Source organism: Nonomuraea mangrovi, assembly GCF_042681425.1.
GTDB lineage: Bacteria > Actinomycetota > Actinomycetes > Streptosporangiales > Streptosporangiaceae > Nonomuraea > Nonomuraea mangrovi.
This window is the reverse complement of sequence record NZ_JBHUFV010000005.1, coordinates 53,687-109,210: the sequence shown is the minus strand read 5'-3', so window position 1 is coordinate 109,210 and position 55,524 is coordinate 53,687. Positions and strand designations below refer to the sequence as shown.

Below are 55,524 nucleotides of genomic sequence, written 5' to 3'. Positions count from 1 at the left end.
ACAGGGGCGGCACGGAACTCGCCTCGTCGAGCTCGGCGCGCAGCTCGGCCGGCAGCTCGAAGTCGAGGGCCGTCATGTTGGCGTCGAGTTGCTCCGCGCTGCTCGCCCCGACGATCGCCGAGGCGACACCGGGCCGGGTGGCGACCCAGTTGAGCGCGACCTGGGCCATCGTCACGCCGAGCTTGTCGGCGACGCTCTCGACCGCCGCCAGCAGCCGCCAGTCCCGCTCCGTCCACGAGCGCCCGGAGGAGCCCGCGCCGCTGAGCCGGCCGACTCCGGTCAGGCCCTGGTCGGCACTCCGGTACTTGCCGGTGAGGAAGCCGCCGCCGAGCGGGCTCCATGCGGTGATGCCGAGTCCCAGGCTCTGCCCCATGGCGACGTGCTCCAGCTCGATCGTCCGGTCGATGAGGGAGTAGGGCAGTTGCAGGCTGACCATCGGTGCGAGGGAGTGGGCCTCGGCAAGGGTCTGGGCCCGCGCCGCGTACCAACCGGGCACGTCGGACAGGCCCGCGTAGCGGATCTTGCCGGCTCTGGTGAGGTCGTCGAAGGTCCGCACGACCTCCTCGACGGGAGTGATCCGGTCCCAGGTGTGCAGCAGGAACAGGTCGAGATGGTCGGTGCGCAGGCGGCGCAGTGACGCCTCGACCGCTCTGATCATGTGCTTGCGGCCGTTGCCCCCTGCGTTCGGATCTCCGGGGGCGACACTGTTGGTGAACTTGGTGGTGAGCACCACCCTGTCGCGCACCTTGGCCTCCGCGATGAGGTTGCCGAGGATGGTCTCGCTCTCGCCGGCGGTGTAGAAGTCCGCGGTGTCGATGAGGTTCCCGCCCGCTTCGAGATAGCGACGGAAGATCGGGCGAGCCTCCTCCTCGGTCTTGCCGTACGCGGCGTGGAAGCCGCCGGTGCCGAAATTCATCGTGCCCAGTGCCAGCCGGCTGACGCGCAGTCCGGAACGTCCGAGCAGGTAGTAGTGATCCAGGGACATGAGGGTGTCGCTCCGTTCGCAAGCGGATTCCAGGAGGTGGGGACGGGCACTCGTCAGCTTGCGGAACAAAAAATGGACTGTCAAGTCCAGAAATGAGTCAATAGTCACCGCCTTGACAGGTGACGGCAATGCTGCGAAAGTCGTCACCTGTTAGACGGGTGACGCTGACCGGCGTGCCCGTCTGGAATGAGAGACGCACGTCGGAAGGAACTGCCAGGGCTGCCAGCTACACCGCGGTCGTCACCGTGACAGGAGAGGGCCGCAACGGAGGCCGCGTCGCCGCCGACGACGGTCTCCTCGACACCACCCTCGCCATCCCCAAGGAGCTGGGCGGGACAGGGGGAGTTACGAACCCCGAGCAGCTGTTCGCCGCCGGCTGGGGTGCCTGCTTCCTCGGCGCGGTGAGAAGGGCGGCGGCGCAGCGCAAGGTGAGGCTCACGAGCACGAGCATCACGGTCGAGGCGACCCTGCGCCACGGCGACGACGGCGAGTTCGGCCTCGCCGCCGTGCTCAACCTCGAGTTGGGCGGCGTGGACCAGCGGACGGCCGAGGAGCTCGGCGCGGCCGCTCACCAGCTGTGCCCCTACTCGAAGGCCACTCGCGGCAACATCCCGGTCACCATCCGGGCGACCGCCGTCGCCTGACCCGCCGCCGCCCGGCGTTCCGTCAAGGCGACGCAGGCCCGCCGGCGCGCAGGTGGGCGATGCCCATGTCCAGGGCGGCTTCCAGATGGTCGGTCTCGCCGGTGGACATCTGGATCAGTACACCGCCCTGGATGCCGGCGAGCAGGGCCGCCGCCGCGCGGTCGACATCCAGGCCCGGGTCGATCTCACCGGCGTCCTGCATGTGCCGTACGCCGGCGGCGATCTCGGCCTGCCAGCGGTGCATCAGCTCGGTGACCACAGCCTGGGCGCCGGGAGTGCGGCTGCCCAGCTGTGACGTCACGGAGTTGAGCGGGCACAGGCGGCCCTGCCGCCGGTAGCGGTCGACGACCTTGTCGCGCCACGATTGCCAGGCGGGCCACGAGGTGAGGTCGTCGAGCTGGGGCCGCTGGTCCTCCAGCACCCGGTCGGCCTCGAAGCGGGCCACGGCCAGCAGCAGCTCCTCCCGGCCGTCAGGGAAGTAGTGGAAAAGCTGGCTCTTGCTCGTCGCCGTCCTGGCCAGCACGTCGTCGAGCGTCATGTTGGCCACGCCGTGCTCGCGGATGTGCGCTGCCGCGCCCTCGAGAATGCGCTGCCGCGTCGCGGCCCCCTTGCGGGTCAGAGCGCGCATGATCGCCCTCCAGATTGGACTTGCCGGTCCATGCTAGCTGGGGTGCGCACCAGGCGGGGCCCTGGCGGGCTTTTGACGACGACCTCGCGCAGCTCGGCCAGGGCCGGGACGGAGGGCCGGAGGGCGGCCTCGGACGACAACGCCGTGGCGCGCCGCGCTCGCCGAAGCGGAGACCGGAACCGGAGCACGCGCGGGCTTGACAGGCCACCCGCGGGTGAGCGGCGTGGACGGGCGACTTCGGTAGGGTCGCGGCAGGACGCGCGCACGGCTGGGGGAGACAGCCGAGGACACCGAGGTAGGAGTACCGCACCATGCCGCTTGTCGGACGGGAAGCCGAGCTGAAGGCCCTGGCCGAGCTCATCGACGACCCCGGAGACGGCAGCGGCGTTCTCCTCCGGGGAGAGGCCGGCATCGGGAAGTCCGCGCTTGTGGCGGAGGCCGCCTCCGCGGCGGCGGCCGCGGGCCTGCGCGTGCTGACGACGACCGGCGTGGAGGCCGAGCGGAACCTCGCCTACGCCGGGTTGCACCAACTGCTGTACCCGGTCAGGGCGGGCGTGGGCGCGCTGCCTGGCCCGCAGCGTGACGCCCTGCGCAGCGCGTTGGGCCTCGCCGAAGCGACCGAACCCAGCGCCTACCTCGTAGGCCTGGCCACGCTGACCCTGCTGGCGGAGGCGGCCGCCGTCCGGCCGTTGCTGGTCGTCGCCGAGGACGTGCACTGGCTCGATCGCGCCAGCGTCGACGTCCTCGCCTTCGTGGCGCGCCGGATCGAGTCCGAGCCCATCGTCATGGTCGCGACGCTCCGGGAAGGCGAGCGCTCGCACGTGCAGGACGCCGGGCTGTCCCCGATGCCCGTTGACAGGCTCTCCGACGAGGTCGCCACCGAGCTCCTGGACTCGATCGCCCCCGGCCTCACTCCAACGGTCAGGATGCGGCTGCTGGAGGAGGCGGCCGGGAACCCTCTGGCGCTGACCGAACTGCCGGCCGCCCTGGGACACCACGACGGCCCACTGCCGGTGCCGTCGCTGAGCGATCGCCTGGGCGGGCTGGGTCCGGTGCTGCCGCTGAGCGAGCGTCTTGAGCGGGCGTTCACCGCCCGGGTCGCCGGCCTGCCGACTCCGGCCCGCACCGCCCTGCTGGTTGCGGCGCTCCAACAGAGCGATTCGGTCTCCGAAACGCTCGCGGCCACGGGCCTGATCCTGGGGTCGACGGCCGAGCCGGAGATCCTCGTACCGGCCGCCGAGGCCCGGCTGATCGAGCTCCGCGAGCTCGCCATCGGCACGGTGACGTTCCGCCATCCCCTGATGCGGTCGGCCATCGCGGCGGCATCGACGCTCGCCGAACGCCGGCAGGCCCACCTGGCTCTCGCCGAGACGCTGCACGAACACCCGGACCGGCGGGCCTGGCACCGGGCCGCCGCGACGGCCGGAGCCGACGAGGGCGTGGCGGCCGAGCTGGACCGCGCGGCCGACCGGGCCCGGCACCGGGGCGGCGTCGCCGCCGCGATCGCGGCGCTGGAGCAGGCGGCCCGACTGAGCGAAGGGCAGGACCGGAAGGCGCACAGGTTGCTGAAGGCGGCCGAGCTCGCGGTCGAATCCGGCAGCCGCGCCACGGCCGAGCGTCTGGTGCGCGACGCACAGGCCCTCGAACTCTCGCCGCGCCGCCGGGCCGCTGCCGCCTGGTTGCTCAGCGGCTTCGAGGACGGGGTGCGTGAGGACGTCTCCCGCGTGTCAGAGCTGGCCGAGCTGGCCGCTTCGGTGGCCGCCGACGGGGAGCTGGAGCCGGCTGTCCGGATCCTGTGGGGCGCCGCCATGCGCTGCTTCTGGTCCGAACCTGGTCCGGCCGCGCGCCGCTCGCTGCTGCGCGTGGCCGATCGGCTGCCCGTTCCTGCCGACGACCCGCGCATGGTCGCGGTCGCCGCGTACGTCGCGCCGTTCGAGCGGGGCGGCATCGCGCTCGACCTGCTGCGCAAGCTGGCCGGCGTGGCCGGTGCCGCCCCGGAGATCGATCGCTACCTGGGCAGCGCGGCCCTGCAGGTCGGGGCGTTCGACCTGGCTGCCCGCTTCTCCGCGGCGGCCGCGCCCGGCCTGCGTGCTCAGGGTCGGCTCGGGCTGCTTCCCCGGGCGCTGGCCGTGCAGGCGTGGAGCCGGGCCAGGCTCGGTGACCTGACCGCGGCCGTCCCTGTCGCGGCAGAGGCCGCCAAGCTCGCCCAGGAGACCGGGCAGCCGTTCATGTACGGGCTGGCGACGGCCGTCCAGGCCGAGATCGCCGCGCTGAGGGGCGACCACGGGCAGGCCACAACGCTCGCCGACGAGGCCGAACGGGTCGCACTTCCCGCCGGCGCCCGGCCCGTCCTGGCCACCGTGCAGCTCGCGCGCGGGCTCGTGGCCTTGAGCGAGGCACGCTTCGACGACGCCTTCGCCGCCCTGAGCAGGATCCTCGACCCCTCGGACCCCGCCTACCAGCTGGCCCTCCGCGCCTACTGCCTCGCGGAGCTCACCGAGGCCGCCGTACGTGCCGGGCGGACCGACACCATGCGGGACATCCTGCACGGCCTGGAGCCGTTGGCCGCATCGACGCCGTCACCGGCGCTGCACATCGGGCTGCGCTACGCGCGCGCCGTGCTCGCCCCGAACGAGGAGGCGGAAAAGCTGTTCACCGCCGCGCTGCGGGCGGACCTGACCGGGTGGCCCGCCGAACGCGGACGCCTCCATCTGGCGTTCGGCGAATGGCTGCGGCGGCAGCGCAGGGCCGCGGAATCCCGGACGCACCTGCGCACGGCCAGAGAGACCTTCGACGCGCTCGGGATGGCCGCATGGGGCGAGCGCGCACGGCTGGAGCTGCGCAGTGCGGGGGAGGCGAGCCCGAACCGGGACCCGGACGCGCGGGACAAGCTCACCCCGCACGAGCTGAACATCGCGCAGCTGGCCGCCGAGGGGCTGACGAACAGGGAGATCGGGCAACGGCTGTACCTTTCTCACCGCACGGTCGGCACCCACCTGCACCGGATCTTCCCCAAGCTGGGGGTGAGCTCCCGGGCCGATCTCGCGCGGACGCTCAAGACTCTCCGATGAGGCGCCCCTGGCAGCCCGAGATCGCCGCCGGTGTGCCGGCCCGTGGAGCGGCTCAGACAAGTGAGACGTCAGCGGCCGTCCTGATCCTGGCGTACATCCTGCGCAGGCCGGGACCGGGCTCCAGGCCCAGGTCGTCGTCCAGCAACCGGGCGATCAGACGGTAGGCCGACAGTGCCTCCCCGCGGTGGCCGTCACGGTCGAGGGCCCACATCAGCAGCTCCCACAACCGCTCGCGATACGGCTCGGCCGCCGTCGCGAGCTTCAGCTCGGCGATCGCCTCGCCGCAGTCGCCCCGCTCGATGTCAGCCGCCCAGCGCTCCTCGACGGCCGAAGCACGCAGCTGTTCGAGCCAGGCGCGGCGGCCCGCGAAGAAGGCTCCGCTCAGCCCGTCCAGCGCCGGTCCGCGCCACAGCGCCAGCGCGCCGCGCAGCAGCCGGGAGGCCTCCGCGACCTCCCCACGCTCGCGGGCCTCCCTGGCAGCGGCGGTGGTCTGCCTGAACACCGTCACGTCCACCGCACCGGGATCCACGACCAGCTGGTAGCCCCGGCCCGCTGACCTGATCTCCGCCTCGGTGCCCAGCCCGGCCGAACCACCCTCGGCCAGCACCCGGCGCAGGCGGGAGACGTAAGTGCGCGTGCTCACGCCGGCACTGCGCGGCGCCTCGGGGCCCCACACCGCGCTCACGATCTCGTCGAGCGGAACCTGACGCCCCTCGCTCAGGAGCAGCAGGGCGAGCACCCCCCGCTGTTGCGGAGACCCGACCTCCAGATCTTCCCCGCCGCGCCAGACCCTGATCGGACCCAGTAACCCGAAACTCACCCCGGCCATCGAGGTTCCCCCAACCCTCCCGCGTAGCGAGACCGTCGCTGACGCCCTGGAGCCGTGCCCGGGCGTCTCTGACCGACCCTACTGACGCCGCGTCGGGCCCATCGCCGCGCTGTCGAGCTCGTCAGCGGTCCGTAATCTTTCCGTCCCCGGGGCACGGGCCGCGAACGACGTACACGTACGGCGTCACGTGACGGTCGCGAAGGCGATCCGGGCGAACCTACCTTCTGCGACGTACTACCGCGGGGCCGTGCGACAGGCCGGCCGCCGTGCATTCTCGCGAAGGAAGCGTCCCGATCGTGACTGGAGAGCCGAATGCGTGCAGGTTCACCGTTCTCGGACCGCCCGGCCTCGATTGCGGTGACACGCGGCTGGGTCTCGGCGCGCCGCAGCAACAGGCCGTCCTGATGCTGCTGCTGGCCAACAGCGGCTGCTTCGTACGGATCGGTGAGCTGGTCGACGGCCTATGGGGCGAGCAGGCGCCGGCCACTGGCGAAGCCGTCATCCGGACCTACATCTCCCGCATCCGGCGACTGCTGTCCGAGCACGGACTGGGCACGGCGATCAGCTCGCAGGCCGGAGGCTACATGCTGGACCCGTCGCTGTTCGCGTTGGACGCCACCGAGTTCGCCAACCTGGTCGAGACCGCCAGGGAAGAGCGCGCGAGCGGGCACATCGCGGCGGCCGCGAAGCGCCTGGAGCAGGCGCTCGACCTCTGGACGGGCACGGCGATGGCCGGGGTCCCGGGCGAGGCCGTCGAACGCGAGCGGTTCCGGTTGGAACGGCTGAAGCTGACAGTCACCCAGGAACTGCTGCGACTCCGCCTCGAGCTGGGGGAGCACGCCGAGGTGGTGGCCGAGGTCCCGCTGCTCATCGAGCAGAACCGGCTCGAAGAGCCGTTGTATGAGATCTACCTGCTCGGCCTGTACCGCAGCGGCAGGCGGGCACAGGCGCTCGAGGTCTACAGAACGGTCTATGACCTGCTGGGCAAGGAGCTGGGCGCAAGTCCTGGACCGCGGCTGCGGGAGATCCACGACAGGATCCTCCGGGCCGACGCGGACCACGACGACGAGTTCGCCTCCGCTCCATGGGCCGAGCTGCCCGCCGTCCACTCCCCAGAGGAGCCGCCTGCCTCGCCCGAGCCGGCGGGCACGAAGCCGGAGCGGTCTCCCGATCGGCAGTTCGTCGGCAGGGGTACGGAACGTGCCGCCTTCCAGGACCTGCTGAAGAGGAGTCGTGGGGAACGTCCAGGTCTTCTCTTCGTCCGCGGACCCGCCGGCATCGGCAAGTCGACGCTGTTGCGCAGGTTCGCGGACGACGCCGCTGCCGCAGGCCGGCGGGTATGCCACCTCCACGGCTCGGCGACCACGCAAGCACGCGAACACCTCGAACGATTCGCGCAGGAGCTCTCGGGTGTCTCCGGCGGGGTTCTCCTCATCGACTCCTTCGAGGAGCTGGAAGAAGCCGAACCGTGGCTGCGCGACGAATACCTCCGGCAGCTGCCCGATGACGCGATCATCGTGGTGGCGGGCCGGACCGGGCCGAGCGCCGCCTGGCTCACCGACCCGGCCTGGGCCGGGACGATCGTGATCCGGCACCTCGAAGCCCTCACCGTCGCAGAGTCTGCCGCGCTGGTAGAGGCCCGCGGCGTCGACCCCGGCCTCCAGAGGTCCATCGTGGACTTCGCCGCAGGCAACCCTTTCGCCCTGTCGCTCGCCGCAGAGGTCAGCAGGAGTATGTCGGCCACGGGAATGCCGTCGCGCCGTGACGCCGTGCGGTACGTGGTCGACAACGTGCTCGCACTCCTGGCCGGCAGCGTGCCGACAGAAGTGCACCGGTCGGCGCTGCACGTGTGCGCGCTTGCCCGCCACACCACCGAGGACCTCCTCAGGGCGGTGGTGCCGGAAGGCCAGGCGGCGGAACTGTTCGACTGGCTCCGAGCGCAGCCGTATGTCGAAGCCGCCGCCCACGGTTTGGAGATCAACGGTGTGCTGCGCGAGGCCCTCGACCACGACCTCCGGTGGCGGGACCCCGTCGGCTACGAGCGGATGCACCTGCGGATCCGCCATTACGCCATGGGCCGGTTCCTGCGCGACGCCCGGGACCCGCACGCATGCGTGGCGGTCATGCGGACGATCAGCCATCTGCGCCGGCGCGGCGGGCCCGTGCGCCGGTACGTCTCACGGGTGGACGAGGTCTCACGGGTGGACGAGGAGGATATGCGGTCGTCCGGGGCGACCCCTGCTGACCACGACGAACTCGTCACCATGGCACGCGAGACCCACGGCGAGGTCACGGCCGCGTCCGTCCGGTTCTGGCTGGGCCGTCAGCCAGAGGCCTTCACCCTGCTCCGGTGTCGCACGAGCAACCGCCTGCGCGCCTTCATGAGCTGGCTGACCCTGCCGGCGCCGGAGCGGGAAGAGCGGGAGGCCGACCCCGTGGTGGGGGAGATCTGGCGCGACGTGAGCCGGCGGATGGCGGTGCCTCCCGGGGCGCACATCGCTGTCGCTCGGCATCTGATCTTCCCGGACTTCGAGGCCATGCCGTCGCCCGTCACGGACGTCTTCCAGGCGCGGATGATGCGGGGCTGGCTGCACGAACCCGGCTTGGCGGCCTCGTACCTGGTCGTCGCGAACGGCCGGTGGTGGCGGCGGTTGATGGAGTATCTGGGCCACTACGAGGTGGAGCGCGTACGGGCGGATCACTCGTACGCGATCTTCGGTCACGACTGGCTGGCCGACCCGCCGGAGGAATGGCGAGACCGCCACCTGGACGACGAGCTGTGGGCGGAACGGCACCTGAACCTGTTCCTCCGCCAGGACGCATACGGTGACGGCTGACAGAACCGGCTTCCGATTGCGCGGCTCGAAGTCACCTGTCAAGCTGGTGACGTGAAGCACGTGTTTCTGTGCGGCGACCCCGCGCTCGACCTTGCCTGCACGCTCCGCGCGCGCCGTACGGAGCGTGTCGAGACGCTCGACGTCCCCGGCCGGCTCGACGCCTGGTACCTGGAGTCCGGCATCGTCGACGCCGTCTCCCCCTGCCAGGAAGTGGATCTGGCCCAGGCTGTGGCGATACGGGAGGCCGTCTACGCGCTGGTCACCGCCAGGCTCGCCGGTGAGAGATACGACGACGAGGCGCTCGCCCTGGTGAACGAGACCGCGCGCAAGCCCCCGGCGGCGCCCCAGCTCACGGCCGAAGGGCGGTGGGTCGAGGCGACCCCCGCGCAGGCGCTGTCCACCGTGGCTCGGCACGCCATCGAACTGCTCAGCGGGCCGGAGGTCCCGCTGATGAAGGAGTGTGCCAACCCCGAGTGCACCAAGATCTTCATCGATCGGTCGCGGGGCGGGCGCCGGGAGTGGTGCGGCATGGAGTCGTGCGGCAACAAGATCAAGGCGGCTGCATACCGGGCGCGCAAGAAGGAGGCCCAGGTGGCCGGCGCACGCTGATCCCGGCGGCTGCTATGGTGAAAGACGCTCGAGATCGGAAGCTAGGAGACCAGACGTGGCAGGTGACGACGACATCTCCGGGTGATACCGGAGGTTGACCGGCCCCGGCAGGCGCACATGGCGCCGCCGACGTGGCCATTGGTCGTCGTTCCCCGAACCCCTGTCCCCTTTTCCGGGCGGCTTCGGCACGCCCGCGTTCTCGTACGAGGTCTCTCGCATGTCCGATGCGTTCATCATCTGCTCCCACCTGTCCTTCTCCTGGCCTGACGACACGCCCGTCTTCAGCGACCTGTCCTTCACCGTGGGCGGCGGCCGTACCGGCCTCGTCGCCCCGAACGGTGTGGGCAAGAGCACGCTGCTCAAGCTGATCGCCGGCGAACACGCGCCCCGCGGCGGCAGCGTGTCCGTCGACGGCGTGCTCGGCTACCTGCCGCAGAGCCTGCCCCTTACCGGCGACCTGACCGTGGCCGAGGTCCTCGGCATCGCCCCGGTGATCGCCGCGCTGGACGCCATCGAATCGGGCGACGCCGGCGAGGAGCACTTCACCACGATCGGCAACGACTGGGACATCGAGGAGCGCACCCGTGCCCAGCTCGACCGGCTCGGGCTGGGCGACCTCACGTTCGACCGCACGCTGGGCACGCTGAGCGGCGGCCAGGTCGTGTCGCTCGGCCTGGCCGCCCAGCTCCTCAAGCGGCCCGACGTCCTGCTGCTCGACGAGCCGACGAACAACCTCGACCTCGGCGCGCGCCGCAAACTCTACGACGTGCTCGGCGACTGGAACGGCTGCCTGCTCGTGGTCAGTCACGACCGGGCCCTGCTCGACCGTATGGACCGCATCGCCGAGCTCGGCCGGGGCGAGGTCCGCTTCTACGGCGGCGACTTCACCGCGTACGAGGAAGCCGTGCGCACCGAGCAGGAGGCCGCCGAACGCAACGTGCGCAGCGCCGAGCAGGAGCTCAAGCGCGAGAAGCGGGAGATGCAGCAGGCCCGCGAGCGCGCCGAGCGCCGGGCCGGCAACGCCGCCCGCAACCTCAAGAACGCCGGCCTGCCGCGCATCTTCGCGGGGAACATGAAACGGGGCGCCCAGGAGTCCGCCGGGCGGGCGGGCCAGATGCACGCCGCCCGCGTCAGCGACGCCAAGACCAGGCTCGACGAGGCCGGGCGGGCGCTGCGCGACGACCTCAAGCTCGCGCTGGAGCTGCGAGGGACCAACGTGCCCGCGGGGCGTACCGTCTTCCACGGCGAACGCCTGCAGGCACGCGGCCTGTTCGCCGAGCCGGGCATCGACCTGACCGTCCGCGGGCCCGAGCGCATCGCGCTGACCGGTCCCAATGGCGCGGGCAAGTCCACTTTGCTGCGCCTGATCAGCGGCGAGCTGGAGCCCGACGGCGGGCGGGCAGGGCGGGCCGACGGCCGGGTGGCCTACCTGTCACAGCGGCTGGACCTGCTCGACGTCGAGCGCACCGTGGCGGAGAACCTGGCCGTGTTCGCCCCCAGCATGCCGGAAGCGGAGCGGATGAACATGCTCGCCCGCTTCCTGTTTCGCGGCGCGCGTGCGCACCTGCCGGTAGGCGTGTTGTCGGGCGGCGAACGGCTGCGCGCCACCCTGGCGTGCGTGCTGTGCGCCGAGCCGGCGCCCCAGCTCCTGCTGCTTGACGAGCCCACCAACAACCTCGACCTGGTCAGCGTGGGGCAACTGGAGAGCGCGCTCAGCGCGTATGAGGGGGCGTTCGTGGTGGTCAGCCACGACGAGCGGTTCCTCGCGGAGATCAAGGTGGAGCGCTGGCTGGAGCTGTCCGAGGGGCGGCTGCTGGAGATCGGAGGGCCCGCCGGCGAGTGACACGCTGCGGCTGGGCGGCTGGGCGGCTGGGCGGCTGGGCGGCCGTCTGGCCGCCTGGCCTCAACCGCGCCCACGAGCTCGCCGCTCAGAGGGAGCGGGAGCGTCTCCTCGGCAGGATCGCGACGGCGGGCGAGCCGGCAGGTTCGGCGACGGCGGGCGAGTCGGCAGGTTCGGCGACGGCGGGCGAGCCGGTCAAGGCGAGCGGGGGGCGAGGGTCGCTGCTGCGATGGCACGGGCGGCGATGCGCTGAAATGATCTCACTGCATGACTGCTGTCGGAACGAGATGGTGTGAGACCACTTTCGGAAGGCCGGTGCCGTGTCCACCACCCGTGGACAGCGCATGCGGGCAACGACCGGACACCCGCCACGTCCGGACAGAAGCTGACCAGCGAGGGAACGAGGACGTAGGCGAGTGTCAGATCTCGATGACCCGATCTTCGAGGATGGACGTGGACGACGGCCAGGACCTGGTGAGGACCCCGTGGCCGTCTTCATCGCACAGTTACGGGCGCTGCATCAGCGGCAGGGGGCGCCGTCGGTGCGGGAGTTGGCGGACAGGACCAGGCGCGCCCAGGCACCGTACTCGAAGTCGGTCATCGGCCAGGCGTTGCAGGGACATCGTCTGCCGTCGGAAGGAGTGCTGCGAGCGCTGGTTCACGCTCTCGGCGTCGACGACGCCCAACCCTGGCTGGAGCGCCGTGCCCAGGCCCTCGCAGCCACCAGAACCACACCGACGGTGCAGCCGGAGAACCCTGTCGAGCAGGCTGCCGACGAGCGCGACAGCACCGATGAACAGTCCGCCTCAGCCCGGGAGAGCCCTGCCCGGCATCATGCGGCCGGCCCTGGCCACAAGCTCCTGTCGCGCGCGCCCTCCACTCGATGGATGGCCACACTGGTGGTCGTGGCAGCGGTCGTGGTGCTCGTCACGGCCGGGATGTCGGCTCTTGGCGGTACAGACGCGGGCGCCGGCTCCGTGCCCACCGGGACAGGGTCGTCGCCCGTCACACCTGAGGCCGCGTCCCCCCGGACGACCGCCCCGGCCACGGCTTCCACGCCAAGCCGTGCCACGCCCGTCGGCGAGAACACCTGGAGCGCGGTGCACGGTCTCGGCTGCCAGGCGGAATGGTCCTACGCCGACCCCGGCTGGAGACGGGCCGGCGGAGGCTGGAGGCAGGACGGCTGCACAGGCACGTCGCTGTTCCTGCAGGTGGCCTCCGAACCGGGGCATGCCACCCAGGGCGTGTTCTGGTACTTCGACACCCGGCCTGAAGCCAGGTGCACCATCGAGGCGTTCATCGCCGACGACCGGCGTTCAGCCGGCACCGCCTTCTACTACCTCGACGACGACGACACCACCCTCCCGCACCTGGCAGGACCGGTCACCGTCGACCAGCGGGCCCATCGCGGCGCCTGGGTCACCCTGGGCAGCTGGCCGGTCCCCGGACCGGGACGCCTGACCCTCATCCTGGCCAACCAACCCCGTCAAGCCCACGACACCTACACCGTGACCGCGTCCGCGGCCCGAGCCACGTGCCGTTGGAGCGGTGAATAGGCTCCGTCCGTCAGCGGGTCGTCGCTTCCCGGACGGTGCGAGTACGGCGACCGCGCGTCCCTCCCCGCCAGTGCCGGTGCTGTCGCGCGGCCAGGCTTTCGGCTGTGGTCTCTGCTGCCCCGACGCGGGCGAGTGTCGTCTCGTGCGGCGAGAGCACCGGAACGAAAGTCACCAAGGCCCTCGGGGCCCGGCCATGGCGGGACTTTCGCTCCGGTGCGCCGCGCATGCGACAGATCAAGCCGGCCGGGCCGGCACCGGCGACTTCCGCGCGCCCGTCACCCTCTGGAGTTCGCGCACTTCTTGATCTGCTTGCGGATGTCGTCGCCGGTGTTGACCCACGCGTCGGTCAGCACCGTTTGCGTGCCGTCACCGCTGGAGGCGTATCCGCCGCCCACGGAGATCCAGGCGGTGGTCGAACCGTACGGGCCGGTGACCTTGGGACCCTCCAGCCAGCACACCGGATAGATCGGCGACCCGTACGCGTACCACCTCACGGGGCGCTTGTTGAAGTCGATTCTGTACTCCTCTCCATCCGCGGTCCCACCGATGACGGTTGCCTCGAACGAGGCGAGCCCCGCCGTGTTGATCACCTTTCCGGTGAGTGCCTGCTTGGTCGCGGCCGCACTCGGCAAGGCCGCCATCCCCATTGCCAGGAACCCGCTCACAATCAGCGCGCCAGCCGTCCTCATCGTCTGCTCCCTTCGTGACGAACAGTGCGAGATCACTTTCGGAGGGCCGGTACGGTGTCCACCACCCGTGGACAGCACGTGCGGACAACAACCGGACACCCGCCATACGTGGGCCCGGTGTTGCGTCGCTCGCCGGCAGGTGACGGCCGCCACGGCGAACCGGGGGCTCCGGCGAGCTTCTCGAGTCTTTCGGCAACCGCGGCGGCTATTCGCCTTCGTCGCCCTGGCTGCGGTGCTCGTTCTTGTCGCCGGCGGATCGGGCGCGCCGGTCGAAGTCGTCCCTGGTGCTCTTACCGTCGGGGTGCCTGGCGGCGGCCGTCCCGTCCACGGCCGCGAGGGCCGTCCGGCAGAGGCGGAGCAGTTCCTCGTCCTCGCCCAGCCCCGCGCTGCTGTACACGTCCTCGCTCACGTTGTGTCGGCGCGCCCGGCCCAGCTCGGCGGACAGCAGTCGGCGGGCGTCCGCCGCGGCCGGTCCGATCTCGGCCCAGAGCGACGCGACCTGGCGCCGGGTGTGCACGTTCACCGTCCATGCCTGCTCCAGCGCCGGCAGCACCGGTGCCGGGTCGCCGGTCGCCCGCCACAGCGCGCGGGCGGCCGACAGTGGCAGCCAGCGGTAAGGGTCCTTGCGCCGGGCCAGGCGGCGCAGCCGAGCGAGGTGCGGCTTGGCGGCCGGGCCCAGCGCGGCGAGCAGCTCCGTCCCGTCCTGCCAGGCGTATTCGCTGTCGTTGTCGAGGCACCGGCCGGCAACCGAGAGTGCGATGTCGGCGTCCCCGCTGACCTGCCACAGCGCCTTCGCCGCCGGCACCGCCAGTTGCCGGTCCTGGCCGGCGGCGGCCTCGCACAGAACCGGCAGGCATTCGGGCGCTTCGGGGGCGAGCGCCACGAGCGCACGGAGCACGCCAGGGGTGAGCGGCCCTGCGAGCAGGTCGGGCAGAGCCGGGGCGGCGGCTGGGCCGATCGCGGCGAGTGCGAAGGCCATGCCGTCACGGCGATGGTCGTGCGGGTTGTCGGAGCACAGATCGCGCAGGCGGCGGCGCAGCAGGGGCACCAGCGGTGCCGCGCGCGGTCCGAATCCGATCACGAGCGAGCCGATGTGGCGTGGCATCGGCTCACGGTCGAGTACCCAGGCCAGCATCGGCAGGGCCCGCGCGTCCCCCGTGCCGCTGAGCGCTTCCAACGCCGGGCCCACGGTCGGCAGGTCGCCGGGCCATTCGATGACCCATGGCAGCTCCCTCTCGTCGGCCCTCGTGTGCGGCAGGGAACGTACGGGAGCGTCCGTCAACGCCTTGGCCAGCGCGTCGGCGGCTGGAGCGGCCACCGCGCCCAGAGGCCTCAGCACGCTGACGGCGCGCGGGCGCGTACGTGCATGCCCGTCGTGCACCTGGCCGGCGATCAGCTTGACGAGCTCCCCGTAATCGCCCCGCCAGCCCTCGATGAGCCGGCCCGCGGGCCACAGGGCGTCCAGGCGGCACTCCCAGTCCGGTGAACGAAGCAGGGCCGCCAGCAGGCGTACGCGGTCGTCCACTCGGTCGCTGAAGGACAAGCTCAGGCTGCTCACCAGCTCGGCGGCCTGAGGTGCGCGTCGCCCCTCGTCCTGCTGCTCGCGCAGCCGGCGCACGGCCCCGGTGAGGGTATCGGTCTCGAACCCGGCGGGCGGGGCGACGGGGGTGCCCGAGCGGTAGACGGCGGCGACCATCTCCAGCGCGTCGCCGACCTCGGCCACCGGCGCAACGTCCGCCGCACCGGGCAACGAGGCGAGCTCGGCCAGGGCCACCAGCCGCAGCCGCGGGTCCGGATCCACGGCGACGATGCCGACCAGCCGGTCACGGAGCGCCGAGTCAGGATGTTCCGCGCGCCGCGCCAATGTGCCCACCGTGCGGACGATCGTGGTCCGCACGGCCGTGTCACCCTCCTGCGTCAGCCGGCCGGTCAGGCACGCGAGCGCCGCCTGACCCCGATCCACGCAGGCGGGCAGCACCTCGGCCGCCGCCTCCCGCACCCGCGGGTCCGCGTCCTCCAGCAACCGCTCCCACAGCGGGTACGCGGCCGCGACCGCCTGGTTGGCCTTCCGGTACGGCCCCGACAGCCCTTCGGGATCCTCGGCGGAGCCGATGTCGGCCAGCAGCCGCACGACCTCCGGACGGCCGGGCAGTTCCGAACGCTCGGCGATGCGCAGCAGAAACGGGATCACCGCCACCGTGCATGGATAGACGTCACCCTGGTGATGCACGGCCGCGTACATGCCGTCGAGTGCGGTCTCGCGCTCGGCGGGATCGGGATGCACCAGGCCACGCAGCAGGTCCGGCACGTCGACCGCGGACCCGTAGGCGTGACGCATACGGCTCCAGCGAACCTCGTCCAGTCCGGCGAACGGATCAGCACCGTTGTTCATGGACCGCCATCTTGCCCGACGGGCACAGGAGATGTTCGAGGCGGACGATGCCCGGATGGCCGGAGGGCTTCGGCGGCTCCCGCCTTCGGCAGGTACGGAACGACCTCATGAGGCAGAAGACAGGTGATCACTCCTGAAGGTCGTGGTCGGCGGTCCACCGGCACCGCCTGCCCACTGGGGTTCGACCCCTTCAATTCGGGGTCGGCTGCCGATCCGACATGTGTGCAAGGATGCCAGCCTTATGCAGAATGACGCTATCCACGAGGGTTTCGCCCAGTTCGCCGCCCGTCTCTTGGCCGCCGCTCCGCTCGACCCCGCGGCGGACGCCCCGCAGGTGCTGCACTGGCCCGGGCGCAGGCTGCTGGTGCAGCGCAGGGACACCGAGCTGGCCGTTCGCGACCTGGACGGGGGTGAGACGGAGGTTCGCTTCCCCGCGCCCTGGCCCCGCCGGTACGGCTCGGTGGCGGTCTCTCCCACGGGTGATCTCGCCGTGTTCGCCGGCGTGCACGCGCTGCGAGCCGTGGATTCGACCGGCGCCGTGCGGTGGGAGATCCGGCACGGCTGTTGGTCCGCCGCCGTATGTACCAAGGATCATGCCTCGTTCTCCGAGTACGCCGACGACTACTACCACGGCCACGCGGACAGCGGCTCGGCGGCCTTCTCCTCGGACGGCCGGCTCCTCTGGGCCCACATCCGCAACCGCGCGGGGCGCGACACCAAGGAGGAATGGCTGATCCTCGACCCCGCCGACGGCACGGTGCTGACCCGGGCCGAGACGATGACCGTGGGATCGGGCTCCACCCACTTCCCCCACCCGAACCCGGCGTACATGGGACTGACTGTCGGCGAGGGTGAGGAGGACTCACCTGTGCTGTGGGGACACTGGGATGGCGCGAAGCTCACTGTCCAGCGGTTCGTCGAGGAGGTATTCCTTGCCGTGAGCCCGTCCGGGGAGCACTTCCTGACAACGGATCCGGGACAGTGGTCCCTCTACCTGCACCGGGCGGCGGACGGCATGGAACTGCGGAGCCTGGACGCCGAGGAAGCCGTGCCCCCTCCCTCGAACGAGGACGACGACCGCGTTCGCTGGGACTACGAGGCGGCGTTCCCGTACGACGACACCGCCGTGGTCGGCACCGAGTACCACGCGGAGGTCCCCCGCCACTGGCTGGTCGACCCACGCACGATGGCCCTGCGCGGCCGGATCGCCTACCCCTTCCCAGTCTCGGGATCTCCCCGATCGGCGGGGCAGGGCGCCTGGTACACGGTCTCCAAGGACCAGACCACCCTCCACCTGTGGAACCTGCGACAGGAGGAATGACTCAAGGGTTCCTCACGGGCGGAACAACCGCCCGGCGACGACGAGTTCTTTCCGCTGTACGAGGTGCCGATCAGACGCTCACGGACGCCATCGACCGGCACATCAGCGGGATCCATGAGGGCGATGGCCGGCTCGGCCGGGATCTTGGTCCCCGTAGGACGTCAATCGCGTGAAAGATGCCCAGACTGGAATCTCTCCCGGATCCAGGCCCTCGTTGTCGGAGCGGGTGACGGGAATCGGATCCGAACTGTCGGCATCATGCGCCTGAGCGAGGAAAGCGATGACCTGGGCATATGCCGGTCGATTGACCGTAAGTGCCGGTGATTCCTTGCGCAGTCCTGGTGCGCTGGCCCAAGGCCGGAATTGTCGGTGACGGACTCTATGGTTCCCATCCATGAGCGGAGATGAGTCTTCTGTCATGCGCACCAAGCGGATGGATGTGGAGGTGGAGGACACCGGTCGGGTATATCTCCTGGATCGGGGGGACTATGACGCCGCCGACAGGTCGGATGACCCACCGACTCAATCGGCCGGGCTCATCAAAGTGGAAGGGAGAGGCGTCGCCATCCTGAATGTCGCGCTGCAGTGGGGGATGGTTCCCTTCACGGTGACTGCCGCCGACCGTGATCCGGGTGCTGACCTTGACGGCTATGAGGACATCGCGGAGATCAGTTTCGATTCCCCGTCGGGTGAGGTCGTCCTGATCGGATGGCTCATGGACTGGGACGAGGAAAAGGCGCACAGCCTTTCTCCGCTGCTTTCCGGTCCCGGAACATACCGCTTGCGGTATCACGTCCGAGGAATGGACGAAGAGCGTTACTCGGTACATGACCATTACCTTCAGATATGGCCTGCTCCGCAGTATGATTCGGCCGTGCTGAAGACCGCGAATGAAACCCCTTCAGCACTTTCTGAACCCTGAGGCCTGACGTGAATCGAACCTGCGTCGTCACCTTGGGAGGAACAGAAGCCTCATCCTGTTCGCCGTTGTGTGGCGCGCAGGCCGTTCACGGGCTCTGTGTTTGTGGAACGCGCGTCAATGCCAGACGATGTTGTCGAGGAAGGCTTCGACGGCCGTCGTCACCTGGCCGAGGACCTCGGCGGACTTGTGGAGCGGCCCCGGCAACTTCATCCCGTGATCGGCGCCATTGATCTCCAACACGTGCGACGTCAACTCCCGCGCTGTCGCGCCATCCCAGAACTCGTCCGCCGTGCCGCCGACGAGCAGGAATGGTTCCGTGGCCCGGCGCAACGCATCCACGCAAGCGGGAGTCGTGAGCAGCGGCGTCAACCAGATACCCGCCAAGCCCCGGTCCGCAGCCACAGCGGCGCCGAAGGAGCCGAGCGACTTGCCGATCAGCAGCGGTGTCCCCAGCCTCTCCACGACGGGCGACACTTGTTCGTAGACCCAGGACGGCCCCCTCTCCAGGAGGCGGTCTCTCGGCGGCGTCCATGAGATCAGTTCGATAATGGCGTCACGGCGGGCGGCCGCTTCGCTGACGTAGGCGAGTAATCCTGCCTGGGGTCCGTACATCCCTCCAGGGATGATGACGGCGTTCCGCTTCGATTCCCCTTTGCTCATCCACGTAAGTATCGCCCTTGGCAGGGTTCGCGCTCGAGTCCGATGCCGGCCGACTTCAGCGAGACTCCACCCGGTTTCGTGAGATCGGACATCGCCGTCCGCGCACTCCGTGATGCATCAGTGGGTCGAGCATGTGGAATCAGCCGGTCTGGTGCGCTCGCGCCCTTGCGCGCGGCCCGAGCAGCCGGCGCCCGAGAGCGACCGGGGTCAAGGGCGGTCCGATGCGGCGGAGCGGGTTCAGCAAGCTCGCTGGGTGGACGGAGGCCGTACGGCGATCGGTCTTCCAGGTCCGCATGTTCATGACCTTCGTCCCACCGAGAACACGAGCGTGGCCGTCTCGGACGCCTGACGCGCGCACTTGCATGATTGATACGTTGATCTACATGGGCGACGGGAAAAGATCACTGAACCTGACGGATATAACGACGACATTAGACATGGCGCTCGATGCGCTGGGAGCTGCGGGCGCCGACACGGCGTATCGCGTGTGCGGTACAAGCGCCGCACTTCTGCAAGGCGTACCACTCCCTGTTGGGGACATCGACGTCTTGCTCGCCAGTAGAGAAGACGTAGACACGTTCGCCGCGGCACTCTCATCGTTCCCCTGTCTATATACCGCCTCATGGCTCCCCGAATCTTCGCAATACTTCGCCAGGTTCGAGGTGAATGGGGTTGAACTGGAGCTCAGCACAGTCGAACGACAAGTCGATTCCGACGCCATGGAATGTGCGGGCAGCGGGCCATGGCAGCATTACGTCCTGATCACGTGCGGTTCTCACCACGTGCCGGTGGTTCGGCTGGAACTCCGATTGGGTTCGGAGCTCCTGCGAGACCGGGCTGATCGATATGACCCGCTCCTCGACTACATGGGTACGCGCGGGTTCGATTCTGATCTGTTGCAACGGGCAATGAATGCCTGCCGCATTCCTGCCCACCGCCAGCGGCTCATTCAAGACCGCCTCGCGCGGTCCGCCCTCGGTACCCCTTCCCTTCCTCCTGCCTGATCTTCCCGTCTGCCCGGACGTTGCGGACGGGATGATCAGGCTTCCACCTTGACCGCCTACGGCCCCTGACCTCGGGTCGGAGCTCATCCCGGAGCCGGAGTGCCCCCGCCCGAGGCGATCAGAGGTCTGGACCGCTTTGCACCTGTTCGCCAATCCGCCGTTTCGGCGTCTCGGCCCGGGCCCGGGCGAGAACGCCCTTGATCAGCGCGCCGTCTATCGGCCGGTGGTGCCGTCGATCTGCTCGCGGAGGATGTCGGCGTGGCCTGCGTGGCGGGCGGTTTCGCTTGTCATGTGGGCAAGGACCCAGCGCAGCGTCCGGAACTCCCCGTCGATGGGCTCCGCCACTGGGGCCGAGGGGTCACCCGCGGCGCGAATCGCGGCATCGCTTGCTTGGATCGCCGTGTGATAGTCGGCCAGGACTTGTGCGGTGTCGAGCCCGGCCGCATCCATGCCGAAGTCCCAGTCCTTCTCCGATTTGACTCCGGTCAGGTGGTACCCGAACCAGTAGCGTTCCGCCATGGTCAGGTGGTGGACCAGCCCAAGCAGGGTGGTGCCGGTGTCAACCAGGACGCGTCGTAGCTGCTCGTCGTCCAGCCCGTGGGTCTTCTTGAGAACCGATTCCCGAGCGAACGTCAGGAACGCCAGAGCGGTGTCAATCTCACCTGAGTCGTTGCGTGGTACGGGTCGACGTTGCGTCTCAGCCATTCCGTCACCCTACAGAGCCTCCCGACGAGGGGCTGTGCGGGAGCCATCTGTGGGGGAGGGGCCGCCGGCACGGTGACGCCTGGACCACTGCTGAGTTTCGGTGATGAGCTCGACGAGATCGGCGACGAGTTTCGGGCTGGCTGCGATGGTGGCGCGGGCGTTCATGGTGAGCCCCCGTGACTCCCCGCTGATCGCCGTCCGAACGGGCACGCGACGGGCACGGCTTGACGCTCGGCGCACACCGCGCCGCCCTGAACATTTCAGATCACGGGAACGGACACCGTGCCCGGCGGATCCATGCCTCAGCTCGAAAGAAGACCGAAACCACGCTGGCGGCGAGCCGTACTCGATCGCCCCTGAACAGATACGGCGGCCAACCATGCCGTGGCGATCGTGAGGGGCTTTACCTGTGCGGCGGGGCAGGCGTGCGGCGGGCGGCCTGGGGTCCCTCCGCCGTTCGGGACCGGCCTCCAGGCCGCACGCACGGGCGGCGGGCGGGCGGAGGGCTCGGGTGGTGTCAGGCGGCTGGCAGAGCGCGGAGCCTACGACCATCGCACTCGGACTGACGCCCGGCAGCTTGCAGTCCTGAGCTGAGAAGACGGGGGGTGCAGGTCAAGGCCGGTTGAGTGACCGTGAGTCCCCGTGATGCACCGCTGGTCACCGCTCGTGCTGGCACGGATCTGGCACGCGGTCGATGCCTCTGTGTGGCATTGTCGGTTGAAGCTGGCAGCATTCAGCCTTATGGACGTGGACGACTTCTTCCTCCAGCGGTCCGGCACGCGGAGTGCAGATCATGACCGATGATGAGGTTTTCGAAGCGATACGGTCAGACCCTGGGCCCGATGTACTACCGGTGGCCTCGTCCGAGGCGGTCGCTGAGGCTGAAGAGGCCATCGGTTACCCGCTTCCTTCGCTGCTGCGGCGGTTGTATCTGGAGGTGGGAAACGGAGGTTTCGGTCCGCGCGGTGGCATCATCGGTGTACGGGGCTATGACTTCTGGAAAAGCGACATCTTCGCGGACATCACTGAATCGGCTGTGGGCTTTCGTACCGAGTCTTACGGACGACAGGCCGGCATGATCCAGTTGTTGGACTGGGGGTGCGCAATCGCGTCGCTGCTGGATTGCCGCCATCCCGAGGGGGCGATGTGGGGATGGGACCCCAATCTGTGCTGCCTGGATCATGCGCTCTTTCCTCAGGACATCACCTTCGCGTCGTGGCTCGCGGAGTCGATCGGCCGCGACTTCGCCGATCCCTTCTACGACGGTTACTTCGAGGTCTCGCCGCAAGATGAGGCAGTGATCGCGGTAAGCACCATCGGAGAAGAGGAGGAACCGTGCATGTGGTTGCCACCCGTATGGGTGAAAGGCCGGAAGGCCGGCATCTGGGAGCGCCGTCACAGGTCCGCTGACGGGTTGGCTTCGTAAGCGAGCGCGTGGCTTAGCTCAGGAGGAGCGCTTCCATCAAGATCTGGGACCAAGGCGATCAAGAAAGCCCGGGTCTCGGATTTCGTTTCTGACCTGGGCTATCACACTGAGAGCGGGTGACGGGAATCGAACCCGCGCTGTCAGCTTGGGAATTGCAGCGATCACGGAAAGCGGACCTCGGGTTACCTGGTCAGCGAGGTTGCTGGGGAGTTCTTGAGTGACCGTGGTTGACCCCTCGTTGCCGGGGCTAATGGCACGCCGATCATGCGCTCACGAGCAGGGGTATAGGCCAGGGTGGGTGATAGTGAGTATCCGGGAGCGACCTCGACTGTCCGCCCGCTCTGGCACGCAACGGGCACGGCTTGGCCCGCCGCGCCCACGCCGCCCGCCTCATCATGAGTTGGAAGTAGCCAGTATGTATGGCTGCCACGTGATCTAGGATCATCGACCGTGACATCGTGGGCGAGCAGATATCGGTCGGGCGATCACGTCACGGTGTGGAACGAGTTACGAGCCTTCGGGTCTTCAGGCGTGCCTGAGAGTCTCCGGGAGGATGCCGAGGACGTCGCACGCGAGACCATGCGGCGGGTGGCGGCCAACGTGGATGTGCTGGTCGACCGGCTCTCTTCCGCTGGGTACGCGTTCGCTTGTCCTGACGCGGTCCGCCAAGCCCCCACAGAAGATGATTTCGAAGCGATTGCGAAGGCTGAAGATATCATCGGCCCCCTCCCTGTAGCGCTTCGCGCTTGCTTGGAGATCGTGGGTGGGGTCGATCTGTGTGGGGATGGGGGCTCAATGCTGCCTTACGTCCGCTACCGCGCACCCCTATGCGAGTCCTGGGAACTTGATCCGGACCCTCTGGTCCTCCACTCGGGCCGGATGCTCTGGGACATGCTCAGTTCGAGCGTGGGAGAAGTCAGCCTGGGGTGCGCCTGCACGGATCCCGACGAGGATGAACTGTGCGAGTTCCATGTGAACGGCTTCTTCTTCAGTATCGCGCCGGATGGGGCGGCTAAGGCGAATTTTAGTGGGGGAGATCACCACATCCATCTCCCGACCGCCAACCCCGACCCGCCGCTTGGGCCCATACCGGTATCGGGATCCATTTCTCTTGTCGAATACTTGCGCCGGTTCCATGCTTGGGGAGGATTCCCCGGCTACGCCACCCGACCTGCGCATGTTCCTCAGCCAGCTCTTCTCGAACGGCTCCGAAACCAATTACAGAAGTTCTGAACAGGGCCGCCGCTGAGCGGTGCCTGGCAGCTCGGTGGGCCGGGGCTGAGGAACGAAGCACCGGACCTTTGATCGCCCCCAGCCAGGAGCGGCGGCCTGCCACAGTCAGGGGATCGTGAGGGCGGTGCTGTCCTCACACCTCCTGGGCGGCGCTTCGGGGTTGATCTGGGTTCGGCACGGCTAGCTCGCGCGGGGAGGGTCGCGCGGGCTGCGGCGGCGCAGCCGCCGCCTTGATACCTACAAGAACAATTCGGCAAGATCTGGCCCAATGCCCGTGTGACCTGTGTTGGAGAGATCAGATGCATTTGGTGCTTTAGCCGCCGCATTCGGCTGGGCCGATCAGGATCGGTATGCCGATCGACGAAGCGGAGTCGATCCTCTACGGCATGCAGGGCTTTCTCTCCACCGGCAACTCGGTGGTTCCTACCAGGGGATTCGCTCACTTCGCTTCCGGGATGACGATCTCAGCAGCTCCAAGTACGCGCGGGCTTGTCGAGGCCGTAGAGATCTGGCGCCCCGAACCAGGTGCCGACGATGTTGTGACCTGCCTCGGCGTTGACATCTTCACCACCGCAGCCGACGACCTCATCGAGCTTTTCAGGCAGCGGACGCCCGTGGAGATCGAAGATGGTGGAGGGTCCATGATCGCCCCCGATCTCGTGGTCGGGCTCTGGCGGCCTTTCGTCCCAGACTCCCCAGGCGACGATGACGGCCGCTACTTCCATTCGATCCTCATAGCAGCCCCCGGCTACTACTCCACTCCCGGCGACTCGTAGGGAGACTTACCGGGCGTGTCCATACCTCCGTGCGTCCTTTGCGCCTCGGCGATGAGCTCGACGAGATCACCCACGAGCTTCGGTGCGGTTGCGATCGTCGCTCTGGCGCTCATCGAGTGCAGTGACCCGTCGATGTCAACGACTGCGGCCCCGGCTTCACGGGCGATGAGCACACCCGCGGCGGTGTCCCACGGGTTGTTGCTGAGCATGATGCATGCGTCTGCCTTGCCGTGCGCGACCCGCGCCAGATCGACCGCGGCTGAGCCGTACATTCGGACTCGTTGGACACGGGCGGCGAACTCGTGGGTGAGGGCGAGGCGAGGGCGGTTTCGCTCTTGGGCGTTGTTGCCCACGGCGTAGTCGCCGATGGACACGATGGCTGCGTCCAGGTCGCGGGTGTCGCTGGTGCGGATCTCGGTCCCGTTGGCTTGGGCGCCTGCTCCTTCGGCGGCGGTGTAGCGGGTGCCGAGGAACGGCAGGTCGATCACTCCGAGGACGGGCAGGTCCTTGTCGACCAGGCCCAGGGAGACGCCGCAGAGCGGGATGCCGTGGAGGAAATTCGCCGTTCCGTCCACAGGGTCGAGTGCCCACATCAGACCCTTGCCGGTACGGCTGACGCCTTCCTCCTCGCCGAGGAACCGATGTCGGGCGTGACTGCCCTGCTCTTCGCGGGGATCAAGGGCGGTCCTAGAGGCCGAGTGGCTTCAATCGGCTGGCTGGCTGGGCGGAAGCCGTACGGTCCATCGGGGTGCCGAACCTGCATGTCCATGACCTTCGACACACGGGCAACATGTTCGCGGCGGGCTCCGGTGCTGGCCTCAAGGACCTGATGGCCAGGATGGGGCACGGCAACGTCAGAGTGGCGATGATCTATCAGCACGCGGTCAGAGGTGCCGACCAGGTCATCACCGAGGCGATCGACAGCACGGGCACGCGATCAAGACGAAGATGATGAAGACGACCCGCCTGGCGTGCTCGTTCCCGCAGGGTGATCGCTGACCCTAATGGCACGCTGATGGCACGGAGAGATCAACAACCCCGAACAAGATCAAAGCCCAGGTTCCGAATCCATCGGATGACCTGGGCTTTCGTGTGTGGAGCGGGTGACGGGAATCGAACCCGCGCTGTCAGCTTGGGAAGCTGATGTTCTGCCATTGAACTACACCCGCATCGGCTGGAGCCGCGCCCACCACTGTAGCGGAAACCAGGCGCACATCAGCACCCGCGAGCCAACCGAGTTTCCCGTGGCACACGGTAAGTTGCTCAGCGTGCTGCTTTCTGACAGAGACATCCTTGCCGAGATCGAGTCCGGGCGTGTCAAGCTCGACCCGTTCGACAAGGAGATGATCCAACCGTCCAGCATCGATGTACGGCTCGACCGGTACTTCAGGGTGTTCGAGAACCACCGGTACCCGCACATCGATCCCGCTGTCGAGCAGCCTGATCTCACCCGGCAGGTGGAGCCTGAGGGCGATGAGCCGTTCATCCTGCACCCGGGGGAGTTCGTGCTGGCCAGCACGTATGAGGTGATCACGCTGCCCGACGATCTCGCGAGCCGGTTGGAGGGGAAGAGCTCGCTGGGCCGACTGGGGTTGCTGACGCATTCGACCGCGGGGTTCATCGATCCCGGCTTCTCGGGGCACGTGACGTTGGAGCTGTCCAATGTGGCCACGTTGCCGATCAAGCTGTGGCCGGGGATGAAGATCGGGCAGCTGTGCATGTTCCGGTTGAGTTCGCCGGCGGCGCATCCGTATGGGTCGGCGAAGTACGGCTCCCGCTACCAGGGGCAGCGTGGGCCGACTCCTTCCCGGTCGTTCAGGAACTTCCACCGGACCGTGATCTGACGATCCTGACGACGGCTCGTTCTTGGAGAATGTCGGCTGTGGCCGTCCCCTGGCGCGTGTGTTCGGTCCCGTAGGTTGCCGTGGGCTCGGTGCGGGAGCAGCCGTGTGCCCGGGTGCGGAGTAGGTGACATTCGTCCTCCACGAGGGACATTCGTCCTCCACGAGGGATGGGTCCCGGCATTTCCAGGGGCCAGACGCTTCCTGTGGGAGGGGTCGTCCGTTCAGGGTGAGTTCGGTCGTTCCCGAAACAGGGCCTGCCGGGCGTCCAGGAGGCAGAGGTTGTCCGTCCAGGGGAGGGCCCTCCGTACGGCGCGGGCAGGGCCGGCCGGATGCCGGGGGACAGCGGCCGGTCGTCCAGGCAGAAGGGACCGGTCGTCCGGGGGGACGGGGCCGATGGGACCGGTCGTCCGGGAACGGGGTTGATGGGATCAGTCGTCCGGAGGATGGGGCCGATGGGGCCGGCCGTCCGGAGGGACGCAGTCGATGAGGCGGTGGCCCGGGCCGATGGGTCGGTGGGGCCGGTTGTCCAGAGGGTGGGGCCGGTCGTTCTCGTGAGAGGGATCGTCCGGGAGCGGGGATGGTGCGGTCTGTAGGGCTGCGGCCTCGGGTCTGAGGCCGTGCGTTGGCCAAGGGGGCCAAGGATGGGTGCGGTCGTTGCCCCCGGGCCGGAGGGTTCCCGTTTAGGGGGCCGTCGTCCGGGCGATGGGTGCCTGATCGCTCACCCCGGTTGGAGGCGCGGAGATGGGCGGCAGCCGGGCGCGGAGATGGGCGGCGGCCGGGCGCGGAGATGGGCGGCGGCCGGGCGCGGAGATGGGCGGCGGCCGGGCGCGGTGGCGGTGAGCGGAGGTGTCGTCCGGGCCGGAGGTCCGGGTCTCGAGGCGTCACCGGGCTCGTGAGCCGAAATCCCAGGTCGGCCGTCCGAAAATCTACCCTCGCGCCCAGGGTCGCTGACCGGTGGCGGCACAGACCCGGTCTCAGCTCCCGAAACCCCGCTACCCACGGCAAAGCGGTCACCGGGAAAATGGGCCCCAAACTACCCCCGTAGCCGGTGTCGCAGATCATACGGCGGGTAGCGAGAAGGAGAAGAGTGGGTGTGCGCACCATGAAGTTCGCATTTCCGCTGGTAACCCGTACCCTTCTCTGCGGACCATCCCCGCACATCTGGAGAACGACGTGCGCCTGCGTCTCACGCCTCGTGAGGACAGCTACTACGACCTGTTCGCGGACTCCGCGAACAACCTGGTCACGGCATCGCGCTTGCTGGTGGAGATCATCAGTGACGGCTCGGACAGGGAAGCGCTGGCCGAGAAGATGCGCGCCTGCGAGCACGCCGGTGACGAACGCACTCATGCGATCATGAACCGGCTGAATGAGAGCTTCATCACGCCTTTCGACCGTGAGGACATCTATCGCCTCGCCTCGAACCTCGACGATGTGATGGACGCCATGGAAGAGGCATCCGACCTCATCGTCCTTTACAAGATCGACCACCTGCCGAAGGACGTCGTCCGTCAGGTGGAGGTGCTGGAGCGGGCGGCGGAGCTGACGGCTGAGGCCATGCCGCGGCTGCGCTCGATGAAGAATCTCAACGAGTACTGGATCGAGGTCAACCGCCTGGAGAACCAGGGTGACCAGGTCTACAGGAAGCTGCTTGCCAAGCTCTTCAGCGGTGAGTACGACGCGCTCACCGTCATGAAGATGAAAGAGGTCATCGACCGCCTCGAGGAGGCGGCGGACGCGTTCGAGCATGTGGCGAACACGGTCGAGTCGATCGCGGTCAAGGAAAGCTAAGTGGACCTCACGCTCGCCCTCGTCATCGGCGTGGTGGTCGTGTCACTGGTCTTCGACTACACCAATGGCTTCCACGACGCGGCGAACGCCATCGCGACCTCGGTCTCGACCCGCGCGCTCACCCCGCGCGCGGCGCTGTTCCTGGCCGCCGCGATGAACTTCATCGGCGCGCACCTGGGCACTCAGGTCGCGCAGACGGTCGGCAAGGGCATCATCGACGCGCCTGAGGGCACTCACGGTCTGGTGGTGGTGGGGGCAGGACTGATCGGCGCGATCACCTGGAACCTCGTCACCTGGTACTTCGGGCTGCCTTCCTCCTCCAGTCACGCGCTGATCGGCGGTCTGGTCGGGGCGGCGCTCGCCTCGGCCAGCGTGGTGCACTGGAGCGGTGTCGTGGACAAGGTCGTCATCCCGATGATCCTGTCGCCCCTGGTCGGCTTCTCCCTCGCCGCCGCGATCATGATCGCAATCTACTGGATCTTCCGCAACGCGCAACCGGGACGCACCAACAGGGGCTTCCGTTACGCGCAGACCGTCTCGGCGGCCGCGATGGCGCTCGGGCACGGCCTGCAGGACGCGCAGAAGACCATGGGTGTTATCTTCCTGGCGCTGGTGGTCGGAGGGTACGCGGGTCCGACGGACTCGATCCCGCAGTGGGTGATCCTGGCCGCGGCCGGCGCCATCTCTCTGGGGACGTACGCCGGCGGCTGGCGCATCATGCGCACGCTGGGCCGCAGGATCATCGCCCTCGACCCGCCGCAGGGTTTCGCGGCCGAGTCCGCCGCCGCCACGGTTCTGTACGTCGCGGCGATCGGTTTCGGCGCCCCCATCTCCACCACGCACACGATCACCAGCGCGATCATGGGTGTGGGCGCCACCAAGCGGCTGTCGGCCGTGCGGTGGGGGGTAGCCGGCAACATCGTGACCGCGTGGATCCTCACGATCCCCGCGGCCGCGCTGGTGGCGGCGCTGTCGTACTACGGTCTTCACGCCCTCATCGAGTAGCCGCGTACATCACGTCGACGTCCCACCGGTTGAACCCGAGGGACTCGTACAGCCTGATGGCCGCCGTGTTGGCCTCGTCCACGTAGAGCATCGCCTGGGCGAGGCCGCGCGAGCGCAGGTGGCGCAGGCCGGCGAGGGTGAGCGCCTTGCCCAGGCCGGTCCCCTGCTGGGAGGGGTCGACGCCCACGACGTAGACCTCGCCGAGCGGCTCGTGGCCGTGCTCCTCCGAGGAGGACCCGTGGATCTTGGTCCAGTGGAAGCCCACCAGCCGCGTATCGCGAAAAGCTAGGAAAAATCCTGACGGATCGAACCATGGTTCGGACTCGCGTCGCCGTACGTCCTCCAGCGTCCACGACCCCTGCTCGGGATGGTTCGAAAAGGCGGCGGCGTTCACCTTGAGCCACGCCTCCTCGTCCTCGCCCGGCACGAACGTGCGCAGCCGTACCCCGCCGGGCATGGGCGAGGCGGCAAGCGGCGCGAACAGGGAACGGCGCATCTGCCACAGCGACCGCACCCGCTCGAATCCCAGCGAGGCCGCCAGAGCGGCCGCACCCGTGTGGTCGCCGTGGGCCCACAGCCGCAGCCGTCCACCCGCGGCGTCCAGTACGGCACGCAGCAACGTCCTGCCGTACCCCTTGCGGCGGAACGCCGGGTGGACGACCAGCTCGCCGCTCGGCCCTTCGACCTCGTCCGTGGGGTCCACGTGCGCGTAGCCGACCAGCGTGCCGTCCGCGTAGAGCAGCAGCGAGCGCGCCCGCTCGTCACCGCCGTAGCGCAGGTGCAGCATCACGTGCTCGTTGAGCGGGCGAACCCCGTCGGCGTCCGTCGCCGCCTCAACGACCCCCAACACACCGGCTATTTCCTGGTCATCGAGCCGTCCTCGCTCGACCACGCGCACAGTCATAGATCGAACTCTAGGCGGCCGACTGGCAAATAACGCCATGTGGGGGTCCGATGAATCGTTACCTTTCAGACGTCTGCTGCATAGTTTGCCGCCGTAACGTCTGCAGGCATGACCTCTCGCTCTTTCCTCCCGCTTGTCGTCGCGGGGGCCATCGGCCTGGGCGGGTTAGCGCTCGTGGCGGGGCCCGCCGACGCGGCCAGGCCCGAGCGGACGGTTCCCGTCCGCCTGCTGACGATCAATGACCTCCACGGCAACCTCGAGCCGCCGAGCGGGTCCAGCAGCCGCATCCTCGACCCCAACGGGCCGCTGGTCGACGCCGACGGCAAGCTGACCGGCATCGTCGGCGGCAAGTACTCCATCGCAGGAGGCGCCGCCTACCTGGCCGCGCACGTCGAGCAGCGCACCGACCGCAACACCATGCTGGTGGCGGCCGGTGACCTGATCGGCGCCTCGCCGCTGATCTCGGCCGCCTACCACGACGAGCCGACCCTGCAGGTGCTCGGCCAGATGGGGCTGAAGGCGTCCTCCGCGGGCAACCACGAGTTCGACGAGGGCTACGCCGAGCTTCAGCGCCTGATGAAGGGCGGCTGCCACCCGGTGGACGGCTGCTCTCCCGACGGCAGGTGGCGCGGCACCGACTTCGACTTCCTCGGCGCGAACGTGCTGAAGGAGCGCAACGACAGGTACGCGCTCCCGCCGTACTTCATCAAGCGGATCAACGGCGTCAAGGTCGGCTTCATCGGGCTGGTGACGGCCACGACCCCGACGATCGTCTCGTCCAGCGGCATCCAGGGCCTGAAGTTCACCGAGGAGGTCGCCGCGGCCAACAAGGTGTCCAGGCTGCTGGCCCGCGTCGGCGTCAAGGCGCAGGTCGTGCTCGTGCACGAGGGCGACCAGATCACCCCGAACCAGGACCCGAGCGCCTGCTCGGTGACCCCCGGCAACGGCTCGCGCATCGCCAAAGGCCTCGACCCGCAGATCGACATGATCGTCAGCGGTCACTCCCACCAGGCCTACATCTGCAAGGCCAACGACCCGGCGGGCCAGCCGCGCGTCTACACGCAGGGCTCCTCCTTCGGCCGTGTCGTCACCCAGATCGACTTCCAGGTCGACAGGCGCTCGGGTGACGTCGTCCGATCCTCCGTCGTCGCGGGCAACCACGTCGTCACCCGCGACGTCACCGAGGACGCGGAGGTCGCGGCCACGGTGAAGAAGTGGAAGGACGCCAGCGCGGCGATCGCGAACAAGCAGGTCGGCACGATCAGCGCGGAGATCGGCACCACCGCCGCTCCTTCGGGCGAGCTGCCGCTCGGCAACCTGATCGCCGACAGCCAGCTGGAGGCCACGAAGACCGGGGGCAACGCGCAGATCGCGTTCATGAACCCCGGTGGCGTGCGCGCGCCCCTCAACTACCCGAGCTCGCCCGCGGGCGAGGGCGACGGGGTGGTGACGTACGGCGAGGCGTTCACCGTGCAGCCGTTCAACAACCTCACCCAGGTGATCACGCTGACCGGCGCGCAGCTCAAGACCGCTCTGGAGCAGCAGTTCGTCGGTGGGCCCAACAACCAGGCGTTCACCAAGATCCTCCAGCCGTCGGCGAACTTCACCTACACCTACAGCAGGAGCGCCCCGTGGGGCTCCAAGGTGTCGAACATGAAGATCGACGGCGTCGCGGTGACCGACGGCCAGTCGATCCGCGTCGCGGTGAACAACTTCCTCGTCGGCGGCGGTGACGCCTTCGCCGAGTTCAAGAACGGCACGGACCTGTGGAGCGGCCCGCTGGACATCGACGCCTTCGTCGACTACCTGGGCAGGCACAGCCCCGTCGCCCCGCCCGCGACCAACCGCATCACGGTCGTGGACTGACCTTCGCACCCCGCCAAGGGCCCGCCCGGTTTATTCGGTTGCGGGCCCTTGGTCCGATCTGATCGTCTACCGCCCATGCTCATCGGAACCCGCATCCGGCTGCGACCCATGGAGCCCGGCGACGCCGAGGCGCTCTGGCGCTGGAACAGCGACCCTGACGTGATGCGCTGGCTGCACGACGGCTACCCCGAGTCCCTCGCCCAGACCGTCGCCCGTCACGAGGCCCGTGACCGCAACTCCTACGAGAACGTGCTGCTCGGGGTGGAGATCCTCGACGAGGGCAGGCTGATCGGCCTGGTACGGCTCAGCGGCGCCGAGCCGGAGACCGGGGACGCCGAACTCGACATCTACCTCGGCGAGAAGGACACGTGGGGCCGCGGCTACGCCACCGAGGCCATGCGGCTGGTCTGCAGGTACGGGTTCGACAAGATGCGCCTGCACAGGATCACGCTGTGGGTGGTGGAGGCCAACGACGGCGCGCGACGGGTCTACGAGAAGGTCGGCTTCGTCGAGGAGGGCAGGGCCCGCGAGGCCTTCCGCCGCGACGGCAAGTGGTACGACACGATCATCATGGGCTTGCTCGAATCCGACCTGCGCGACTGATGCGGAGCTTCCCGGCGTTCGCCGCGCAGGGCCGGTCGGCGCTGCTCCACAGGGGGACCACGTTCGACCGTCCCCCTGTGGAGGGCTCCAGGCGATGGGGCGGCGGCGTACGTCAGCCTGGCGCACTTCGCGAGCCACGTGACGACGGCGGAGCGGATCGCCGCCTGGTGTGACGAGCGGGCCGGGCTGACGGTCGGGGTCGCGGAGCCGGCCTGCGTGGAGATCGCCCAGGCCGTTCAGACCGCTACGGGGATGCGACTGGTGACGCTGGAGAGCGTCACCCTCGGATAGGGAAGGGGCCAGGGTCAGACGTGGGCGGGGCTGTCGGCGTCGGCGACACCCCGGTCGGGCACGAAGCGGTACCCGACGTTGCGCACGGTGCCGATCAGCGACTCGTACTCGGGCCCCAGCTTCGCCCGCAGCCGCCGCACGTGCACGTCCACGGTCCGCGTGCCGCCGAAGTAGTCGTACCCCCACACCTCCTGCAGCAGCTGGGCCCTGGTGAAGACCCTGCCCGGGTGCTGCGCGAGGTACTTCAGCAGCTCGAACTCCTTGAACGTCAGGTCGAGGGCGCGCCCCCGCAGCCTGGCGGTGTAGGTGGCCTCGTCGATGGACAGGTCGCCGCTGCGGATCTCGTCGGGGACCTCCTCCGCCCCCGCCATGGACAGCCGTCCCGTGGCCATGCGCAGGCGGGCCTCCACCTCGGCGGGGCCCGCGCTGTCGAGCAGGACGTCGTCGACACCCCACTCGGCGGTCATGCCCGCCAGACCGCCCTCGGTGACGATCACCAGGAGCGGGCAGTCGATGCCCGTGGTGCGGATCAACCTGCACAGGCTCTTGGCGTGGACCAGTTCGCGTCTCGCGTCCACGAGCACGGCGTCGGCCGGTGGCGCGTCGATGAGCGCGGAGGCCTCGGCCGGCGCGACACGGACGGAGTGCAGCAGAAGACCCAGCGCAGGCAGCACCTCGGCGGACGGTTCGAGAGCGTTGGTCAGCAGGAGCAGGTTGCTCATTACGACTCCTCCGGTAGGGCATACGCGTCTGCCGACCGTGGTGTGCCGTACAAACACGTGTGGGATCCGGGGGCTACGTCGCCCGGATCCCGTCGTACGTGAGGATAACCCACGTGAATGAAGCGTCTCGGTCGCGTCCACCTGGTGAACAGGCGTTCACATGAAACATCTTCGTTAACGAACCCGCACAATGGAACGGAATTGATTGTGAGGTGGCCATGGCCACGGGAAAAGTTCGCTATTGGGCCGCGGCGAAGGAAGCGGCGGGTGTGGCGGAGGAGGTTTTCGAGGCCGACACGCTGGACCAGCTCATGATGAAAATCACAGGGAATCGGGAGGAGCTCGCGAGAGTCGTGCGCCGCTCGTCATTCCTGGTGAACGGTGACCCCGTCGGCAAACGGGAGCATTCCTCGGTGATCCTGCCCGAAGGGGCGGTTGTAGAGATCCTTCCCCCCTTTGCCGGAGGATAGGGTAGCGCCAGGCACCGCCCCCGAAGGAGCCCGATGCGCAAGCTGATCATCTTCCTGATCGTGCTGATCGTTCTTCTCGTAGCCGTGGACAGGGTGGCGGTGTCAGGGGTGCAACGCGACATCGCCACCAGGATCGCCGCCGCCTCCGACCTGTCAGGCACGCCGACCGTGACGATCGAGGGCATCCCGTTCCTCACGCAGGCGATCGCGGGCCGCTATCCGGAGGTCCGCTTCGACCTGGGCACGCTGACCTACAACACTGTGAAGGTGGAGAACCTTCGGGGCGCCGCCTACGACGTGACGGCACCGCTCGCCGACGTCATCCAGAACAGGGCCCAGATCGTCGCGGGCCGGGTGCACGTCCAGGGCACCCTGTCGAGGTCCACCGTGGACAGGTTCGCGCCACGCGGGGTGAAGATCGGCGGGACCGGCGACAGGCTGACCGCCTCGGGCGAGGTCAACCTCGGCCTCACCAAGGTGAAGTTCGACGCCGAGATGCGGGTCGAGGTCGTCGAAGGCGGCATCAGGGTGACCGCGGAGAAGGTCAACGGCATCCCGTCCAAGGCCGCGGGCATGCTGGGCTACACGATCCCGTTCAAGGGCAAACTCCCGTTCGACGTGAAGGTGACGGAAGTGAAGACCGTCCCGGCCGGGCTGGAGATCACCGCCGAGGCAAGTGACGTACCTCTCCGTGGCTGACTTTGAACCGGTACGGCGCACCGTACGTGATGAGGAGGTGAGCCCAGCAGGCACTGCCGACGAGGAACTCGTCAGAACCCTCTTCGACGAGCACGCGGGGCCGCTCTACGGTTACGTACTGCGACTGACCGGGGACCCGGGCCGAGCGGAGGATGTCGTGCAGGAGACGCTGCTGCGGGCGTGGCGGCATCCCGAGGCGGTCTCTGGACGCCCGATCAGGGCGTGGCTGTTCACAGTGGCTCGCAACCTCGTCGTCGACCAGCACCGCGCGAGGAAGGCCAGGCCCCAGGAGACGGGCGACGAGGCACTCGCCGTCATCCCCGCCGACGACGAGCTCGAGAAGGCGGTCGAGTCGTGGGCGGTGGCGGAGGCGCTGGCCGCGCTGCGGCCCGAGCATCGTGAGGTGCTGCTGGAGGTCTACTATCGGGGGCGATCGGTGAAGGAGGCGTCGGAGACGCTCGGCATCCCTGCTGGAACGGTCAAGTCACGGACCTACTACGCGCTGCGGGCGCTGAAGCTCGCCCTGGAAGAGCGGGGGCTGGCGCCGTGATGACGTGCGAGGAGGTACGGCTGTCGCTCGGCGCCTACACGCTCGGGGCACTCGATCCCGAGGAGGCGCTGGAGATCGAGGTGCACCTGGCCTCGTGCGAGGGGTGCACCGACGAGCTGATGGAGCTCGAAGGGGTGTCCTCGTTCCTGGCGAAGGTGTCGGAGAGGGACGTGGAGCTGGTCGCCCGCCCTCCTCGTGAGGTGCTCGACCGGCTGCTGAACGACCGCGTGAAGCGCCACAGGCGCGGGCGGATCCTGCTGGCGGTCGCGGCCTCGGTCGCGGTGCTGGCGGTGGGCGGCACGGTCTGGACCACTACCCATCAGGAGTTGACGGCCACGGTTTCGGCCCCGGCCGCGGACTCCGCGGGCGACGCCGGCCAGGGCGCAGCGCCCGAGGCCACCAAGGCGCCCGATGCCGCGCCGGAACGCAAGGCCTCGCAGGAGCCCGAGGCCTTGGCCAAGGAGGAGCCAAGCGTCGCCGCCGACATGCCGTCGGCGACCCCGGCCCCCAAGCCGTCCGAGTCCGACGCGATGACGCTCAAGGCGCAGGGCACGGCCTTCAGGGGCCACTCGGCTGACGGCAAGGTCGTCGCCATGGTGACCGTGACGCCGGGCATGCCGCTCCAGGTGCAGGTCGGCGGGGTGCCCGCGGGCACCGAGTGCACGCTGGTCGTGGTGAGCAAGGGCGGCGGGCGCGAGTTCACCAGGCCGTGGAAGGTCACCGTGAACCATTACGAGGAGGGCGCCGCCGTCTTCCCCGTGGAGAGCCGCACCCCCCAGGCGTCCATCCGTGCCTTCGAGATCAGGAACGACGCCGGCAGGCTTCTCGTCACGGTGAACGCCAAGTAGGGAAGAATCACCGCGCCGCCGCGGTTGCACCAGGCGATGACAGGCTGGTGGGTGGTGCTGGCGACGCTGGCGCTCGGCACGGTGATCGGGGTGGTGAAGCTGCGCCGCGACGGACGCATGCGCGAAGCAGGGCAGACGCTCACGGCCGACACGCTCGGCGCGGAGCTGGGCGAGCGGGCCACCCTGGTGCAGTTCTCGACGGCGTTCTGCCAGCCGTGCAGGGCGACACGCCGGGTTCTCGAGGACGTCAGCGGCCTCGTGCCGGGGGTCAGGCACGTGGAGATCGACGCGGAGTCGCGGCTCGACCTGGTGCGCGAGCTCGACATCATGCGGACGCCGACCGTCCTGGTCCTCGACAGGGCGGGAAACGTCGTGAAGAAGGCATCGGGGCAGCCCAGGAAGGCCGACGTGATCGCGGCGCTGGGCCCGATCGTGTCTCACGACCCGGACGAGATGTGACAGACGGCGAGACGACAGGTAATGTCGTCGCCATGAACCCCACGACAGAGCTGCTGACGAAGCGGCGCGCGGTTGATTTCTGCCGCGTGACCACCGCGCTCTGTCGCGCTGCCTGAGGACGGTCTCGCGCGGACATTCAGGTCCGCCCCCATCCGACCCTTCAGGAGCATCCCACGATGCGTGCCGACCCCAGAGTGCTGCGCCTCGGTGCGGCTGTCACGACAATCGTCCTCGCTCTCGTCCTGGTGACGGGTAGCGTCTGGCTGCTCGCCGTCCAAGCCGTGGTGTTCGCACTCGGTGTGGCTGGCCGCTCGCCGTACAGGATGCTCTTCAAGAGTCCGCCGAAGAAGACGGAGGACGCCCGCCCGCCGCGGTTCGCGCAGGCGGTCGGCCTGGTCTTCGCGGTCGCGGGGCTGATCGGATTCGTCACCGGGATCACGCCACTCGCCCTCGGGGCGACGGCGGCGGCCCTCCTCGCCGCCTTCCTCAACGCAGCCTTCGGTTTCTGCCTCGGCTGCGAGATGTACTTGATGATTCGCCGTCTACTGCCCGCTGCCACAATGGAGGTTCACCAATGAGCCGCTCCGCCGCCCTGGTGGATGCTGACTGGGTCGAGGCCAACCTCGACTCCCCGGGTGTCGTGCTCGTCGAGGTCGACGAGGACACCAGCGCCTACGCCAAGGGCCATATCCGTAACGCTGTCAGGATCGACTGGCAGGCCGATCTGCAGGACCCCGTCCGTCGTGACTTCGTCGACAAGGCGGGTTTCGAGGCGCTGCTGTCGGAGCGCGGTATCGCCAACGACGACCTCGTGGTGCTCTACGGGGGTAACAACAACTGGTTCGCGGCCTACGCGTACTGGTACTTCAAGCTCTACGGTCACTCCAACGTCAAGCTGCTGGACGGCGGTCGCAAGAAGTGGGAGCTGGACTCGCGTGAGCTGGTGACCGAGGTTCCCGAGCGTCCGGCGACCACGTACGCGGCGCAGGAGCAGGACACCGCCATCCGGGCCTTCCGCGATGACGTGGTCGCGGCGATCGGCAAGCTCAACCTGGTCGACGTCCGCTCGCCCGACGAGTTCACCGGCAAGCTGCTGGCTCCGGCGCATCTTCCGCAGGAGCAGGCGCAGCGTGCGGGGCACGTGCCGACGGCTCGCAACATCCCGTGGTCGAAGGCGGCCAACGACGACGGCACGTTCAGGTCCGACACGGAGCTGAAGGACCTGTACTCGGGTGCGGGCGTCGACTTCGGCAAGGACACGATCGCCTACTGCAGGATCGGGGAGCGCTCGGCGCACACGTGGTTCGTGCTGCACGAGATCCTCGACCAGGCCAACGTGAAGAACTACGACGGTTCGTGGACCGAGTACGGCTCGCTCGTGGGCGTGCCGATCGAGCTGGGGGAGGCACGCTAATGACCGTTTCGACTCAGGGATGCGCCGCACCGGAGCAGACCGTCGCGCTGCCCGCGGGGATCGACCTGTCGACGCAGGCCGTGATCCAGGGCGTCGTGACCGGCGCGGGTACCGCCTACGCGCGCCTGCTCGACCACTCGGGCGAGTTCACCGGTGAGGTCGTGGTGTCCGACGAGGGCATCTTCCGTTTCTTCGCCGCTCCAGGCGACTGGACCGTCCGCATCATCGCGGGCGGCGGGGTCACCAGGGACGTCGCCGTCCAGGCCAAGCTGGGTGAGGTCGCCCAGCTCGCCGTCGCGGTCTGACCGAGCGCCCAGACACCTCGAAGGGGGTCACGTCCTGCGGGACGTGACCCCCTTCTCGTCATTCCGCAACGATCCAGGGCATCTCGGTGTTATAGAGGACGTGAACCAACTCGACTGCCTGGACCCGGTGCGGAAGGCGCTGCTCGACGACGTCGACGGCGGCTTCGCCGAGCTCTACGGGGCCTATCGCGGCCTGGTGTTCTCCACGGCGCTGCGGCTGAGCGGGCGGTGGGCCGACGCGGAGGACCTGACCGCGGAGGCGTTCCTTCGCGCCTACCGGGCGGTGGCGGGTTATGATCGCGCGCGCATCGCCGCGTTGCAGCCGCGCCCGTGGCTGATGACGATCCTCATGAACGTGTGGCGCAACTGCGTCCGGTCCAGAGTCCGCCACCCACCGCCCGACCTGCTGGAGGAGCCGGTGGACACGGCGGACACCGGCGAGGGCGTGGAGGCGGCGGCCGAGCGCCGCGAGACCGGCGGCGAGCTGGCCGACCTGCTGCGCCTCCTGCCGGAGGACCAGCGGGCCGCCGTCGTGCTCAGGCATGTCGTGGACCTGCCGGTCAGCGAGGTGGCCACGGTGCTCGGCCTCCCGCAGGGCACCGTCAAGTCGCATGTGTCGCGGGGGCTCAAGCGTCTGAGGGAGATGGCCAGATGAACCAGGATCCGTTGCTCGCAGGTCTCGCCGCACTCTCCGCCGACGCGCCCTCGGGGCTGCTCGACAGGATCGCCGCCCGCTGGGTGCGGGTGCCGAGCCCGCTCGGCGAGGTGTCCGTCGCCAGCACCGACCATGGCATCGTCTTCCTGCGCCGGCACGAGGATCCCGCCGCGGGGGATCTGGCCGGCTTCGCCGAGGAGTTCAGGGCCCGCTTCGGCAGGCCGTTGCTGCCGGGCGATCGCCCGCCCGCGGGCCTGATGCCCGCGCTTCGCACGGGGAGGGCCGCGGGTCTGCCGCTCGACCTGCGGGAGCTGAGCGACTTCCAGCGTGACGTGCTGACGACGGCGCAGCGCATCCCGCGCGGCGAGGTGCGGCCCTACGGGTGGATCGCCCGCCAGATCGGCAGGCCGGGAGCCGTGCGCGCGGTCGGCACCGCGCTGGCGCGCAACCCGGTGCCGCTGCTCGTCCCCTGCCACAGGGTGATCAGGTCGGACGGCGTGGTCGGCGACTACGTGTTCGGCGGCGAGGCCAAGGAGCGGCTGCTGCGGGAGGAGGGCGTGGACCTCGACGGGCTGCGCACGATGGCAGGGGAGAAGGTCTTCTACCTGGCCAGCGACACCACGGGCATCGTGTGCTTCCCCACCTGCCACAACGCCAGGCGCATCACGCCTCGGCATCGGCACGGCTTCCGCAGCATCGCGCAGGCGGAGTCGGCGGGCTATCGCGCGTGCCGTACGTGCAGGCCGGGGGAGGTGGCGGCGTGAAGACGAGGGTGAACCTGAGCGCGGGGCTGGACGCGGAGTTGAACGGGGTGCTGCGGCTGGTGAGCCAGCAGCATCCCCTGCTGGTCAACGTCGGGCACGGCCGGTCGGCGGCCTCCGCCGACCGGGCGCGCGCCTTCGTGGAGGCGTGGGAGGCCGTGGGCGGGCACGTCGGCGCGGTCGTGTCGTGGCCCCAGGAGGCGGCGTCGTGGCTGCGTCCGGCCTGCAGGCTCGTCGCGGGCCATCCAGACCTCTGGGTGGTGGCCGACGAGCCTGAGGGATGGAAGGGCATGGGGCCGCGGCTGGTGGCGACGGGCGTGTGGCGGCCCGGCAGGACCGTGGCGTTCGCGAGCCTCGCCGTGCCCGATCTGCCCGCCCTGGCGGGGGAGGAGGCCACGGAGGGCATGCGCGGCGCGCGTGCCGACGGCGGGCTGTGGCTGGTCTACGACGGCCGGCTGGTGGCCGCGGGGTAGCGGATCAGCAGCGAGGCGAGGACCTCCTCCTCGCCCACGGCCGCGTAGCCGTGCGGCACGTCGGAGCGCCACGTGAGGTAGCCGCCGGGCCCGGCCAGCAGGGGCGCGTCGAGCGGGCCCGCGCTGAGCGTGCCGGTGAAGACGGTGATGTGCTCGGTCACGCCCTCGTGGTGGGCGGGCGAGGTCTGCGTGGCGCCAGGCGGCACCCGCATCCGGTAGAGCTCGTAGGTGACGCCTGCGTCCTCGAACAGCTCGAGCAGCGTCGCCTCGACCGCCGCTCCGCGCACCGTCACATGGTCGTCCGGGGGGCCGAGGACGGCCGCGATGGGCACCCCGAGCTGCGCGGTGATGGCCCAGAGCGTGTCGAGGGTGGGGTTGCGGGTGCCGGTCTCCAGGCCGGAGAGCGTCGCCTTGCCCACGCCTGCCCGCCTGGCGAGCTCGGACAGCGAGATCCCCCGCTCCTGCCGCAGCCGGCGCACCCTTCTGCCGACCTCGCGCGGGTCGCCGTTCACGGCTGTCATGAGGTCATCCTGCCCGATCTGGTAGCGTTCCGTATATGGAACGCACGCAACCGATCGTCGCGGGAGTCGTGACCGCATTAGTGGGGTTCGCCAGCTCGTTCACCGTCGTCCTTGCGGGACTGCGCGCTGTCGGCGCCGACGAACGGCAGGCCGCTTCCGGTCTGATGGCGCTGTGCGTCGCCGTCGGCGCCGTCTCCGTCGTGCTGGGCCTGCGGTACCGGATGCCCATCGCCATCGCGTGGTCCACTCCCGGCGCCGCGCTCCTGCTGACCGCGGGCGGCCGGTTCGCCGAGGCGGTGGGCGCGTTCGTCGTGTGCGGGGTGCTCATCATGGCGGCCGGACTGGTGCCGTGGCTCGGCCGCGCCATCGCCGCGATCCCCGGCCCGATCGCCGCCGCGATGCTCGCGGGGGTGCTGCTCAAACTCTGCCTCGCGCCGGTGCAGGCCATGGTCGCCGTGCCGTACCTGGCCGGGCCCGTGGTCGTCGTCTGGGCGCTGCTGTACCGCTTCGCCCGCACGTGGGCGGTGCCGGGGGCGCTCGCCACCGCGATGGCGGCCATCGCGCTCACCGCCTCGCCGTCGAACCTCAGCCTGGCCCCGGTGGTGGAGCTGACGGCTCCCGTCTTCACGCTGCCCGCGGTGGTCGGCATCGGCGTGCCGCTGTTCCTGGTCACGATGGCCGCCCAGAACGTGCCGGGAATGGCGGTCCTTTCCGGTTACGGCTACCGTCCGCCGCTGCGCGGGGTCCTGCTGGCGACAGGGGCGGCCTCGGCGCTCGGCGCGCCCTTCGGCGGGCACGCCGTCAACCTGGCCGCCATCACCGCCGCGCTGGCCGCCTCGCCCGAGGCCTCGCCCGACCCGTCCCGCCGCTGGATCGCCTCGGTCACCGCGGGAGTCTCGATGATCGGCCTCGGCCTGCTGTCGAGCGTGGCCGCCGCCTTCGTCCTGCTGTCACCGCCGGTCCTGGTGGAGGCGGTGGCCGGGCTCGCCCTGTTCGGCGCGCTCGGCTCATCGCTCTCCTCGGCCTTCCTCGAGTCCCGCGGCAGAGAGGGCGCCGTCGTCACCTTCGCCGTCACCGCCTCGGGGGTGAGCTGGCTCGGTGTCGGCTCCGCCTTCTGGGGCCTGGTCGCGGGAGGCCTCATGCATCTGCTGCTACGGCGGGCTCAGGCGGCCAGCTTGCGTTCCACCCTGCCGACCGAGTCCAGGTAGTCGGGGTCGGCGTGCATGGCGGCGGCCATGCGCAGGTGCGGGAGCGCCTCGTCCAGCCTGCTCGCGCGCTCCAGCGTCCTGCCGAGCAGGAAGCGGGCGTAGTGGTCGCTCGGGTCGCGCTCCAACAGCCCGTCGAGGGCCTGCTTCGCCCTGCCCAGCTGGGCGGAGTGGTAGTAGGCGCGCGCGGTGAGCAGCTGCACGCCGTGGTCGTCGCTGTGCTCCTCGAGCAGCGGCTCCAGCATCATCAGGGCGCCGAGCGGGTCTCGCATCCCCAGGAGACGCTCAGCGAAGCGGTAGCGCTCGATCTCGTTCATGGGTGATTGAACACTCAACTACATGCGCCGCATTCCCGGCGTTAACCCTGTGACGCTACGATTCACCAGATGTCAGGATCGTCAGGTGTGGCGGCACCACCCCGACCTGCGCCCACGCCGGCCCAGCGGATGCCGTCGCCGTTCTCGTTGCCCCTGCACGCGCTACGCCTTGCGGGCACATGCGCGCTGCCCTTGATCATGTGGTTCTCCGTGGGGGAGGCCGCCAGATTCGGCCTGCTCTACCTGGGCACCGAGATCTCCCACGGCGACTACCGCCAGGCCCGCCTGGTCGCGACCGTCGCGGTGATGACGCTCGTCGTCATGCTCGCCATGGTGACCACCGCGGGCATGCTGTACAGCCTGCGCGGCGCGCTCTGGGAGACCGCCGCCCGCGGAGGAGAGCCCGAACGGTTCTGGGCCGCCCTCGACCGGATCGCTCCCGCCTTCGCGGCCATCTATCTGACGTGGAACTTCGTCAGACGCGACGCCATGGATTTTGTGAATCTGGACTGGCTGCACAATCAGGACGAGAACTTCCTCCAGCCGATCTTCACCGCCGTGGCCGAGGGCAAGGAAGCTGTGGTCACAGCCGGCCGAGGGCTGTCTGACCTTGACTGGCGCGTGTCGCTGGGCGCGATGGTCGTGGCGATTGGTCTCAAGTGGTTCTTCAACCGCATGGTCGAGCGCGGCGAGGGCAAGGCCGCGGGCGTGGCATCGGCGCTGTCGGAGTTCGCGCTGTTCTTCTTCGGCCTGAACGCCACCCTGACCCTCGCCTCGTTGCGGGCCGACTGGGTGGGGCACCGGCGGGTCGTCGCCGGCTCTGGTGAGTTGTGGAAGCAGGCCAAGGACAACGTCCCGGGTTGGGAATCCTTCTGGCGAATCGTCAGCGAGATCTGGCCCCTCGTCGTGGACGCCCTGTTCGTGCCGCTCACCTGGCTCACCATTGCCATCCTCGTCTTCGGCGCCTTCAGCGAGGACACCCGTACGGCCGTGCGCGGCGTGCGGCGCCTGGAAGAGGGCGTCGACAGGCTGGAGCAGTCGCACGATGTCACCCAGCGCTCGTTCAACCGTGTGACGGGCAGCTTCATCGAGCGCTGGGTGCCCCTGGTCAACACCTTCAGGCTGACCATCAAGGGCGGCGCCCCGCTCTTCGGTCTCATGTGCGTGCTCTACGTGGGCCTGCGCCTAGGTGCCGACTATGCCGACAGGGGCGTCCATACCCTGATCGATCCGGAGACGCCCTACGTGTGGCTGGTCATCGGCCAGCCGATTGCCTTCGTCAAGAACCTGCTGGTGACCACGCTGACGATGTGCCTGCTGGCCGCAACGTTCGATATCGCGGCCACCAGGGCCAGACTCAGTGGTCAGGCGATCAACGCCTGAATCTCAGGACGTCGTTGTCGTCCTCGGTTGTGGGCTTCATGAGGTCCTTGGTCGGCGTGTCCGAGCGGTAGAAACTGGGGCGGAGCTCCAGTTCCACTTCCTTGGCCACAGCCGACGGGACCACGGCGACCTTCGTCATCACGTAACTCTCGCCCACGACGTGGCCGTCGACCGGCGCCTTATCCTCCAGCGTCTCCAGCTGCCATGCTCTGCCTGCGCGATCCTTGAGCAACGCCTTCGGCTGGCCGGTCAGCTGCGTGCCGTCCTTGTCGACGGCCTTCCTCGTGATATCGATCTTTAGCCACTGTTTGTCGGGTGTGTTGTGCTTGCTGCCGGCGGGCGCTTCCATCGTCCCGTAGGCAACCTTCCACGTGACATGCTCGAAGGTGATCTCCTGGCCGGCCTCGACCGTGTGGGTCCTGAGCTCGGGCTGAATGTCCTTGAACTTCAGGTAGCGATCGTAGGTGGGCACCCCGACGGCCACGGCGAGCGCCACGACCGCACCCACGCCCTGCAGCAGCAGGCGGGGACGCTTAGGCGGCTGCGTCCTGGCCACGTCTACGGTTTGATGCGACGGTGGCCCTGCCGGTGGCTCGAAAGGCTCTGCGGGCGGCCTGCCAGAGGGCTGGGCTGGCCGCGGAGGCAGCGGCCCGGCACTCGGCACGGCGGGCAGCGGCTGCGTCGAACTGCCTGCCGGCTCGCGGGTCGGCGGCACAGGTGGCCATACCTGGTGGTCGGGGTGGATGGGCCGCTGCGGGTGGGGATGTTGCTGCGGCTGAGGGCGCTGAGGCCGCGAAGGGTGCGGCTGCCGGGGGCGCTGCTGTCCAGAGGAGGGGGAGAACCAGTCGCTCATCGCTTTTCCCCCAGCGGGTAGACGTCCTTGGGCGTGGTGAAGAGTCGTTGGGCCGCGACGTCGTCCAGCCCGAGATCCACCTCGATCTCCGGCCGGTGAGGATCGCTGATGGGAATGGAGAACACCGCCCTGGCGCCGGGAAGGGCCGAGGCGGGCACCTCGAACACGAACAGGCCCGACGCCCACCAGCCCGGTTGAATCCACGGGTTGGCCAGCGTCTTCGATTTCTCGATCCGGTCCGTGGCGGAGAAGCGCTTGCCGTCGCTGGTGAGCAGCTCGGCGGGCTGCAGGTGCAGCGGCTCCTTCGGCACGGTGGCCGCCGCATGAACCACGAGGAAGATTTGGCCCTTGCCCGCCTCGATCGTCTTGTCTCCGGTGTCGACTGCACGGGCGGAGGAGATCGCGTCGACCCTGGCGGAGAAACGGCCGGTATCGACGTCATCCTTGACGGCGCCTGTGTAGGTCAGCGGGGCATCGAGCTCATGGGAGGTGAGCATCAAAGTCTGCAGGCTGATCGCGCCGCACGCCAGTGCCAGGCCCACGACGGCATTGAGGACCTTGGAGCCGCTCTTGCCAGAGGCTCGGCGGTTCTGGCGCGACGGCGCTGACCTGCGCTGGTCGGTCGCAGTCATGACCTGGCCTCCGGCTTCACGGGGAGCGTGATCCGGCCCAGCACGACGGGAACCTGCTTGTCGTCCTTCTCCTCGTTGAGCGTTACCCAGCCGTAGGCGGGGCTCCAGTCGCCCTGCAAGTACGCCCGCGTTCCCACGTCGAGTGTGACCTTGTCCGGTGGCTCGACGCCCGGCTCCAGCTCGTAGCGGACCAGGACCTTGGTCGGGACGCCGGGCTGCAGCTGCTCGCTCGGGCCGCTCTGCGTCGGCACGATCGTGATCACGCCGTACTTCGGCTTGATCTCCGGAGTGATCTTCAGCAGCGTGGACTGGAAGGCCGAGCCGGCGTGGGCGGTCTCCTCACCCTCGTTCGTCACCGTCGCCTCCACCTCGAGAAAGCGCTTCGGGTCGCCGAAGGAGGTGTCGGGCTGCACGGTGGTCACCCTGCTCTCCACGAACCGGGTCTTGAACTGGCCCTGGTCGATCTCTGTGGCGACCTTGAGCGCGGGCGGATTCGGGTCGGGAGCCTCGTTCAGGCCGCCGAGGAGGGCGGTGATGCCCAGTCCGGTGGCCAGGACCAAACCCACCGCGGGCACCAGGATCGGGCGTTGTGGCCTGTTGTCCTCGGAGGAGGGTTCCGTCATGGGCAACGATGGTAATAGGTCACGTCTGTACCATCCGCCGCAATCCTCCCATCTGCTGGTTGAATTGCCGGGAACCCTGCCGTAACCGGCCGTCGAACTCGTAGGCTTGGGCCCTACTAACGAGATAGGGCGGCCGGAGGGTCACGTGGCGGACGTGCATCCCGAGCAGGCGCAGCTGCAGGCGGATCGCATCTACCTGGGCTGGCAGTACGTCCTGCTGCACCCAGATCCGGGATCGCCGCCCAAACGTCCCTCACCCGTCGTGGAGCAGGCACGGGAGTCCAAGCCGGATCCCGAGCTGGTGCGCAGGGAGCGGATGCAGGAGGACCTGCTCAACCGCCCCGTCAAGATCTTTCGAACGTTCATGGCGGTGCTGGCCGTCGTCATCCTGGCCGCCGCGATCGCGGGGGCGCTCAACTGGTCGTTCGCGATCATCGGCCTGGCGGCGGCGGGTGGAGTCGCGGGCATCTGCAGCTACGCCGTGCTCCAGGGCGACAGGGCGGTCCGCTACAGGGTGCAGGAGCAGCAGGCCAGGGACGACCGGCTCCGGCAGGAACGTGACAAGGAGCTGTTCAGGGCGCAGGAGGAGCACGCCGAGCGCTACCGCGGCTGGCAGGAGCTCAAGGACCGCTACGACAGGCAGCTGACCTGGTACGCGGTCGCCGTACCCGACGAGATCGACCGCGTCGACGTGGCGGGCGGCACGCTGCCCGGCTGGTCGGCGCTGGTGACGCTGCTGGGTGCGACGCGCCTCTACAGCGGCGGGCACCTGACCGTGCTCGACCTGTCGGAGGGCGCGATCGCCAAGGACCTGATCGAGCTGGCCCGCAGGGGCGGCGACGACCCGCTGGTGTGGGTGCTGCCCGTCGACCTGCCCAAGCTCGACCTGGGGGCGACGCTGAAGCCCGAGGCGTTCGCCGACGTGCTGGCGCACGTGGTGAGCGTGAGCGAGGAGCACCGCACGACGCGCGATCTGAGCTTCGACAACGCGATCCTCGAGCGGGTCCTCGAAGTGCTCGGAGAGAACGCGACGATCGCCCAGGTGACGGCGGCGCTGCGGGCACTGGCCCAGGTGGGTGACCCGCGTGACGACCTCAAGTACGGGCTCATCACCGCCGAGCAGCTGGAACGCATCGGCACGATGTTCGGGCGGGGGGTCAGCGACAGGGTGGTCATCGAGCGGGCGTGGGCGCTGGAGTCACAGCTGCGCAAGCTCGAAACCCTGGGCACCGAGGCGGTACGGCTGCCGCCCGCCCGCCTGCGGGTGGTGAGCATGGACCGGCAGGCGGGCGTGTTCGGCAACCGCGTGCTCGGCACGTACGTGGCCACAGCGCTCACCCACATCCTGCGCCAGTCGCCCGCCTCCGACCGGCCCTGGTACCACACGATCATCGTCGCGGGCGCCGACAAGCTACGTGGCGACGTCCTCGACCGGCTCATGGACGCGTGCGAGACGTCGCGGACGGGGCTGGTGCTGACCTACAGATCGCTGACGCCGACCGTGCGCGAGCGGCTCGGGCGCGGGCACGCCGCGGTGGCGTTCATGCGTCTGGGCAACGCCGAGGACGCCCGCGTGGCCAGCGAGCACGTCGGCACCGAGCACCGGCTGGAGCTGGCCCAGCTCACCGAGACGATCAGCGCGTCCGTGGCCGGTCTCAACGGCGCTCCCTACACCTCCACCATCGACCAGGTGGAGGAGGGGGCGGAGGAGCGGGGCGACAGCCGTACGGACTTGAAGGAGGACATCACCGAGTCCACCGAGTGGGGAAGGACCGCCGACAAGATCGGCGAGAAGGAGCGCGTCCTGCAGCGCTCGCGCGAGTTCCTCGTCGAGCCGCACCAGCTGCAGCAGCTGCCGACGACGTCCGTGATCGTCACCGACGCCACCGCCGACGGCCGCCGGGTACGGCTGGCCGACGCGAACCCGGCGATCCTCACCTTCCCCAAGACGACGCTGGGCGAGCTCGAAGAGGTCCGCGAAGCGGTGCTCGGCATGAACCAGGCGGCCGAGTCCGACGAGCCGCCGCCGAACCTCGGTCCGCCCCCGCCACGCCTCGACTGGCGGAAGAAGGGATAGTGACTCCCCCGCTCCCTGAAGGGAGCGGCTTCTCGCCGAGCCGCTCCCGCAGCCTGGCGAAGGGCAAGCCCTGCCCTGAGAACGTTCTTGGCCGCGTTCACGTCGGCGTGCGCCTCGTGGCCGCATCCGGTAGGGCGCGCTCGGGCCTTGGCGGCCCTCCCGCTCCCGATTCCTCCGTCGCCTTGAAGGCAACGGTCCCCTCGGGAGAACCTGATGGGATGGTCAATTCAGGGGTGGCATCTTGATCATCGGCGGACTTTCCTATGAGGAACGTGTGCCGTAGACCCTCCTCCGCCTCTGTCGTCCAAGGAACCCTTCGGCGGTTCCACGCACACGTTTCCCATCCCTGGAGGTAACGACGTGCTGAGTGGTCCGTGGTATCGGATCCGGTCCATCGCCGCGCCGGCGCGCTGCGCCTCGGCGGAGTCCGACTTCGTCGCCGTGCTGCCCGCTGTCCTGTCCGCCGCGCAGCGTGACAGCTCCTTCGTGATCGGCTGGGTGTCGCGCGGGGGCGGGGCCCCGCTCGAACTGATCACCAACGCGGGCCCGCTGACGCCGCGCGATCCCGTCGAGCCGCTGCTGTTCCCAGGAGGGGCGCGCGGCGAGCGGCTGGCGGAGGACTACCTGGCCGACCTCGCAGACCTGGTGTGGGTGCCGTGCCCGGGCCGGCAGGCGCCGCCGCTGGGCAACAGGCGGGAGGCCGGCCCCTCCGAGCCCACGCTGTTCGAGTCGACGCTGGTCACACTGATGACGCGGCCGTTCGCCTGGCTGGTGGTCGCCGAGCCCACCGGCCTGCTCGACACCGAGGTCGCCCACCTGCGCACCCAGCTCAACGTGCTCAGGCAGTACGGCGAGGCCTCCGAGCGCTCCAGGTTCGACGTCGAGCGCGCCGAGCGGCGCATGCAGGAGCTCGACGCCTTCCGCGAGGCGGGGCTGTGGAACGTCAGGGTGCTGGCGGGCGCGGCGACCCCCGAGGACCTGCGGCAGATCGCCCCCGTGCTGGTCGGCTCGGTGGAGCTGGGGCACCATCCCTACCGGATGCGCAGCGCCCTGCCCGCCGCGTGCACGCTGCGGGAGGCGCTCGCGGCGAGCATGCAGGACACAGGCGACGGCGCGGCCGTGCCGTTCGCGGCGACGGCGGGGACGCTGGCCGCGCTCGCCGGGCTGCCCAGGCGGGAGGTGCCAGGGGTGCGCGTGCTCGACGCCGGATACTTCGACGTGACCTCTGAGACCGCGGGCGAGCTCGACCTCGGAGCCATCCTCGACGGGCAGGACAGGGCCGTGGGCTCGTTCGGGGTGCCGCTCGCCACGCTCAACAGGCACGCCTTCGTCACCGGCGCGACGGGCTCGGGAAAGTCGCAGACCGTACGACACCTGCTCGAACGGCTCAGCGCTGTCAAGATCCCCTGGCTGGCCATCGAACCCGCCAAGTCCGAGTACGCCGCCATGGCGGGGCGCGTCGCCGAGCCGGTGACGGTGATCAACCCGTCGGCCCCCGACACGGTGCCGTTCAGCGTGAACCCGCTCGAACCCGAGCCCGGCTACCCCGTGCAGGCGCACATCGACATGGTGCGGGCGCTGTTCATGGCCGCCTTCGACGCCGAGGAGCCGTTCCCGCAGATCATGTCCATGGCCCTGCAGCGCGTCTACGAGGCCAACGGCTGGGACGTCGTCACCGGCGGTGCCGTACCCGGGTCCAAGGTGCCGCCGTCGGTGCCGACGCTGGAGCAGCTCCAGCAGCACGCCATGCACGTCATCCAGGAGATCGGCTACGGGCGGGAGGTCCAGGCCGACGTCGAGGGATTCATCTCGCTGCGGCTGCGGTCGCTGCGCGTGGGCTCGGCCGGCCGGTTCTTCGAGGGCGGGCACCCCGCCGACATCGGCGGGCTCCTCCAGCGCAACGTCGTGCTGGCCATCGAGGACGTGGCCAACGACGAGGACAAGGCGTTCCTCATGGGGACGCTGATCATCAGGATCGTCGAACACCTCCGGATGCGAGCCCGCCACGAGAAAGCCGGAAATCTCCGGCATGTGATCGTGATCGAGGAGGCGCACCGGCTGCTGCGCGACAGGGGCGCGGGTAGGGCGTCCACCCACGCCGTCGAACTGCTGGCGGGCATGCTGGCCGAGATCAGGGCCTACGGCTCAGGCCTCGTCGTGGCCGAGCAGATCCCCACCAAGCTCATCCCCGACGTGGTGAAGAACACGGCGCTGAAGGTCGTCCACCGGCTTCCCGCCGCCGACGACAGGGCCCTGGTCGGCGCGGCGATGAACCTCAACGACGAGCAGTCACGCCAGGTCGTCTCCCTGCGGCCGGGCGTCGCCGCCGTCTTCGCCGACGGGATGGACAGGCCGCTGCGCATCCAGGTGCCGCTCGGCGAGAGCAGGGAGCACGCCGTCGCGGGGCCGCCGCCACCCATCAGGGGACGCAGGTCCGCGGCGTGCGGGACGCAGTGCCGTACCGGGCAGGCCTGCACGCTGGTCGAGCTGCGGGAGGCCGATCTGCTCGCCGACGCGCCCGAATGGGCGTGGTTGCGGATCTGGAGCGACACGGTCGTCCTCGCCCACGTCAGCAACAGGCCGCTGCCCGGAGTGCCGCGCCACCTGGCGGGGACCTGGAACGAGCTGCCGGCGCGGCGCAGGGAATGCCTGCTGGCGACGCTGATCGAACGGGCCGTCAACCGGCGCGCGTGGTCGCTGCGCAGCTGGTTCGACCCCGCCCTGCTGACCGAGAAGGCGGCCGAGAGCGCGGGACGGCTGCTCGGCGCGGTCGAACCAGGAGGCGAGCGGCCGGGACCCTCGTGGGTCATTCCCCAGGTGCGCTGGCTGCACGAGGTCGAGAGGCTCTTCCCGTACGGCAGGCCCGCGCCCGACCTGCGCAGCCCCGCGCCGCCGATGGAGTACGCGCTGTTCAGCGGGGCCTCGGCCGGCGAGCTGCTCGGACATCGGGCCAAGGCGCTGCGGCACCACCCGCTGTCGATGGAGATGGACCACAACAGGGCCCTGGCCTGGCGGGTCATCCTCGGCGACGACGAGAACGCGGGCGTGGAGCGGGACATCGGGACCGTCGCCGTCGGAGTCGACCCCTCGGCGAGGATCAGGCACGTGGGGCAGACGATGGGTGCCGGCTGGCTGGAGGGCGTGCTGTCGTGGCCGCGCCGCTTCGTCCTCCCCTTCGACGGCGACGGCCCGGCCGAGATCGCCTTTCCCGACGTCTCCTAGCCGCATCCGGTGGCATCGAGCGGTGCCCGGCGTTCCCGCGGGTGCCGCTCGAACCCCCGGGCGAAAGGGCGACAGCGTCGTGATCGAGAGGTGACGGCCGACGCGGTTCGACTAGGATCGGTCAGCATGACCCAGCTTCCGCTGCGGGCCCAGCTCGCGAGTGCCCTGGGGCGCACCGCCGCCACCTTGTCGAGGGTCACCGGGCGTGGTGACGGGTCCGTGATCGGCGGGCGCGTCGGCCTGGTACTGGAGCCCGACCTGCTCAAGCAGCTGGCCAGGGACCGCAAGCTCGCGCTCGTCAGCGCGACCAACGGCAAGACGACCACCACCCGCCTCATCACCGCGGCACTGACCGAGCTGGGCGAGGTGGCCACCAACGCGTTCGGCGCCAACATGCCCGCCGGTCACGTCTCCGCGCTGTCGGCCAACAAGGCCGCGCCGTACGGCGTGCTCGAAGTGGACGAGAAGTACCTCCCCGAGGTGCTCGAGACCACCGGCGCGAGCGTCGTCTGCCTGATGAACCTCAGCCGCGACCAGATGGACCGTGCGGCCGAGATCTGGCTGCTGGCCCAGAAATGGCGCAGGGCGCTCTCAGGCAAGCCCACCCACGTGATCGCCAACTGCGACGACCCGCTGGTCACCTGGGGCGCCTCCACGGCCGCCAAGGTCACCTGGGTCGCGGGCGGGCAGCGCTGGAAGGAAGACTCCTGGAGCTGCCCCGAGTGCGGAGGCCCGCTCGACAGGAAGGGCGCCGACTGGGCGTGCCGCGAGTGCACCTTCCACCGGCCCGAGCCTCACTGGGTGCTCGACGACGACGCGGTGATCGACCCCCGCGGCGACCGCTGGGTGCTCGACCTGCAGTTGCCCGGCCTGGCCAACCGGTCCAACGGCGCGATGGCGCTGGCGGTGGCCGAGGCGTTCGGGCTGCACGTGCAGTCCGCGCTGCCCAGGCTGCGCGAGGTGACCTCGGTCGCGGGCCGCTACACGACCGTCCAGCGTGACGGCAGGGCGGCGCGGCTGCTGCTGTCGAAGAACCCCGCGGGCTGGCTGGAGGCGTTCGACGTCTCCGATCCCTCGCTGCCGATCATCCTGTCGGTCAACGCGCAGGGCCCCGACGGGCGTGACACCTCCTGGCTGTGGGACGTCGACTACCGCATCCTGCGCGGCCGTCCCGTCTACATCACCGGCGAACGCCGCCTCGACCTGGCGCTCAGGCTCGACGTCGCCGAGGTGCCGTTCCAGCTGTGCGGCAGCTTCACCGAGGCGTTCAACGCGATCCCGCCAGGACGGCTCGACGTGATCGCCAACTACACCGCCTTCCAGCAGATCCGATCGGAGTTCGGCCGTGCCGTCTGACAGCACCCTGCGCCTGGTTTGGATCTACCCCGACCTGCTCAGCACGTACGGTGACCAGGGCAACGTGCTCGTCCTGGAGCAGCGGGCCCGCAAGAGGGGCATCGAGGTCGAGACGGTCCACGTCCGCTCCTCCGACCCCGTCCCCGAGAGCGGCGACATCTACCTCATCGGCGGCGGCGAGGACAGGCCGCAGATCCTCGCGGCCCAGAGACTGCGCAAGGACGGCGGCCTCCACCGGGCGATCGCCCGCGGCGCGGCCATGCTGGCGGTCTGCGCCGGCTACCAGATCATGGGCAGCACGTTCGGCGGCGAGGAGGGCCAGCCCGTCGACGGCATCGGCCTGCTCGACATCGCCAGCTCGCGCGGGCCCGCCCGCGCCGTGGGTGAGCTGGTGGCCGAGGTCGACACCTCGCTCAACCTGCCGACGCTGACCGGGTTCGAGAACCACATGGGGGTCACCCACCTGGGCCCTGGCGTCAAGCCGCTGTCGCGGACGCTGGCCGGGATCGGCAACGGCGACGGGTTCGAGGGCTGCTTCGCCGGGCACGTCGTCGGCACCTACCTGCACGGGCCTGCGCTCGCCCGCAACCCGGCGCTGGCCGACCTGCTGCTCGGCTGGGCGACGGGCACCACGCTCTCGCCCATCGACGACTCCTGGTACGACCGGCTGCGCAAGGAGCGGCTCGACGCGGTCATGTCCCGCTGACACCTGCCGCCGCCGTTCGGAAGCCTGACGGCGGCGGCGCCGTAAGATCGTCGGTTGTGTGAGAGATCAGTAGACGAGGGCCTGGGCGCCCTCGGCGACGGCCTCCTCGACGAACGCGGGCGCTCCCGCGATCCGCACGCCCTCGATGAGGTCGTCGACGGTGATATCGCGCCTGGCCGCGCACTGGGTGCAGACCGTGACGCGGCCCGCGGCGAGCACGGCGTCGAGCAGGTCCTCCAGAGGAGCGGCGTGCGGCAGGCTGAACTCCTTGGCCTTGCCGGGGAGGGCGAACCACGACGCCTCGCCCGTCAGCCACAGCGAGACCGGGACGCCGCTGGCCAGTGCGGCGGCCGCGACCGTGAAGGCCTGGTTGCATCGCTCGGGGGCGTCGGCTCCCGCGGTCACCTTGATGACCAATGATCGTGCCATGTTCGTCAGCCTAGACCGATCTGCGCCGGACGTCCGCATCCGGCCGTTCTTCCCGAACAGCAGGCGTTCCACACGAATCGAACTACCCAGCCAAGGGTGTGGTCCCCGTCAGGGAAGGGCCAGGACGGCCTAGGCTTGCTTGACATGGAAGAACCTGAAGTGCATCCCGACCTCGAGCCGATCGCCTGGCTACTCGGCAGGTGGGAGGGCGCGGGCGTCGGCGGCTACCCGACGATCGACAGCTTCAACTTCGGCCAGGAGATCGAGTTCGGCCACAACGGCAAGCCGTTCCTGACCTACGTCAGCCGCGCCTGGCTGCTGGACGAGTCGGGCGCGAAGGTCCGCCCGCTGGCCACCGAGACCGGCTACTGGCGTCAGCAGCCCGACCGCCAGCTCGAGGTCCTGCTCGCCCACCCGACGGGCATCGTGGAGATCTACATCGGCGAGGTGGTGTTCCACAAGATCGAACTCCGCACGGACGTGGTCGCCCGAACCGGCACCGCGAAGGAGTACTCCGCAGGTCACCGCCTGTACGGCCTGGTCAACGGCAACCTCATGTGGGCCTACGACATGGCCGCCGAGGGTGTCCCGATGACCTCCCACATGTCCGCAGAGCTGAAGAAGGTGGCATGAGCAGCCCATTCACGCCGGACGTCGTCGAGGCGATCAAGCGTCACATGAACGACGACCACGCCGACGACGGCCTGCTGATCGTGCGCGCGCTCGGCGGACGTCCCGACGCGACGTCCGCGACGACCAGCGACGTGGACGCCGAGGCGATCGAGTTCACGATCGACGGGGGCGAGCGGGTGCGCGTGCCGTGGGGCGAGACACTGACCGAACGTCCCCAGGTACGGCTCGCGGTCGTCCGCCTCTACAACGAGGCCTGCGCCAAGCTCGGCGTCCCGCCGCGCGGCGAACACTGACGTCCCACGTTCCAGTACGGCACGCCGTGCTCCCACCAGGCCCGCCCTGCGAGCACGGCACGTCACCCCGTCGTGCCCTCCGAGAGCACGGCACCTCGACCTCCTGTGTCAGGGCCGATGGTGCGTCTGGAGGGCGGTCGCGCGTCTGGAGGGGTGGTCGTGCGCCGGGAGGTCGGTGACGCGGGGCGGCGGTCGTTCGGGGGACGTCCTGGGCCTGGGAGCGATGGTGCGTCTGGGGGGCGGTCACGCGGGGGCGACGGTCGCTCGAGTGACGTCCTGCGTCAGGGGCCGACGGTGCGGCTGGAGGGCGGTCGCGCGTCTGGAGGGGTGGTCGTGCGTCGGGAGGGCGGTGACGCGGGGCGGCGGTCGTTCGGGGGGCGTCCTGGGTCTGGGAGCGATGGTGCGTCTGGAGGGCGGTCGCGCGTCTGGAGGGGTGGTCGTGCGTCGGGAGGGCGGTGACGCGAGGCGATGGTCGTTCGGGGGGCGTCCTGCGTCTGGGCGCGACGGTGCGTCAGGAGAGCGGTCATGCCCTCGGAGACAGCCGCGTCTGAAGGCCGGGAACGCGTCCGGGGACGGGAGGCGCGTCAAAGGGGTCGCGGGATGGTGACGCGCCGAGGAATGGCCACGTGTCCCGGACTGTGCGTGCTCGCCACGGACGGACCGCTGAGCGACGGAAACGGCCGTGCCGTCAAGAAAGGCTTAGCCGTCACGAAGAAGGATGGGCCTGCAAGGGACGGGTTCTTAGGAAGAGACGAGTCCCCCGGAAGGGCGGGTCCCCAGGAAGAGGGCGGGTCCCCAGGAAAGGGCAGCTCTCAAGAGGGGCAGGTTCTTTCAGGAAATGGGAAAGGGCCCCGAGCTTGCTCCGCTTGGTACAAGCGGGCTGGACGGACCACAGACAGGGGCGAACCCCCTGCCTTCCAGCTGCTCGGAGCCCCGGTGGCTGCCTCAAATTCGCCTCTGCGGCGTGAGACCCCCAGACTCGGTCCGGATGGTTCCGCTGCTAGCGGACAGCCACCTCGCTAGCCCAACTATGAATCACCATTTCTTGGACCACCTCCTTTCCGCGTGCCTTCAAGCTATGTGGAGGGTTCGGTAACGGGCAAGCGATTATTGGTCGGCCGTAGACTCGAGTCATGACCGAGACCGCATGGCACGAGGAGCTCCGCGCCAAGGGCTATCGCGTGACTCCGCAACGGCAACTGGTCCTCGAGGCGGTCAAGACGCTGGGACACGGCACACCTGAGGAGATCTGCGCGAAGGTGCAGCAGACGGCTCGTGGGGTCAACATCTCCACCGTCTACCGCACGCTGGAGCTGCTCGAAGAGCTCGGCATGGTCACCCACACCCATCTCAACCACGGCGCGCCCACCTATCACCTGGCGACCGAGGCCGACCACGTCCACCTGGTGTGCCGCGACTGCGGCGAGGTGAGCGAGGTACGCCTGGAGCTGGCCGACGGGCTGGTCAAGGGCCTGGATGACGAGATG

55 protein-coding genes and 1 tRNA gene (2 of these 56 only partly in view) are annotated in these 55,524 nt (G+C 69.4%); 39 read left to right on the top strand and 17 right to left on the bottom strand.

Annotation, left to right across the window (positions count from 1 at the left end):
• Nucleotides 1-985 carry the 5' portion of an aldo/keto reductase gene (locus ACFSKW_RS04660; RefSeq protein ID WP_379569472.1) on the bottom strand. 125 nt of this gene lie to the left of the window's left edge, so the window shows 985 of its 1,110 coding nt (coding positions 1-985); the start codon lies at nt 983-985; its stop codon lies off the left edge, out of view.
• A 128-nt stretch (nt 986-1,113) separates the two neighbouring features.
• Between ACFSKW_RS04660 and ACFSKW_RS04655 the strand changes: the two genes are divergently transcribed.
• Entirely contained in the window at nt 1,114-1,629 is a 516-nt protein-coding gene (locus tag ACFSKW_RS04655; RefSeq protein WP_379569470.1) for an organic hydroperoxide resistance protein, read from the top strand.
• Nucleotides 1,630-1,651: 22 nt separating this feature from the next.
• Here the strand turns inward: ACFSKW_RS04655 and ACFSKW_RS04650 are convergent, their stop codons facing one another.
• A complete protein-coding gene (locus tag ACFSKW_RS04650; protein ID WP_379569469.1) occupies nt 1,652-2,257 on the bottom strand; it encodes a TetR/AcrR family transcriptional regulator in 606 nt (201 codons plus the stop codon).
• A gap of 311 nt (nt 2,258-2,568) precedes the next feature.
• On the opposite strand from ACFSKW_RS04650, the gene ACFSKW_RS04645 reads away from it, so the two are divergent.
• The gene (locus tag ACFSKW_RS04645) at nt 2,569-5,328 is read left to right on the top strand and encodes an ATP-binding protein (protein WP_379569467.1); all 2,760 of its coding nucleotides are present in this window, start codon (nt 2,569-2,571) and stop codon (nt 5,326-5,328) included.
• 52 nt (nt 5,329-5,380) lie between these two features.
• Here ACFSKW_RS04645 and ACFSKW_RS04640 read toward each other — a convergent pair whose 3' ends face one another.
• Nucleotides 5,381-6,148: an AfsR/SARP family transcriptional regulator gene (locus tag ACFSKW_RS04640; RefSeq protein WP_379569465.1), complete on the bottom strand. Its 768-nt coding sequence runs from the start codon at nt 6,146-6,148 to the stop codon at nt 5,381-5,383.
• Nucleotides 6,149-6,453: 305 nt separating this feature from the next.
• Here ACFSKW_RS04640 and ACFSKW_RS04635 point away from each other — a divergent pair, with 305 nt between their 5' ends.
• From ACFSKW_RS04635 to ACFSKW_RS04620, 4 genes are all read left to right on the top strand, one after another.
• Entirely contained in the window at nt 6,454-8,994 is a 2,541-nt protein-coding gene (locus tag ACFSKW_RS04635; protein ID WP_379569463.1) for a BTAD domain-containing putative transcriptional regulator, read from the top strand.
• 51 nt (nt 8,995-9,045) lie between these two features.
• Complete coding sequence (locus ACFSKW_RS04630) at nt 9,046-9,603, top strand: CGNR zinc finger domain-containing protein (protein ID WP_379569461.1); 558 nt, start codon at nt 9,046-9,048, stop codon at nt 9,601-9,603.
• Nucleotides 9,604-9,820: 217 nt separating this feature from the next.
• A complete protein-coding gene (locus tag ACFSKW_RS04625) occupies nt 9,821-11,446 on the top strand; it encodes an ABC-F family ATP-binding cassette domain-containing protein (protein ID WP_379569459.1) in 1,626 nt (541 codons plus the stop codon).
• A 482-nt stretch (nt 11,447-11,928) separates the two neighbouring features.
• Nucleotides 11,929-12,999 carry a helix-turn-helix domain-containing protein gene (locus ACFSKW_RS04620; RefSeq protein ID WP_379569457.1) on the top strand — a complete coding sequence of 357 codons (1,071 nt, stop codon included), beginning with the start codon at nt 11,929-11,931 and terminating at the stop codon, nt 12,997-12,999.
• A 275-nt stretch (nt 13,000-13,274) separates the two neighbouring features.
• Here the strand turns inward: ACFSKW_RS04620 and ACFSKW_RS04615 are convergent, their stop codons facing one another.
• Both ACFSKW_RS04615 and ACFSKW_RS04610 read right to left on the bottom strand, forming a co-directional pair.
• A complete protein-coding gene (locus ACFSKW_RS04615) occupies nt 13,275-13,688 on the bottom strand; it encodes a hypothetical protein (protein ID WP_379569455.1) in 414 nt (137 codons plus the stop codon).
• 205 nt (nt 13,689-13,893) lie between these two features.
• Nucleotides 13,894-16,080: a hypothetical protein gene (locus ACFSKW_RS04610; RefSeq protein WP_379569453.1), complete on the bottom strand. Its 2,187-nt coding sequence runs from the start codon at nt 16,078-16,080 to the stop codon at nt 13,894-13,896.
• Between the two features lie 241 nt (nt 16,081-16,321).
• Between ACFSKW_RS04610 and ACFSKW_RS04605 the strand changes: the two genes are divergently transcribed.
• On the top strand, nt 16,322-17,401 hold the full coding sequence (locus ACFSKW_RS04605; RefSeq protein ID WP_379569452.1) for a hypothetical protein: 1,080 nt from the start codon (nt 16,322-16,324) through the stop codon (nt 17,399-17,401).
• Between the two features lie 394 nt (nt 17,402-17,795).
• Entirely contained in the window at nt 17,796-18,323 is a 528-nt protein-coding gene (locus ACFSKW_RS04600; RefSeq protein ID WP_379569450.1) for a hypothetical protein, read from the top strand.
• Nucleotides 18,324-18,437: 114 nt separating this feature from the next.
• On the opposite strand, the gene ACFSKW_RS04595 is transcribed toward ACFSKW_RS04600, so the two are convergent.
• Nucleotides 18,438-18,983, bottom strand: coding sequence for a hypothetical protein (locus tag ACFSKW_RS04595; protein ID WP_379569448.1), 546 nt, complete (start codon nt 18,981-18,983; stop codon nt 18,438-18,440).
• A 374-nt stretch (nt 18,984-19,357) separates the two neighbouring features.
• Between ACFSKW_RS04595 and ACFSKW_RS04590 the strand changes: the two genes are divergently transcribed.
• Nucleotides 19,358-19,987 carry a hypothetical protein gene (locus ACFSKW_RS04590; protein ID WP_379569446.1) on the top strand — a complete coding sequence of 210 codons (630 nt, stop codon included), beginning with the start codon at nt 19,358-19,360 and terminating at the stop codon, nt 19,985-19,987.
• Between the two features lie 213 nt (nt 19,988-20,200).
• Here ACFSKW_RS04590 and ACFSKW_RS04585 read toward each other — a convergent pair whose 3' ends face one another.
• Complete coding sequence (locus ACFSKW_RS04585) at nt 20,201-20,692, bottom strand: DinB family protein (protein ID WP_379569444.1); 492 nt, start codon at nt 20,690-20,692, stop codon at nt 20,201-20,203.
• Between the two features lie 793 nt (nt 20,693-21,485).
• Here ACFSKW_RS04585 and ACFSKW_RS04580 point away from each other — a divergent pair.
• The 3 genes from ACFSKW_RS04580 to ACFSKW_RS04570 all read left to right on the top strand — a co-directional run bounded on the left by ACFSKW_RS04580 (nt 21,486) and on the right by ACFSKW_RS04570 (nt 24,127).
• Nucleotides 21,486-22,118, top strand: coding sequence for an SMI1/KNR4 family protein (locus tag ACFSKW_RS04580; protein WP_379569442.1), 633 nt, complete (start codon nt 21,486-21,488; stop codon nt 22,116-22,118).
• A 588-nt stretch (nt 22,119-22,706) separates the two neighbouring features.
• Nucleotides 22,707-23,351 carry a hypothetical protein gene (locus ACFSKW_RS04575; RefSeq protein ID WP_379569440.1) on the top strand — a complete coding sequence of 215 codons (645 nt, stop codon included), beginning with the start codon at nt 22,707-22,709 and terminating at the stop codon, nt 23,349-23,351.
• 350 nt (nt 23,352-23,701) lie between these two features.
• The gene (locus tag ACFSKW_RS04570) at nt 23,702-24,127 is read left to right on the top strand and encodes a hypothetical protein (protein WP_379569438.1); all 426 of its coding nucleotides are present in this window, start codon (nt 23,702-23,704) and stop codon (nt 24,125-24,127) included.
• Here the strand turns inward: ACFSKW_RS04570 and ACFSKW_RS04565 are convergent.
• Complete coding sequence (locus ACFSKW_RS04565; RefSeq protein ID WP_379569436.1) at nt 24,103-24,720, bottom strand: inositol monophosphatase family protein; 618 nt, start codon at nt 24,718-24,720, stop codon at nt 24,103-24,105. The genes ACFSKW_RS04570 and ACFSKW_RS04565 overlap by 25 nt on opposite strands.
• 155 nt (nt 24,721-24,875) lie before the next feature.
• Between ACFSKW_RS04565 and ACFSKW_RS04560 the strand changes: the two genes are divergently transcribed.
• Nucleotides 24,876-25,079, top strand: a complete 204-nt coding sequence (locus ACFSKW_RS04560) for a site-specific integrase (RefSeq protein ID WP_379569434.1) — start codon at nt 24,876-24,878, stop codon at nt 25,077-25,079.
• Nucleotides 25,080-25,222: 143 nt separating this feature from the next.
• Here the strand turns inward: ACFSKW_RS04560 and ACFSKW_RS04555 are convergent.
• Nucleotides 25,223-25,296, bottom strand: a tRNA-Gly gene (locus ACFSKW_RS04555).
• Between the two features lie 99 nt (nt 25,297-25,395).
• Between ACFSKW_RS04555 and dcd the strand changes: the two genes are divergently transcribed.
• The 3 genes from dcd (at nt 25,396) to ACFSKW_RS04540 (ending at nt 28,767) form a co-directional block, all read left to right on the top strand.
• A complete protein-coding gene (dcd, locus tag ACFSKW_RS04550) occupies nt 25,396-25,971 on the top strand; it encodes a dCTP deaminase (protein WP_379569432.1) in 576 nt (191 codons plus the stop codon).
• Nucleotides 25,972-27,144: 1,173 nt separating this feature from the next.
• Nucleotides 27,145-27,762 (top strand): DUF47 domain-containing protein, encoded by a 618-nt coding sequence (locus tag ACFSKW_RS04545; protein ID WP_354914137.1) that lies wholly within the window; start codon nt 27,145-27,147, stop codon nt 27,760-27,762.
• A complete protein-coding gene (locus ACFSKW_RS04540) occupies nt 27,763-28,767 on the top strand; it encodes an inorganic phosphate transporter (protein ID WP_379569430.1) in 1,005 nt (334 codons plus the stop codon).
• On the opposite strand, the gene mshD is transcribed toward ACFSKW_RS04540, so the two are convergent.
• The gene (gene mshD / locus ACFSKW_RS04535) at nt 28,757-29,671 is read right to left on the bottom strand and encodes a mycothiol synthase (protein ID WP_379569428.1); all 915 of its coding nucleotides are present in this window, start codon (nt 29,669-29,671) and stop codon (nt 28,757-28,759) included. The genes ACFSKW_RS04540 and mshD overlap by 11 nt on opposite strands.
• Before the next feature lie 108 nt (nt 29,672-29,779).
• On the opposite strand from mshD, the gene ACFSKW_RS04530 reads away from it, so the two are divergent.
• The 3 genes from ACFSKW_RS04530 to ACFSKW_RS04520 all read left to right on the top strand — a co-directional run bounded on the left by ACFSKW_RS04530 (nt 29,780) and on the right by ACFSKW_RS04520 (nt 32,431).
• Entirely contained in the window at nt 29,780-31,537 is a 1,758-nt protein-coding gene (locus ACFSKW_RS04530; RefSeq protein WP_379569426.1) for a bifunctional metallophosphatase/5'-nucleotidase, read from the top strand.
• Between the two features lie 75 nt (nt 31,538-31,612).
• On the top strand, nt 31,613-32,140 hold the full coding sequence (locus tag ACFSKW_RS04525) for a GNAT family N-acetyltransferase (protein WP_379569424.1): 528 nt from the start codon (nt 31,613-31,615) through the stop codon (nt 32,138-32,140).
• Nucleotides 32,141-32,278: 138 nt separating this feature from the next.
• Entirely contained in the window at nt 32,279-32,431 is a 153-nt protein-coding gene (locus ACFSKW_RS04520) for a hypothetical protein (RefSeq protein ID WP_379569422.1), read from the top strand.
• 14 nt (nt 32,432-32,445) lie between these two features.
• Here ACFSKW_RS04520 and ACFSKW_RS04515 read toward each other — a convergent pair whose 3' ends face one another.
• Nucleotides 32,446-33,153: a response regulator transcription factor gene (locus ACFSKW_RS04515; protein WP_379569420.1), complete on the bottom strand. Its 708-nt coding sequence runs from the start codon at nt 33,151-33,153 to the stop codon at nt 32,446-32,448.
• 218 nt (nt 33,154-33,371) lie between these two features.
• Between ACFSKW_RS04515 and ACFSKW_RS04510 the strand changes: the two genes are divergently transcribed.
• The 11 genes from ACFSKW_RS04510 (at nt 33,372) to ACFSKW_RS04460 (ending at nt 39,787) form a co-directional block, all read left to right on the top strand.
• Nucleotides 33,372-33,623 carry a MoaD/ThiS family protein gene (locus ACFSKW_RS04510; RefSeq protein ID WP_379569418.1) on the top strand — a complete coding sequence of 84 codons (252 nt, stop codon included), beginning with the start codon at nt 33,372-33,374 and terminating at the stop codon, nt 33,621-33,623.
• A 33-nt stretch (nt 33,624-33,656) separates the two neighbouring features.
• A complete protein-coding gene (locus ACFSKW_RS04505) occupies nt 33,657-34,322 on the top strand; it encodes an LmeA family phospholipid-binding protein (protein WP_379569416.1) in 666 nt (221 codons plus the stop codon).
• Entirely contained in the window at nt 34,315-34,872 is a 558-nt protein-coding gene (locus ACFSKW_RS04500) for a sigma-70 family RNA polymerase sigma factor (protein WP_431899355.1), read from the top strand. The genes ACFSKW_RS04505 and ACFSKW_RS04500 overlap by 8 nt, the downstream gene beginning before the upstream one ends.
• A complete protein-coding gene (locus ACFSKW_RS04495; RefSeq protein WP_379569414.1) occupies nt 34,872-35,720 on the top strand; it encodes an anti-sigma factor family protein in 849 nt (282 codons plus the stop codon). Before ACFSKW_RS04500 ends, ACFSKW_RS04495 begins: the two co-directional genes overlap by 1 nt.
• Before the next feature lie 36 nt (nt 35,721-35,756).
• Nucleotides 35,757-36,179, top strand: coding sequence for a TlpA family protein disulfide reductase (locus tag ACFSKW_RS04490; RefSeq protein WP_379569412.1), 423 nt, complete (start codon nt 35,757-35,759; stop codon nt 36,177-36,179).
• A 176-nt stretch (nt 36,180-36,355) separates the two neighbouring features.
• Nucleotides 36,356-36,757 (top strand): DUF4395 domain-containing protein, encoded by a 402-nt coding sequence (locus ACFSKW_RS04485; protein WP_379569410.1) that lies wholly within the window; start codon nt 36,356-36,358, stop codon nt 36,755-36,757.
• Complete coding sequence (locus ACFSKW_RS04480; protein ID WP_379569408.1) at nt 36,754-37,593, top strand: sulfurtransferase; 840 nt, start codon at nt 36,754-36,756, stop codon at nt 37,591-37,593. The genes ACFSKW_RS04485 and ACFSKW_RS04480 overlap by 4 nt, the downstream gene beginning before the upstream one ends.
• A complete protein-coding gene (locus ACFSKW_RS04475; protein WP_358144273.1) occupies nt 37,593-37,898 on the top strand; it encodes a DUF1416 domain-containing protein in 306 nt (101 codons plus the stop codon). The genes ACFSKW_RS04480 and ACFSKW_RS04475 overlap by 1 nt, the downstream gene beginning before the upstream one ends.
• A gap of 100 nt (nt 37,899-37,998) precedes the next feature.
• Nucleotides 37,999-38,553: an RNA polymerase sigma factor gene (locus ACFSKW_RS04470; RefSeq protein WP_379569405.1), complete on the top strand. Its 555-nt coding sequence runs from the start codon at nt 37,999-38,001 to the stop codon at nt 38,551-38,553.
• The gene (locus ACFSKW_RS04465) at nt 38,550-39,317 is read left to right on the top strand and encodes a methylated-DNA--[protein]-cysteine S-methyltransferase (RefSeq protein ID WP_379569403.1); all 768 of its coding nucleotides are present in this window, start codon (nt 38,550-38,552) and stop codon (nt 39,315-39,317) included. The genes ACFSKW_RS04470 and ACFSKW_RS04465 overlap by 4 nt, the downstream gene beginning before the upstream one ends.
• Entirely contained in the window at nt 39,314-39,787 is a 474-nt protein-coding gene (locus tag ACFSKW_RS04460; protein ID WP_379569401.1) for a type 1 periplasmic-binding domain-containing protein, read from the top strand. The genes ACFSKW_RS04465 and ACFSKW_RS04460 overlap by 4 nt, the downstream gene beginning before the upstream one ends.
• On the opposite strand, the gene ACFSKW_RS04455 is transcribed toward ACFSKW_RS04460, so the two are convergent.
• Nucleotides 39,757-40,308 carry a helix-turn-helix domain-containing protein gene (locus ACFSKW_RS04455; RefSeq protein ID WP_379569399.1) on the bottom strand — a complete coding sequence of 184 codons (552 nt, stop codon included), beginning with the start codon at nt 40,306-40,308 and terminating at the stop codon, nt 39,757-39,759. The genes ACFSKW_RS04460 and ACFSKW_RS04455 overlap by 31 nt on opposite strands.
• 35 nt (nt 40,309-40,343) lie before the next feature.
• Here ACFSKW_RS04455 and ACFSKW_RS04450 point away from each other — a divergent pair, with 35 nt between their 5' ends.
• Nucleotides 40,344-41,516, top strand: a complete 1,173-nt coding sequence (locus tag ACFSKW_RS04450) for a benzoate/H(+) symporter BenE family transporter (RefSeq protein ID WP_379569397.1) — start codon at nt 40,344-40,346, stop codon at nt 41,514-41,516.
• Here ACFSKW_RS04450 and ACFSKW_RS04445 read toward each other — a convergent pair.
• Nucleotides 41,471-41,830: a tetratricopeptide repeat protein gene (locus ACFSKW_RS04445; RefSeq protein ID WP_379569395.1), complete on the bottom strand. Its 360-nt coding sequence runs from the start codon at nt 41,828-41,830 to the stop codon at nt 41,471-41,473. The two genes, ACFSKW_RS04450 and ACFSKW_RS04445, sit on opposite strands and share 46 nt — an antisense overlap.
• 69 nt (nt 41,831-41,899) lie before the next feature.
• Between ACFSKW_RS04445 and ACFSKW_RS04440 the strand changes: the two genes are divergently transcribed.
• Nucleotides 41,900-43,213: a hypothetical protein gene (locus tag ACFSKW_RS04440; protein WP_379569393.1), complete on the top strand. Its 1,314-nt coding sequence runs from the start codon at nt 41,900-41,902 to the stop codon at nt 43,211-43,213.
• On the opposite strand, the gene ACFSKW_RS04435 is transcribed toward ACFSKW_RS04440, so the two are convergent.
• From ACFSKW_RS04435 to ACFSKW_RS04425, 3 genes are all read right to left on the bottom strand, one after another.
• Complete coding sequence (locus ACFSKW_RS04435; protein ID WP_379569391.1) at nt 43,203-43,769, bottom strand: hypothetical protein; 567 nt, start codon at nt 43,767-43,769, stop codon at nt 43,203-43,205. The genes ACFSKW_RS04440 and ACFSKW_RS04435 overlap by 11 nt on opposite strands.
• A gap of 293 nt (nt 43,770-44,062) precedes the next feature.
• Nucleotides 44,063-44,698, bottom strand: coding sequence for a hypothetical protein (locus tag ACFSKW_RS04430; protein ID WP_379569389.1), 636 nt, complete (start codon nt 44,696-44,698; stop codon nt 44,063-44,065).
• The gene (locus ACFSKW_RS04425) at nt 44,695-45,321 is read right to left on the bottom strand and encodes a hypothetical protein (protein ID WP_379569387.1); all 627 of its coding nucleotides are present in this window, start codon (nt 45,319-45,321) and stop codon (nt 44,695-44,697) included. Before ACFSKW_RS04425 ends, ACFSKW_RS04430 begins: the two co-directional genes overlap by 4 nt.
• 145 nt (nt 45,322-45,466) lie before the next feature.
• Here ACFSKW_RS04425 and ACFSKW_RS04420 point away from each other — a divergent pair, with 145 nt between their 5' ends.
• From ACFSKW_RS04420 to ACFSKW_RS04405, 4 genes are all read left to right on the top strand, one after another.
• Nucleotides 45,467-47,398: a hypothetical protein gene (locus ACFSKW_RS04420; protein ID WP_379569385.1), complete on the top strand. Its 1,932-nt coding sequence runs from the start codon at nt 45,467-45,469 to the stop codon at nt 47,396-47,398.
• Nucleotides 47,399-47,758: 360 nt separating this feature from the next.
• The gene (locus tag ACFSKW_RS04415) at nt 47,759-50,620 is read left to right on the top strand and encodes an ATP-binding protein (protein ID WP_379569383.1); all 2,862 of its coding nucleotides are present in this window, start codon (nt 47,759-47,761) and stop codon (nt 50,618-50,620) included.
• Nucleotides 50,621-50,746: 126 nt separating this feature from the next.
• Complete coding sequence (locus tag ACFSKW_RS04410; protein ID WP_379569381.1) at nt 50,747-51,976, top strand: MurT ligase domain-containing protein; 1,230 nt, start codon at nt 50,747-50,749, stop codon at nt 51,974-51,976.
• Nucleotides 51,966-52,682, top strand: coding sequence for a type 1 glutamine amidotransferase (locus ACFSKW_RS04405; protein WP_379569379.1), 717 nt, complete (start codon nt 51,966-51,968; stop codon nt 52,680-52,682). The genes ACFSKW_RS04410 and ACFSKW_RS04405 overlap by 11 nt, the downstream gene beginning before the upstream one ends.
• 66 nt (nt 52,683-52,748) lie before the next feature.
• On the opposite strand, the gene ACFSKW_RS04400 is transcribed toward ACFSKW_RS04405, so the two are convergent.
• Nucleotides 52,749-53,111: a DsrE family protein gene (locus tag ACFSKW_RS04400; RefSeq protein WP_379569377.1), complete on the bottom strand. Its 363-nt coding sequence runs from the start codon at nt 53,109-53,111 to the stop codon at nt 52,749-52,751.
• A 144-nt stretch (nt 53,112-53,255) separates the two neighbouring features.
• Here ACFSKW_RS04400 and ACFSKW_RS04395 point away from each other — a divergent pair, with 144 nt between their 5' ends.
• The 3 genes from ACFSKW_RS04395 to ACFSKW_RS04385 form a co-directional block, all read left to right on the top strand.
• Nucleotides 53,256-53,744 carry a heme-binding beta-barrel domain-containing protein gene (locus ACFSKW_RS04395; protein ID WP_379569375.1) on the top strand — a complete coding sequence of 163 codons (489 nt, stop codon included), beginning with the start codon at nt 53,256-53,258 and terminating at the stop codon, nt 53,742-53,744.
• Entirely contained in the window at nt 53,741-54,037 is a 297-nt protein-coding gene (locus tag ACFSKW_RS04390; protein ID WP_379569373.1) for a DUF2470 domain-containing protein, read from the top strand. The genes ACFSKW_RS04395 and ACFSKW_RS04390 overlap by 4 nt, the downstream gene beginning before the upstream one ends.
• Nucleotides 54,038-55,170: 1,133 nt before the next feature.
• Nucleotides 55,171-55,524, top strand: the 5' portion of a protein-coding gene (locus ACFSKW_RS04385; RefSeq protein ID WP_379569371.1) for a Fur family transcriptional regulator. The gene runs 66 nt beyond the window's last position; 354 of the gene's 420 nt are visible here — the first part of the coding sequence; it begins with the start codon at nt 55,171-55,173; the stop codon falls past the right edge of the window.

What these genes read in the sequence shown, in the direction of transcription:
- ACFSKW_RS04655 (WP_379569470.1), top strand. Translation starts at nt 1,114, where the DNA reads ATGCTGCGAAAGTCGTCACCTGTTAGACGGGTGACGCTGACCGGCGTG.
- mshD (WP_379569428.1), bottom strand. Translation starts at nt 29,671, where the DNA reads ATGACTGTGCGCGTGGTCGAGCGAGGACGGCTCGATGACCAGGAAATA.
- ACFSKW_RS04495 (WP_379569414.1), top strand. Translation starts at nt 34,872, where the DNA reads ATGACGTGCGAGGAGGTACGGCTGTCGCTCGGCGCCTACACGCTCGGG.
- ACFSKW_RS04400 (WP_379569377.1), bottom strand. Translation starts at nt 53,111, where the DNA reads ATGGCACGATCATTGGTCATCAAGGTGACCGCGGGAGCCGACGCCCCC.
- ACFSKW_RS04430 (WP_379569389.1), bottom strand. Translation starts at nt 44,698, where the DNA reads ATGACTGCGACCGACCAGCGCAGGTCAGCGCCGTCGCGCCAGAACCGC.
- ACFSKW_RS04480 (WP_379569408.1), top strand. Translation starts at nt 36,754, where the DNA reads ATGAGCCGCTCCGCCGCCCTGGTGGATGCTGACTGGGTCGAGGCCAAC.
- ACFSKW_RS04510 (WP_379569418.1), top strand. Translation starts at nt 33,372, where the DNA reads ATGGCCACGGGAAAAGTTCGCTATTGGGCCGCGGCGAAGGAAGCGGCG.
- ACFSKW_RS04565 (WP_379569436.1), bottom strand. Translation starts at nt 24,720, where the DNA reads ATGTGGGCACTCGACCCTGTGGACGGAACGGCGAATTTCCTCCACGGC.
- ACFSKW_RS04390 (WP_379569373.1), top strand. Translation starts at nt 53,741, where the DNA reads ATGAGCAGCCCATTCACGCCGGACGTCGTCGAGGCGATCAAGCGTCAC.
- ACFSKW_RS04595 (WP_379569448.1), bottom strand. Translation starts at nt 18,983, where the DNA reads ATGAGCAAAGGGGAATCGAAGCGGAACGCCGTCATCATCCCTGGAGGG.
- ACFSKW_RS04450 (WP_379569397.1), top strand. Translation starts at nt 40,344, where the DNA reads ATGGAACGCACGCAACCGATCGTCGCGGGAGTCGTGACCGCATTAGTG.
- ACFSKW_RS04530 (WP_379569426.1), top strand. Translation starts at nt 29,780, where the DNA reads ATGACCTCTCGCTCTTTCCTCCCGCTTGTCGTCGCGGGGGCCATCGGC.
- ACFSKW_RS04615 (WP_379569455.1), bottom strand. Translation starts at nt 13,688, where the DNA reads ATGAGGACGGCTGGCGCGCTGATTGTGAGCGGGTTCCTGGCAATGGGG.
- ACFSKW_RS04650 (WP_379569469.1), bottom strand. Translation starts at nt 2,257, where the DNA reads ATGCGCGCTCTGACCCGCAAGGGGGCCGCGACGCGGCAGCGCATTCTC.
- ACFSKW_RS04445 (WP_379569395.1), bottom strand. Translation starts at nt 41,830, where the DNA reads ATGAACGAGATCGAGCGCTACCGCTTCGCTGAGCGTCTCCTGGGGATG.
- ACFSKW_RS04505 (WP_379569416.1), top strand. Translation starts at nt 33,657, where the DNA reads ATGCGCAAGCTGATCATCTTCCTGATCGTGCTGATCGTTCTTCTCGTA.
- ACFSKW_RS04455 (WP_379569399.1), bottom strand. Translation starts at nt 40,308, where the DNA reads ATGACAGCCGTGAACGGCGACCCGCGCGAGGTCGGCAGAAGGGTGCGC.
- ACFSKW_RS04465 (WP_379569403.1), top strand. Translation starts at nt 38,550, where the DNA reads ATGAACCAGGATCCGTTGCTCGCAGGTCTCGCCGCACTCTCCGCCGAC.
- ACFSKW_RS04395 (WP_379569375.1), top strand. Translation starts at nt 53,256, where the DNA reads ATGGAAGAACCTGAAGTGCATCCCGACCTCGAGCCGATCGCCTGGCTA.
- ACFSKW_RS04490 (WP_379569412.1), top strand. Translation starts at nt 35,757, where the DNA reads ATGACAGGCTGGTGGGTGGTGCTGGCGACGCTGGCGCTCGGCACGGTG.
- ACFSKW_RS04585 (WP_379569444.1), bottom strand. Translation starts at nt 20,692, where the DNA reads ATGGCTGAGACGCAACGTCGACCCGTACCACGCAACGACTCAGGTGAG.
- ACFSKW_RS04645 (WP_379569467.1), top strand. Translation starts at nt 2,569, where the DNA reads ATGCCGCTTGTCGGACGGGAAGCCGAGCTGAAGGCCCTGGCCGAGCTC.
- ACFSKW_RS04610 (WP_379569453.1), bottom strand. Translation starts at nt 16,080, where the DNA reads ATGAACAACGGTGCTGATCCGTTCGCCGGACTGGACGAGGTTCGCTGG.
- ACFSKW_RS04425 (WP_379569387.1), bottom strand. Translation starts at nt 45,321, where the DNA reads ATGACGGAACCCTCCTCCGAGGACAACAGGCCACAACGCCCGATCCTG.
- ACFSKW_RS04515 (WP_379569420.1), bottom strand. Translation starts at nt 33,153, where the DNA reads ATGAGCAACCTGCTCCTGCTGACCAACGCTCTCGAACCGTCCGCCGAG.
- ACFSKW_RS04525 (WP_379569424.1), top strand. Translation starts at nt 31,613, where the DNA reads ATGCTCATCGGAACCCGCATCCGGCTGCGACCCATGGAGCCCGGCGAC.
- ACFSKW_RS04485 (WP_379569410.1), top strand. Translation starts at nt 36,356, where the DNA reads ATGCGTGCCGACCCCAGAGTGCTGCGCCTCGGTGCGGCTGTCACGACA.
- ACFSKW_RS04625 (WP_379569459.1), top strand. Translation starts at nt 9,821, where the DNA reads ATGTCCGATGCGTTCATCATCTGCTCCCACCTGTCCTTCTCCTGGCCT.
- ACFSKW_RS04580 (WP_379569442.1), top strand. Translation starts at nt 21,486, where the DNA reads ATGACCGATGATGAGGTTTTCGAAGCGATACGGTCAGACCCTGGGCCC.
- ACFSKW_RS04410 (WP_379569381.1), top strand. Translation starts at nt 50,747, where the DNA reads ATGACCCAGCTTCCGCTGCGGGCCCAGCTCGCGAGTGCCCTGGGGCGC.
- ACFSKW_RS04440 (WP_379569393.1), top strand. Translation starts at nt 41,900, where the DNA reads ATGTCAGGATCGTCAGGTGTGGCGGCACCACCCCGACCTGCGCCCACG.
- ACFSKW_RS04570 (WP_379569438.1), top strand. Translation starts at nt 23,702, where the DNA reads ATGCCGATCGACGAAGCGGAGTCGATCCTCTACGGCATGCAGGGCTTT.
- ACFSKW_RS04605 (WP_379569452.1), top strand. Translation starts at nt 16,322, where the DNA reads ATGCAGAATGACGCTATCCACGAGGGTTTCGCCCAGTTCGCCGCCCGT.
- ACFSKW_RS04475 (WP_358144273.1), top strand. Translation starts at nt 37,593, where the DNA reads ATGACCGTTTCGACTCAGGGATGCGCCGCACCGGAGCAGACCGTCGCG.
- ACFSKW_RS04600 (WP_379569450.1), top strand. Translation starts at nt 17,796, where the DNA reads ATGAGCGGAGATGAGTCTTCTGTCATGCGCACCAAGCGGATGGATGTG.